This is a genomic window from Cohnella faecalis (assembly GCF_003570905.1).
Classification (GTDB): domain Bacteria; phylum Bacillota; class Bacilli; order Paenibacillales; family Paenibacillaceae; genus Cohnella; species Cohnella faecalis.
The window spans coordinates 1-57671 of sequence record NZ_QXJM01000056.1 but is presented as its reverse complement, the minus strand read 5'-3'; the positions used below and the strand labels follow the sequence as shown (position 1 = coordinate 57671).

At 55.8% G+C, this 57671-nt stretch carries 41 protein-coding genes, 1 tRNA gene and 6 pseudogenes (1 of these 48 running past the window's edge); 16 read left to right on the top strand and 32 right to left on the bottom strand.

Annotated features, from left to right (window positions below; genetic code table 11):
• The 8 genes from D3H35_RS28540 to D3H35_RS33840 form a co-directional block, all read right to left on the bottom strand.
• Nucleotides 1-512, bottom strand: partial view of a Gfo/Idh/MocA family protein gene (locus D3H35_RS28540; RefSeq protein WP_119152484.1) — the 5' portion only. It extends 493 nt beyond the left edge of the window; 512 of the gene's 1005 nt are visible here — the first part of the coding sequence; its start codon is at nucleotides 510-512; the stop codon falls past the left edge of the window.
• A gap of 25 nt (nucleotides 513-537) precedes the next feature.
• Nucleotides 538-1509, bottom strand: coding sequence for a Gfo/Idh/MocA family protein (locus D3H35_RS28535; protein WP_233568221.1), 972 nt, complete (start codon nucleotides 1507-1509; stop codon nucleotides 538-540).
• Nucleotides 1510-1567: 58 nt separating this feature from the next.
• Complete coding sequence (locus tag D3H35_RS28530; protein WP_147355976.1) at nucleotides 1568-2233, bottom strand: carbohydrate ABC transporter permease; 666 nt, start codon at nucleotides 2231-2233, stop codon at nucleotides 1568-1570.
• 234 nt (nucleotides 2234-2467) lie between these two features.
• A complete protein-coding gene (locus D3H35_RS28525) occupies nucleotides 2468-2722 on the bottom strand; it encodes a hypothetical protein (RefSeq protein ID WP_411675190.1) in 255 nt (84 codons plus the stop codon).
• The gene (locus D3H35_RS31045; RefSeq protein ID WP_158594333.1) at nucleotides 2707-2991 is read right to left on the bottom strand and encodes a hypothetical protein; all 285 of its coding nucleotides are present in this window, start codon (nucleotides 2989-2991) and stop codon (nucleotides 2707-2709) included. Before D3H35_RS31045 ends, D3H35_RS28525 begins: the two co-directional genes overlap by 16 nt.
• Nucleotides 2988-3272, bottom strand: coding sequence for a sugar ABC transporter permease (locus tag D3H35_RS28520; RefSeq protein WP_119152481.1), 285 nt, complete (start codon nucleotides 3270-3272; stop codon nucleotides 2988-2990). The genes D3H35_RS31045 and D3H35_RS28520 overlap by 4 nt, the downstream gene beginning before the upstream one ends.
• Before the next feature lie 82 nt (nucleotides 3273-3354).
• Nucleotides 3355-4185 (bottom strand): ABC transporter substrate-binding protein, encoded by an 831-nt coding sequence (locus tag D3H35_RS28515; protein ID WP_158594332.1) that lies wholly within the window; start codon nucleotides 4183-4185, stop codon nucleotides 3355-3357.
• A 2-nt stretch (nucleotides 4186-4187) separates the two neighbouring features.
• Nucleotides 4188-4670: an ABC transporter substrate-binding protein gene (locus tag D3H35_RS33840; protein WP_119152479.1), complete on the bottom strand. Its 483-nt coding sequence runs from the start codon at nucleotides 4668-4670 to the stop codon at nucleotides 4188-4190.
• Between the two features lie 382 nt (nucleotides 4671-5052).
• Here D3H35_RS33840 and D3H35_RS28505 point away from each other — a divergent pair, with 382 nt between their 5' ends.
• The gene (locus tag D3H35_RS28505) at nucleotides 5053-5835 is read left to right on the top strand and encodes an IclR family transcriptional regulator (protein ID WP_158594331.1); all 783 of its coding nucleotides are present in this window, start codon (nucleotides 5053-5055) and stop codon (nucleotides 5833-5835) included.
• A gap of 67 nt (nucleotides 5836-5902) precedes the next feature.
• On the opposite strand, the gene D3H35_RS28500 is transcribed toward D3H35_RS28505, so the two are convergent.
• The 4 genes from D3H35_RS28500 to D3H35_RS28485 all read right to left on the bottom strand — a co-directional run bounded on the left by D3H35_RS28500 (nucleotide 5903) and on the right by D3H35_RS28485 (nucleotide 9745).
• Complete coding sequence (locus tag D3H35_RS28500) at nucleotides 5903-6982, bottom strand: Gfo/Idh/MocA family protein (protein ID WP_119152477.1); 1080 nt, start codon at nucleotides 6980-6982, stop codon at nucleotides 5903-5905.
• Between the two features lie 102 nt (nucleotides 6983-7084).
• Nucleotides 7085-7990 (bottom strand): Gfo/Idh/MocA family protein, encoded by a 906-nt coding sequence (locus tag D3H35_RS28495; RefSeq protein ID WP_119152476.1) that lies wholly within the window; start codon nucleotides 7988-7990, stop codon nucleotides 7085-7087.
• Nucleotides 7987-8934 carry a fumarylacetoacetate hydrolase family protein gene (locus D3H35_RS28490; RefSeq protein ID WP_119152475.1) on the bottom strand — a complete coding sequence of 316 codons (948 nt, stop codon included), beginning with the start codon at nucleotides 8932-8934 and terminating at the stop codon, nucleotides 7987-7989. The genes D3H35_RS28495 and D3H35_RS28490 overlap by 4 nt, the downstream gene beginning before the upstream one ends.
• Nucleotides 8935-8971: 37 nt before the next feature.
• Nucleotides 8972-9745, bottom strand: coding sequence for an SDR family NAD(P)-dependent oxidoreductase (locus tag D3H35_RS28485; protein ID WP_119152474.1), 774 nt, complete (start codon nucleotides 9743-9745; stop codon nucleotides 8972-8974).
• A gap of 401 nt (nucleotides 9746-10146) precedes the next feature.
• Between D3H35_RS28485 and D3H35_RS28480 the strand changes: the two genes are divergently transcribed.
• The 3 genes from D3H35_RS28480 to D3H35_RS28470 all read left to right on the top strand — a co-directional run bounded on the left by D3H35_RS28480 (nucleotide 10147) and on the right by D3H35_RS28470 (nucleotide 12433).
• A complete protein-coding gene (locus D3H35_RS28480) occupies nucleotides 10147-10965 on the top strand; it encodes an oxidoreductase (protein WP_119152473.1) in 819 nt (272 codons plus the stop codon).
• An 86-nt stretch (nucleotides 10966-11051) separates the two neighbouring features.
• A complete protein-coding gene (locus D3H35_RS28475) occupies nucleotides 11052-11708 on the top strand; it encodes a TetR/AcrR family transcriptional regulator (protein WP_119152472.1) in 657 nt (218 codons plus the stop codon).
• Nucleotides 11709-11731: 23 nt separating this feature from the next.
• On the top strand, nucleotides 11732-12433 hold the full coding sequence (locus tag D3H35_RS28470; protein WP_119152471.1) for an oxidoreductase: 702 nt from the start codon (nucleotides 11732-11734) through the stop codon (nucleotides 12431-12433).
• A gap of 299 nt (nucleotides 12434-12732) precedes the next feature.
• Here the strand turns inward: D3H35_RS28470 and D3H35_RS28465 are convergent, their stop codons facing one another.
• The 10 genes from D3H35_RS28465 to D3H35_RS28420 all read right to left on the bottom strand — a co-directional run bounded on the left by D3H35_RS28465 (nucleotide 12733) and on the right by D3H35_RS28420 (nucleotide 21922).
• Complete coding sequence (locus tag D3H35_RS28465) at nucleotides 12733-13638, bottom strand: SMP-30/gluconolactonase/LRE family protein (protein WP_119152470.1); 906 nt, start codon at nucleotides 13636-13638, stop codon at nucleotides 12733-12735.
• A 16-nt stretch (nucleotides 13639-13654) separates the two neighbouring features.
• The gene (locus D3H35_RS28460; protein ID WP_233568231.1) at nucleotides 13655-14662 is read right to left on the bottom strand and encodes a mandelate racemase/muconate lactonizing enzyme family protein; all 1008 of its coding nucleotides are present in this window, start codon (nucleotides 14660-14662) and stop codon (nucleotides 13655-13657) included.
• 151 nt (nucleotides 14663-14813) lie between these two features.
• Nucleotides 14814-16199, bottom strand: coding sequence for a helix-turn-helix domain-containing protein (locus D3H35_RS28455; RefSeq protein ID WP_119152469.1), 1386 nt, complete (start codon nucleotides 16197-16199; stop codon nucleotides 14814-14816).
• A gap of 97 nt (nucleotides 16200-16296) precedes the next feature.
• Nucleotides 16297-17178, bottom strand: a complete 882-nt coding sequence (gene sdaAA, locus D3H35_RS28450; RefSeq protein WP_119152468.1) for an L-serine ammonia-lyase, iron-sulfur-dependent, subunit alpha — start codon at nucleotides 17176-17178, stop codon at nucleotides 16297-16299.
• Nucleotides 17175-17852: an L-serine ammonia-lyase, iron-sulfur-dependent subunit beta gene (gene sdaAB, locus D3H35_RS28445; protein ID WP_119152573.1), complete on the bottom strand. Its 678-nt coding sequence runs from the start codon at nucleotides 17850-17852 to the stop codon at nucleotides 17175-17177. Before sdaAB ends, sdaAA begins: the two co-directional genes overlap by 4 nt.
• The gene (locus D3H35_RS28440; protein WP_119152467.1) at nucleotides 17849-18907 is read right to left on the bottom strand and encodes a dihydrodipicolinate synthase family protein; all 1059 of its coding nucleotides are present in this window, start codon (nucleotides 18905-18907) and stop codon (nucleotides 17849-17851) included. The genes sdaAB and D3H35_RS28440 overlap by 4 nt, the downstream gene beginning before the upstream one ends.
• Nucleotides 18907-19923 (bottom strand): NAD-dependent epimerase/dehydratase family protein, encoded by a 1017-nt coding sequence (locus D3H35_RS28435; RefSeq protein WP_119152466.1) that lies wholly within the window; start codon nucleotides 19921-19923, stop codon nucleotides 18907-18909. Before D3H35_RS28435 ends, D3H35_RS28440 begins: the two co-directional genes overlap by 1 nt.
• Before the next feature lie 176 nt (nucleotides 19924-20099).
• A complete protein-coding gene (locus tag D3H35_RS28430; protein WP_119152465.1) occupies nucleotides 20100-20951 on the bottom strand; it encodes an SDR family oxidoreductase in 852 nt (283 codons plus the stop codon).
• Between the two features lie 154 nt (nucleotides 20952-21105).
• Nucleotides 21106-21561, bottom strand: a complete 456-nt coding sequence (locus D3H35_RS28425; RefSeq protein ID WP_119152464.1) for an Rrf2 family transcriptional regulator — start codon at nucleotides 21559-21561, stop codon at nucleotides 21106-21108.
• A gap of 274 nt (nucleotides 21562-21835) precedes the next feature.
• Nucleotides 21836-21922, bottom strand: a tRNA-Leu gene (locus D3H35_RS28420).
• Between the two features lie 2516 nt (nucleotides 21923-24438).
• On the opposite strand from D3H35_RS28420, the gene D3H35_RS28415 reads away from it, so the two are divergent.
• Nucleotides 24439-25458 (top strand): LacI family DNA-binding transcriptional regulator, encoded by a 1020-nt coding sequence (locus tag D3H35_RS28415; RefSeq protein WP_119152463.1) that lies wholly within the window; start codon nucleotides 24439-24441, stop codon nucleotides 25456-25458.
• 79 nt (nucleotides 25459-25537) lie between these two features.
• Here the strand turns inward: D3H35_RS28415 and D3H35_RS28410 are convergent, their stop codons facing one another.
• Together D3H35_RS28410 and D3H35_RS28405 are read right to left on the bottom strand one after the other, a co-directional pair.
• On the bottom strand, nucleotides 25538-29971 hold the full coding sequence (locus D3H35_RS28410) for a carbohydrate binding domain-containing protein (RefSeq protein ID WP_119152462.1): 4434 nt from the start codon (nucleotides 29969-29971) through the stop codon (nucleotides 25538-25540).
• Nucleotides 29972-30065: 94 nt separating this feature from the next.
• Nucleotides 30066-33443: a carbohydrate binding domain-containing protein gene (locus D3H35_RS28405; protein WP_119152461.1), complete on the bottom strand. Its 3378-nt coding sequence runs from the start codon at nucleotides 33441-33443 to the stop codon at nucleotides 30066-30068.
• Between the two features lie 308 nt (nucleotides 33444-33751).
• On the opposite strand from D3H35_RS28405, the gene D3H35_RS28400 reads away from it, so the two are divergent.
• Nucleotides 33752-34321: a xanthine phosphoribosyltransferase gene (locus D3H35_RS28400; RefSeq protein WP_119152460.1), complete on the top strand. Its 570-nt coding sequence runs from the start codon at nucleotides 33752-33754 to the stop codon at nucleotides 34319-34321.
• A 107-nt stretch (nucleotides 34322-34428) separates the two neighbouring features.
• Here the strand turns inward: D3H35_RS28400 and D3H35_RS28395 are convergent, their stop codons facing one another.
• Nucleotides 34429-36588, bottom strand: coding sequence for an ATP-binding cassette domain-containing protein (locus tag D3H35_RS28395; protein WP_119152459.1), 2160 nt, complete (start codon nucleotides 36586-36588; stop codon nucleotides 34429-34431).
• A gap of 95 nt (nucleotides 36589-36683) precedes the next feature.
• On the opposite strand from D3H35_RS28395, the gene D3H35_RS30475 reads away from it, so the two are divergent.
• Both D3H35_RS30475 and D3H35_RS28385 read left to right on the top strand, forming a co-directional pair.
• Nucleotides 36684-37748 carry a hypothetical protein gene (locus D3H35_RS30475; RefSeq protein ID WP_147355975.1) on the top strand — a complete coding sequence of 355 codons (1065 nt, stop codon included), beginning with the start codon at nucleotides 36684-36686 and terminating at the stop codon, nucleotides 37746-37748.
• A 138-nt stretch (nucleotides 37749-37886) separates the two neighbouring features.
• Nucleotides 37887-38638, top strand: a pseudogene (locus D3H35_RS28385) (SDR family NAD(P)-dependent oxidoreductase).
• 106 nt (nucleotides 38639-38744) lie between these two features.
• On the opposite strand, the gene D3H35_RS28380 reads toward D3H35_RS28385, so the two are convergent.
• The 7 genes and pseudogenes from D3H35_RS28380 to D3H35_RS28355 form a co-directional block, all read right to left on the bottom strand.
• A complete protein-coding gene (locus D3H35_RS28380) occupies nucleotides 38745-41723 on the bottom strand; it encodes a beta-galactosidase (protein WP_325050184.1) in 2979 nt (992 codons plus the stop codon).
• Complete coding sequence (locus D3H35_RS34385; protein WP_325050183.1) at nucleotides 41657-41995, bottom strand: hypothetical protein; 339 nt, start codon at nucleotides 41993-41995, stop codon at nucleotides 41657-41659. Before D3H35_RS34385 ends, D3H35_RS28380 begins: the two co-directional genes overlap by 67 nt.
• Nucleotides 41992-43311 (bottom strand): glycoside hydrolase family 125 protein, encoded by a 1320-nt coding sequence (locus D3H35_RS28375; protein WP_119152457.1) that lies wholly within the window; start codon nucleotides 43309-43311, stop codon nucleotides 41992-41994. Before D3H35_RS28375 ends, D3H35_RS34385 begins: the two co-directional genes overlap by 4 nt.
• Nucleotides 43312-43325: 14 nt before the next feature.
• A complete protein-coding gene (locus D3H35_RS28370) occupies nucleotides 43326-46505 on the bottom strand; it encodes an alpha-mannosidase (protein ID WP_233568219.1) in 3180 nt (1059 codons plus the stop codon).
• On the bottom strand, nucleotides 46502-48823 hold the full coding sequence (locus tag D3H35_RS28365; protein WP_119152456.1) for a glycoside hydrolase family 3 N-terminal domain-containing protein: 2322 nt from the start codon (nucleotides 48821-48823) through the stop codon (nucleotides 46502-46504). Before D3H35_RS28365 ends, D3H35_RS28370 begins: the two co-directional genes overlap by 4 nt.
• Nucleotides 48824-48841: 18 nt before the next feature.
• The gene (locus D3H35_RS28360; RefSeq protein ID WP_119152455.1) at nucleotides 48842-49759 is read right to left on the bottom strand and encodes a carbohydrate ABC transporter permease; all 918 of its coding nucleotides are present in this window, start codon (nucleotides 49757-49759) and stop codon (nucleotides 48842-48844) included.
• A gap of 18 nt (nucleotides 49760-49777) precedes the next feature.
• Nucleotides 49778-50225 (bottom strand): annotated as a pseudogene (locus D3H35_RS28355) (ABC transporter permease subunit); the annotation flags it as partial.
• 37 nt (nucleotides 50226-50262) lie between these two features.
• Between D3H35_RS28355 and D3H35_RS28350 the strand changes: the two are divergent.
• From D3H35_RS28350 to D3H35_RS28325, 8 genes and pseudogenes are all read left to right on the top strand, one after another.
• Nucleotides 50263-50726 (top strand): annotated as a pseudogene (locus D3H35_RS28350) (ABC transporter permease subunit); the annotation flags it as partial.
• A gap of 18 nt (nucleotides 50727-50744) precedes the next feature.
• Nucleotides 50745-51661, top strand: a pseudogene (locus D3H35_RS28345) (carbohydrate ABC transporter permease).
• Nucleotides 51662-51679: 18 nt separating this feature from the next.
• Nucleotides 51680-53999: pseudogene (locus D3H35_RS28340) on the top strand (glycoside hydrolase family 3 N-terminal domain-containing protein).
• The gene (locus D3H35_RS33200; protein ID WP_233568218.1) at nucleotides 53996-54676 is read left to right on the top strand and encodes a hypothetical protein; all 681 of its coding nucleotides are present in this window, start codon (nucleotides 53996-53998) and stop codon (nucleotides 54674-54676) included. The pseudogene D3H35_RS28340 and the gene D3H35_RS33200 overlap by 4 nt, the downstream one beginning before the upstream one ends.
• Nucleotides 54589-55356 carry a glycoside hydrolase family 38 N-terminal domain-containing protein gene (locus D3H35_RS33195; protein WP_233568217.1) on the top strand — a complete coding sequence of 256 codons (768 nt, stop codon included), beginning with the start codon at nucleotides 54589-54591 and terminating at the stop codon, nucleotides 55354-55356. The genes D3H35_RS33200 and D3H35_RS33195 overlap by 88 nt, the downstream gene beginning before the upstream one ends.
• Complete coding sequence (locus tag D3H35_RS35410) at nucleotides 55353-56342, top strand: alpha-mannosidase (RefSeq protein WP_233568216.1); 990 nt, start codon at nucleotides 55353-55355, stop codon at nucleotides 56340-56342. Before D3H35_RS33195 ends, D3H35_RS35410 begins: the two co-directional genes overlap by 4 nt.
• A gap of 51 nt (nucleotides 56343-56393) precedes the next feature.
• Nucleotides 56394-57166 (top strand): annotated as a pseudogene (locus tag D3H35_RS33180) (glycoside hydrolase family 38 C-terminal domain-containing protein).
• A 180-nt stretch (nucleotides 57167-57346) separates the two neighbouring features.
• On the top strand, nucleotides 57347-57671 hold a 325-nt coding region (locus D3H35_RS28325), incomplete at its 3' end, for a glycoside hydrolase family 125 protein (RefSeq protein WP_119152453.1).

Below are 57671 nucleotides of genomic sequence, written 5' to 3'. Positions count from 1 at the left end.
CCACCGGACAGTGCTCGGTCGGCAAACCAGGCCGGGTCGGGAAAAGAACCCCGGTTCGTAGCCTTGAACGCGATAATATCGCCTATATCCCCGCGCTTGAGCGCTTCGCGCGCCCTTACGACAGGGGTGAGGAAGCGGCAAGGGAACGCCGTCATGAGCTGAACGCCTTCTTCGGCGCAGACCGAAATCATACGCTCCATTTCCTCCAAGCTGACCCCGAGCGGCTTCTCGCACAATACATGCTTGCCCATTCTGGCCGAAGCGATAGTCAGCTCCGCATGGCGGACGTTCTCCGAGCAAATCACGACCGCATCGATCGTCCGGTCGGCGAGCAGCTCCCGGTAATCGGAGAAGTAAGGAATAGAGCGGCTGGCCGCAAGCAGCTCCGATCTCTGAGGAACGTCATCGGAGATAGCCGCCACCTCGACCTGAGGCATGTCCGATAGAATATCCAAGTAATCGTAGGCATGGCTGTGGGCGAAGCTGATCATTCCTATTCTAAGCTTGGTCATGGCCGAGTCTCCCTCCTTGCATGGTTCACCGGCAACCCGGTTCGAGCCGATTCCAAGGCGGCCTCCGCCCAGCGTATCGCCTCAAGAGCATCCAACGCGGATACGATCGGCTCCTTCCGCTAGCGAAGCATTCCAGAAAATGCGCGATCTCTTCATAATAAGGATCTTTCAGCAGCACGCTTTGAGGCGTCTCGACGAAGCCGTCCGCCGAATTCCCCGACTGCGACCTCAGAACCCGCAAGCTTTCCGCGTCCGAGCTGTCCCCCCGTACGATTCCGTCCGCGCCCGCGTACTCGAAAGAGGTATGGAACGGGCCCGGATATCCCCAGAACGCTTCTAGCTGCGCGATCGTGCCGTTCCGGAATCGGAAGGTGGCGGAAGCGTAGTCCAGCTCCTCGGACAGATGGTTGAACGCATAGACCTCGCTGACTTCGCCGAAGGCTCCCAATATATAGTCGATATCGTGGATCATCAAATCGAGAATGACGCCCCCGCTTTTGTTCGGATCCTTGAACCAGGGCTGAACCTGCCCCGGATGAGCGCCCGCGCGCTTCGCATGATAGACGCCTCCCCGAACGCCGCCAAAACGAGTCGCGGACTCGGTCAATTGCCGGTAAGAAGGGAAAAAACGGACGACATGTCCAACGAACAGCCTCACTCCGCGCTGCTCGCAATATTGAATGGCTTCCTCCGCTTCAACCGCCGATAAAGCCAGCGGCTTCTCGCAAATGACGTGCACTCCATTGTCCGCAGCCAGCTTCACAATCGGCAAATGGAGAAACGTCGGAACCGTAATGCTGACCACATCCGGCTTTTCCGAATCGAACATTTGTTGCACGTCCGTATAAAATCCGGCTCCGGTGAGCTTTCCAAGCACGGACGCCGACCGCTCGTTCACATCGCAAACGCCAACCAGCTCGACATCCGGCATGGACGCGTAGCGCTCGGCATGGATAGTTCCCATTCCCCCGCAGCCAATGACCGATGCTTTAACCAAGTTGTTTTTCCGCTCCTTCCGTCCATGGCGTCATGCGCCCAAACTAAAATTTTGAAATTTACCCTTTGACCGCGCCTGCCGACAGTCCTTTGACGAAAAACCTCTGGAAGCTGACAAACAGCACTATTATCGGAAGAAGCGTCAGCATAATGCCTCCGAACAGCAAGCTTAGATCGCTCATGCTGCGACCGGCAAAAAACTTGTACAAGCTGATGCTGACCGTCGGATGATCCGCGGAATTCAGCAGAACGAGCGGCAGTTGAAGATCGTTCCATACCGAGATGAACTGCACGATAATGAGCGACGCCGTCACCGGCAAAATAAGTGGCAAAATGATTTGGAAAAAGGTTCGTGCCGGAGAGCAGCCGTCGAGATAGGCGGATTCTTCGAGCTCATAGGGAATCGCCCGCATAAAGCCGCTGTACATGAAGATGCAGAACGGCGAAAGCATGGCGCCGTACATAAGGGACATGCCCAGAATCGAATTTTGCAAATGCAAATCTCTCATCAGAAGAACGACTGGAATAAGAGCGGATTGGATCGGAATCAGAATGCACGCCGTGTACACCCAGTACATCGTGCTGAAGAACGGGTGCTTGATGCGGGATACGGCGTAAGCGGCGAGCGCTCCCAAACCGACTGCGATGAACATGGCAAGAGCGCCTATGGAGAAGGTCGTTCCGTAAGATTTGATCAGGTCCATTTTCTCGAATGCGTTAATCATATTATCGAAGCCTACTTCGAAGGTCGGGAAAGCAAGCGGATGCTTTACGATCTCCGGGTGCGGCTTGAAGGCGTTAATAATGACCAAATAAAGCGGAATGGAGACGATCAGAGCGAGGAGAATGACACCAGCTCGAACAACAGATTTCGCGTCTTTTTCATTCGCCCATCGTCCCCCTTTCGAATTTTCTGGACAGCGCAATGAAGAAGAAGGTAACGACGAGCGCGATCAGCGTCAAAATGAACGAAGCCGACAGCCCTTGGGACAGCTCGGTCGAGGAGAAGGCGTAACGGTAGATTTTGACCGACAGCGTCTCGCTCGCCCCGGCCGGCCCTCCGCCGTAAGCGCGAATGGGAGATCGAAGATACGCAGCCCGTTGGCAAGACCGATCAAGACGTTCACCGTTATGCCCGGCGCGATCATCGGCAAGGTTAGATGAATAAAGGTTTTCCACTTGCCCGCGCCGTCGATCATCATCGCTTCCCGCATCTCATGAGGGACGCCTTGCAGGGCAGCCAAATAAATAATAAGAATAGGTCCCACATCTGCCACACGGTGATGAAGATAATCGTATAGACGACATAATCGGGAGAATCCAGCCATAGGATGGAGCTGCCGCTGCCGAACAGTTCAACCATGGCTTTGTTGAGAAGCCCTGTATTGCTATCCAGAATGTATCTCCACACGAAAGCGGCGACGACAGTCGGAATGACGTTCGGAATGTAGAAAAGCGCCCGGAGCAAGCTTTTGGTTTTCAACGATTGATCGAGCAGTATGGCAAAAAGAAGACGAAAAAGTTGGCGAGTACGGCCGTGAGAACCCCGATGAATAGGGTCCGCTTAAGGGCGTCGGTAAAGCCTTCGTCTGAGAATATGTCCTTATAGTTGGAAAAGCCGACGAAATGGTATCCGCCGATTCCGGTCCAGTCGGTCAAGCTGTAAAACACCGATTGCAAAATCGGATAAACCATAAATACAAAGATGATGATCGTAATCGGGGCCATGAAGAATATCCCCGTCGAATATGCCTTCCTTTGCATAGATACCCCCTCGGTGACTTCAATTCGTCGATACAGCCGGTTCCTTCGCAGGGAACCGACTGTACCGGGCTGGGAGTGCGGTTTAGCTCGACTTTGTCTTGTTGTAGGCGGTAATGAATTTATCGATGGATTTGTCCGCATCGCCCTTGAACGTATACTCTTGCGCGGCGTTGCCGAGTGCGATCCAGGTCGGACTTGGAACAGGCCCCGTATTGGCGAAGGAGATGACGCGGTCCGTATTCAGCCAGTTCGGAACGTCGGTGTAGGACTCGTCCAGTTCTCCGACTCCCGGCATAGCCGAGAAGGAGCCTTTCGCTTTCTGAATTTTGGCGTAGGTCTCTTTGCTGAACAGCCAGTTGAGGAACGTCTTGACCTCTTCGGGATGCTTGCTCTTGGCGTTGGCTGCCATGCCGTCCTCAGGTACGAAGATATAAGCATTCTGCTCTTCAGGCGCATAAGGCATATTCATGAAGCCGAGCTTCAGATCCGGATTCAGCTTGTGCAGCGTACCGGATTCCCACGTTCCGCTGAACAGAACGGCTACGTTCCCTTCGGCGAACGCTTGCTGTGCGAAGGAGCCGTCATTGGTGAAGCTGCCTGTGCGAACGTAAGCGTTTAATTGCTTGAACCGCTCCAGACCTTCCTTCAGCATGCTGCGATATTCCGGCTTGCTCCAATCTACCGTGTTGGACAGATAAGCTTCCTTGAACGCCGGATCTTTGACCGCATAGTCGCCGAACGTCCAATGAAGCACGTTGCCGATCGCCGTCTCGTCTTTGCCGCCGTATGCGAACAAGTCTTTGCCCTTGGCTTTCAGCTTCTCGCCAAGATCCATGAACTCCTCCCAGGTTTTCGGAGGCTCGTTGTACCCGACTTCAGCAAGCAGCTCCTTGTTGTAAGCGAGGCCGAGCACGCCTACCCCAAGGTGAACAGTCCCGTCTTGCCGCTCTTGGTCTTGGTCGCGGCTTGAATCGAACTGGAATAGTTGGCGATCGATTCGAACGAGCTCAGGTCGGTAATGTAACCTGCCTCGTCCGCCAATGTGGTCGTTACGTGTCCGATATTGATATGGAACATATCCGGAACGTCGCCAGAGGAGATCCGGGTTCTAAGAGCGTCGAAGATGCCGCTGTCCGGAAGGGATTCCGCTTTGATCTTAATATTGGGATGAGAGCTTTCGAACTCTTTGATCAAATCCTCATGAATGCCCCCGAAGAGCGAAGCGCCGAACAGCATGGACAGCTCTACCGTTTCGCCGGAACCCGAGGCCCCTGAGCTTGCCGGGCTCTCGCTTGCGTTCCCGGAGCTCTTAGGAGAATCGTTTCCTCCGCAAGCGGACAAAATTCCAATAATAAGCGTCAATACCAATCCCAAAGCAGCGAATTTCATGTTTCTCATAGCAAATTTCCTCCCGGATGTCGTTTTGCTTTCAAAAAACAAGATGCTTCTTCCAGCGCTTCTCTTTATCTGACACGATAACCGACCGCCACCCCTCCATTCTTAAACAACGTTTGTAATGTTAATCATGATTTTAGAGGCGTTTGTCCGAGATGTCAATCCCTTTTGTTTTGATATGTTAGATTTGGTGACATGATCTAATAAATCTTTACCATTTAGTGATTTGATTGCGTTTTCTTATGTATCGCAAGCTTGGAACAGGCTGGAAAACAGAATGTAACTTGCCAGTCATCCAAGAATCAAATACAATGTAAGTAGGCTGAAGCAACTATTTTGGCCTCGTCTCTATCATTAAACATCGTTTTAAATGGAGGTTCCTAGTGTGATCGATACGTCCAAAAAATATACCGTCCCTTCACTGGAGAAGGCGCTCGCTATCATCGAGACTTTAGCCGAGCTCGACCATCCTCTTGGCGTGTCCGAGCTGTGCAAGCTGGTAGGCGTTCCGAAGACCAGTGCATTCTTTATTCTCAATACGCTGGATCAGCACCGCTACATCCATAAGACCGAGGACGGAAAGTACACGCTCGGCAATCGCTTCATTAATTTGGGACAGAGCATTCTGAGCAAGATGGATATTCGCCAACAGGCCAAGCCTTTCATGGAGGAGCTGTCGCGCGAGACGCGATTCACCGTCCATCTTGCTATTCTGGACCAAGGGGAAGCGTTATATTTGGAAAAGGTGGAAAGTTCTACGTTCGTGAAATTTTCCACCTACATCGGCCAACGTTGGCCGCTTCACATATCGGGGGTAGGGAAGGCGTTGGCCAGCCATTTAAGCGAAGAGGAGCTGGATCGGATCATCGAGGAGAAGGGCCTTCCGGCGAAGACGGACAATACGGTATCTTCGGCAAGAGAATTCAAGGCGATCCTCGCTACCGCTCGCGAGCAAGGCTTTGCCGTGGAGGACGAGGAAGGCGAGGTCGGCATTCGCTGCATCGGCTCCTCTATCTTCGGACACAACGGCCAGCAGTTGGGCGCTATCAGCATTACGGCGCTGCGAAGCGAGCTGCCTATCCAGGACATCCAGAACGTCGGAGAGAAGGTTAAGGAGGCGGCGCTCAAAATATCCAAGCATTTGGGCTACCAGCCTTCGGGAAAATGAATGTACCGCCAAGCAAAGAGCAAGCGATCCGCGGGTCTCCCTCCGCCAATCGCTTGCTCTTTTGACTTCAACCTTGCTTGTAGATGTGCGGATTTTGCTTGCGGCAAGCTTCCATGACTTCCAGCTGGCGGCGCACCTGCAGCGGCGTAATTTCCAGCGGCGCCCCCTCCACAAGAGTCCGGTACAGCATCAGATACACCTGTTCGGTCGTTCCTTCGAATACGGTTCGTCCCTCCGTCGATTCAAGCTCCCAGCTTTCCTCATGCCATACAAGCGTCTCGCTGCAATAAGCGGGCAGCCCGTTCGCATTGAGCAGAGGGCCGCGAGTCAATTGCTGCTCCGGTGCTTCCTCGGGCTTGAAGTATTTCCACTCCAGCCGCTCTCCGTCGCCGCACAAGCCGCCATTCGTTCCTTGTACGACAAACGGAGCGGCGCTATAGACGCTGCAGGACGAGATCTCGATGTCGATCGTTGGCCGTCCTTCCCCTTTGAGCAGCAGCTTGACGTAATCTTCCGCGTCTCCGAACGTATTCGCCCGGTCCATCACGCAGACAACCTCCGGAGAGATGTCTGTCCCGAACAGCTGAAGCGCCTGATCGACCGGATGCGGCCCCGTGTTCAGCAGGTTGCCTCCGTTGTTCTCCTGAAGCGTCTGCCAGTCCCATCTGCGCGCGAAACCGTTGATGCAAAGATCGATCTGCACGATTCGACCGAGCACGCCGGAATCGATTACTTTGCGCAACTGAACGAAAGCCGGCGCGTAACGGGAATTCTGAAAGACGGCAAGCAGCTTGCCCGTTCGCTCCGAAGCTTCGATCAGGCGGTCGACCTCCTCTACCGTCTTCGCAAGAGGCTTCTCACACAGCACGTTGAAGCCCCTGTTAAGCAGCTCAAGCGAAATGCCGAAATGCCTGTCGCTCGGCGATGCGTTAACGACCAGATCCAGCTCCTCCCGCTCGGTCATCTCTTCCCAAGTCCCATAAGCGGAGCAGCCGTATTCGCTCTTCGCCAGCTCCTGCCGCTCCGGTATGGAGTCCGCCACTGCGGCAATCCGGTACTTCTCTCCCAACTTATTCAGCAAGCTCCCGTGAATATCGCGGCCGCTGCGGCCTTGTCCGATGATGCCGACCTTGAGTTGCTTTGTCATAAGTGAGTACGCTCCATTCGTTTGCGTTGTAGTGTAGAGGGATTGCACAGGTTATGGCGGCAAAACCGAAGATGGCATAGAAAGCTCATTGTTGAGCGATCGTCAGAGCCGAACGACCTCGCCGCTCTCGCGGCTCTCGTTGGCCGCTTCGATAAAGCGTACGATTTCCAGCGACAAGGAAGGCCGGACAGGGGCCGGAGCTCCGCCGGCCATGGTCAGCAAGTGCTTCAATAACCGCTCGTTGCCCGCATTGTAAGAGTCTCCGAGCGCATTGACGCCGACGCTCCCCCTCTCGCGGTGCAGAACGGCATAAAAGTCGGGATTGCCCTCCCGAATGCCGCGAATCGTGCCGATTCTCCCGTCCTCCCACACGCCGACGACGGATTCATGCCCCTCCGTCCGAGTAGCCCGGACCGTCCTGCAGCCTTCTCCAAGAGCGGCATACAGCATCTCTGCGGCATGGATTCCGTACCAGAAGAAGCCCGGCTGCGTAGGCTCCAGCTCAAGCGGTCCGCTGCAGTCCGCTCCGACGACCGAGCCGTGCCGATCATCCCCTAACGCTTCCAGCAACGGACCTCCGAATCGAAGCATCGAACAGGTGAAAAAGCGGCTCCCGCTCCGTTCAGCCAGCTCCACGATTTCCTTCGCATCGGCTGACGAGGTCGCGAAGGGCTTGTCGATAAATATCGGCTTTCCGTAAGGGGCCAGCTTGGCGAACTGTTCCTTGTGTACCCGGCCGTCAACGGAAGTGAGCAGAATCGCATCCGAACGCCGCGCCACCTCTTCGATGGAATCAAGCATCTCGACACCCCGCTCCTCCCGAAGCGACTTCGTGATCCCCTCCATTCGGGAACGGCTAAGCTCAAAGTCGGGGGAACCTCCGGGGAAGCCGTATAACAGCCTCCCTCCCGGAACATGGTTCGGATGCGAAGGATCGTTAAGCAGTGCGGCGAAGGTGGAGCAATGCGAGGTATCGAGCCCCACCATTCCGATTTTCAATTCGGTCATTCGGGATTCCTCCCGCCGACCGTAGACGGAATTGACTCTTCTGCGGAAAACTCCGCGGTCATCCGGTTCTCAAGCGAACCGAGTCCTTCAATCTCAATCTTGACCAGATCCCCCGGCTTCAAGTAAACCTGCTTCTCCGGAGGATAGCCCATCACGACGCCTTCCGGCGTTCCCGTAAGCAGAATGTCTCCCGGCTCCAGCGTCATATAGCGAGAGACATAGCTGACCAGCTCGTCCACATGAAAGATCATGTCGGCCGTATTGGACTGCTGCCGGATTTCCCCGTTCACATATGCGCGAATTTCCAGGTCGTTCGGATTGCCGACCTCGTCCGCCGTAACGAGATAAGGACCGAGCGGCGAGAAGTCGTCGCACGACTTGCCGGTCAGCCATTGGGACGTTCTCATCTGCAAATCTCTTGCGGACAAGTCATTGACGCAGCTATAACCGAATACGTAATCGAGCGCACTCTCCTTCGTTACGTACTTGGCTCTGCTTCCGATGACGACCGCGAGCTCCGCCTCGTAGTCCACCTTGTCCGTTACGCCGGGAATCGCGACGTCCCGCTTGTTCGCAGTCAGCGTGTTGTTGAATTTATTGAACAGAATCGGGTGATCCGGAATAGGCGAGCCCGTCTCCTCCGCATGCTTGCGATAGTTGAGTCCGATACAAATGATCTTGTTAGGATGAGTGACGGAAGGCCCCCATTCCAAATCTTCCTCGCGAAGCCATACCGCACCATCCGCCGCTTGCTCGGCTTTCACCCGCAAGCGTTCCAGCAGCTCGATCGCCCGCTTGCCGCCCCGGATCGCTTCCATTACCGTCGATGGCGTGCCGGGCTCCGCCGGCCAAAGAGCGGACGCCGCTTCGACGTCCAGCACCCCCCGTTCCGTCTTCAGCCCCAAGCTCTGCCGATCTTCCTTCATGTAAGTGACTAGCTTCATGCCTTCCGTTCCTCCTCTTCGAGCGAATATCGTTGGATTAAGCGTTTTTGCCGAAGGTCGCTCCGCCGTCCACGTAGAACGGCGAGCCCATGACGAACGTCGACTCGTCCGAAGCGAGGAATACGGCCGCCTGAGCGACATCGGAAGGCCTCCCAAGATCGCCGCTTAGCTGGCGCGCCTTCAAGGAGCGATATCCGGCTTCCGGGTCTTCGTAAGATTCCTTGAGATAACGTTCAACGAACGGAGTTAGAATCGTTCCGGGAAGCAGGGCGTTCACCCTAATATGATAAGGCGCGTAATCCACCTGCATCGATTTGGTCAGAGACAGCACAGCCCCTTTGGAGGCGGCATACGGAGCTCGCTGCGCGAGGCCGATCTCGGCGATGCAGGACGACATATTGATAATCGAACCGTTCCTGCGCTCCATCATATGCGGCAGCACCGCCTTGCTCACGATATAAACGCCGATCACGTTAACCTGCAAAACCCGCTCCCATTGCGCAAGCTCCGTCTCGTGAAGCTTGCCGACCCCGCTGATTCCGGCATTGTTGAAAAGAACATCAATGCGGCCGTGAACGGCGATAATATCGGCAACCATCGCTTCGACCTTGTCAGGTTCCGTGACATTAGCTCCGTAATAGAATGCTTCCCCTCCGTTAGAACGGATCTCCGCAACCGTCTCATTCCCGTCCCGATCATTCAGATCGTTGACGATCACAACGGCGCCCTCCTCGGCAAAACGAACAGCCGTACTTCTCCCGATGCCGGAACCCGAGCCGGTTATGAGACATATTTTCCCCTGAAGCCTCAATGCCTTTCTCCTCCTTCATTCTGTTTCATTATGTTTCATATACAAAACAATGTTTATGTTTTTATATTAGTGGAATCCATCTCTATTAGTCAATCGCCATTTCGGAAAATAAGGTGCGTGATAAGACTTAACCGACAATCGTCAGCTCCCGTCCCCTCCTTGAACCCTATCGCTTTTCCGACTTACTCAACAAACAGCGTTTATCAATAGTCATCCCCGGTACATAAGCGATGCGGCAACTGTTGTTGTTCGAAGAATAATGGACATCCTAAGAAAACAAAGCTTCTGGAAATTCGTTTTGCCTTAAACTTTTTGCATATATACGCTGATCATTGACAATTGACTTTAAGTCACTTATTATTGACTCGTGATCAATTATTGAATATATGGAGGCTACATTTATGAGTCAAAAAGTCGCATTGATTACAGGGGCATCTTCCGGAATAGGCAAAGAAGCTGCAATCGAGCTAAAGAACAAGGGCTTTACGGTTTATGCAGCTGCCCGGCGCGTAGATAAAATGCAGGATCTTGCTGAAAGAGGGATTCATCCTATTGCATTGGATGTAACCGATGACGAATCCATGGTTCATTGCGTCAATAAGATTCTTAAGAAAGAACACAGAATTGACGTTCTGGTTAATAACGCAGGATATGGTTCATACGGGGCGGTTGAGGATATACCACTGGATGAAGCCCGGCGTCAAATGGAAGTTAATGTGTTCGGGCTTGCGAGAATGATCCAGCTTGTGGTGCCGAGTATGAGAAAAAATCAATTCGGGAAAATTGTTAACGTTTCTTCAATGGGAGGAAAAATTTGGACCAAATTTGGCGGCTGGTATCATGCGACAAAATTTGCGGTCGAAGGTCTTTCGGATTGCCTTCGCCTGGAATTGGAACCGTTCGGAATTGATGTCATTGTCGTGGAGCCTGGCGGAATCAAGACGGACTGGGGTATTATTGCCGCAGAGAATCTTAAAAAGGTATCTGCCAAGGGGCCGTATGCACAGGCAGCCGGCAAGGCAGCCGATGGTATGATCAAAAATTATACAGGCAATCAATTATCGAAGCCGGAGCTAATCGCGCGGACTATTGCTAAAGCAGCAACCGTTAAAAGACCCAAAACACGTTATCTTGTAGGTTTTATGGCAAAACCAATGGTATTCATGAAAAATGTTTTTGGAGATCGTGCCTACGATAAAATTATTAAAATGTTCAGCTAGGATAAGCATAGATAGTTAATCGTGGTTTTGTTTTGACTCCAAATCGATAAGGGATTACTATTAATCGAAATGGAGTGATGCGGTGTATGGCAAAACGTGCGATGACGCCTGAAGCGAAGGCTTTGAAGGCTCGGACCATTCTAGATAAAGCGGCAGAAATGTTTCTTTTATCCGAGTATGAAAAAATTAAAATGTCCGATATAGCCAAGCAGATGAGTATGTCAAACGGCATTCTATTCGTGTACTTTAAAACGAAAGAAGCCTTGTTTTTTAGTCTGTTGTGTCGGGAATATGAGAAAAGGGTTGCGCGTCTGATAGAAATAGCGAAAGATGCGCCAATCAAGAATTTTGATGACTTTAAGAATCTTGTCATGAATGAGCTTATAGAACTGGTTGATCATAATCCCCTGTATGTAAGACTGGAAGCCATGCGTACGGCGGTATTCGAAAAAAATGTAGACGCGGAAACCATGTTAAATCAGAAAATGAATCTATACAAGTTGATGACGGATTTGGTGACTATTATTTGTGAACATCATGCATTAACGCAAGAGGATGTAGTAGATATCCTGCAAGCTGAAGCATCGATTATAACGGGTTGCAAGTTATCTGCCACCTTGCCTGCGGAAGTTATAGACATTATCGAAGAGCACGGGCTGGATGGACTCAAACGCGATTTTAAGAAGGATGTCCTTGCTACAATGAACTATTATTTAGATGGATATATTAAAAATAGAAGATGAAATAATGAAAAGAGGCCGGAAGCATGGTACAAATCCAGGGAGGGACAGCCGTTGTTGCGGGAGCGACTGGGCTGGTCGGACAGGAGCTGGTCCGTATGCTTCTGGAGCATCCGTCGTACAGTCGCGTGATCGCACTTGTACGCCGAGAACTCGGCTTCTCTCATCCGAAGCTGGAGGAACGGCGCATCTCCTTCGACCGTTTGGAGGAGGAGATCGACGAACAGCTATTGCGGGACGCTGATGTTTTCTGCGCGCTTGGAACGACGATCAAGCAGGCGGGCAGCAAAGAAGATTTCCGCCGGGTTGACTATGCGTACCCGCTGGCGCTGGGGCGTGCAGCCCGTCGATATGGTGCAGCATGTTTCGTCATCGTTTCGGCGATGAGCTCGTCGGAGCGGTCAATGATGTTTTATAGTCGCGTAAAGGGAGAGGTGGAGCGAGACTTGGCAGCCCTCGGTCTGCAACGCCTTGTCGTGTTGAGGCCTTCTTTGCTGCTCGGAGACCGCACAGAAAGCCGGCCCGGAGAGAGATTGGCTATTGTGTTGTCCCGGCCTCTCGGCGCACTAATGATCGGGCCGCTTGTCAAATATAGAGCTATCGACAGTCGGGATGTCGCCTGTGCGATGATCGCGGCAGCCCGCAATGAAGGCCCCGCTCACGAAGTTCTGGAGTCGAACGAGATATCTTCTCTTGCTGCTGCCGTCCGGCGAAAGCGTCCCGTTTAGGCAGGGAACCTCCGGCGCCCAGTGATCTTGCTCTCTTATAATGCCCATTTGACTCAGTAAAAAACGGAGAAAAAAGTGAACGACACAGAACTGCATTCAGCAGTTTTGTGTCGTGTTTTTATTTAAGCATGGTTGTGTCGTTGTACAACGCTTTCGGTGTCACCTGTCTTATACGAAGCTTTGAAGCGTCGGTACGTTTCCGTTTCTCACAGCTAATCCCTTGCGACGATTTTGTGGGCTGCAACGAAACTATCCGAGAGATTATGCAGCTTCGCCGCCTCCCAAACGTTCCCTGCGAGCTATTGCAGATCGAATCGGAACGGCTGCCGGCCACGGATACCCAGATGATCGGTATCCAGCCTGAACAGCGATCCCGACAGTGGATAGGCGGAGCGTTGCGCGCCGTTCATTCCTTCGCAGGCGCTAGTCATATATAAGGCATCGCAGCTCCGGCCTCCGAAGGCGCAGCTCGACGACAAAGGCGCAGGCAGTCGGACAGCGGACAGCAGGCTGCCGTCTGCCGGATTCCAACGGGCTACGCGAGAGCCGCCCCACTGCGCCACCCATAGCATGCCTTCCAGATCGATGCACATCCCGTCCGGCACGCCTTCGAATTCGGTTGCAAGCTCGACGGCCGTTCGCCGCTCGCCGAGCGTCCCCGACAACGGATCGAACGCATAGGCGTTTACTTGCCTATATGCCGAATCGATGCCATACATTTCGCTTCCGTCCAGGCTCCAATCCAGCCCGTTCGAGCAAACGAGGCCGGATAGTTTCTCTTCCCATCCAAGCGACGGATCTATGCGATACAACCCGCCATCCGCCCGCGCGCCGTTCATGTCCATCGTTCCGGCCCATATTCCGCCATCCGGGCCGGCCTTGCCATCGTTAAACCGGACATGCTCCGGAAAATGCTCCATCCGCAAAATTTCTTCGAAATTCCCGTTAGCAGGCTCCCACAAAAACAGACTATGGTAGGCAGCAGCGATCCATCTTCCTTGCGAGGAAGGAATGAGCGTACTGATCCACTCCGGAGCGGCGACCGTCTCTACTTCTCCCGATTCCGGATGCAAGCAATGAATTCGGGCATGAATGATGTCAACCCATAATAGCCGTGCCGAACGCTCGTCCCATACCGGACCTTCCCCCAGCTCCGACTGCGGAGCCCGCACGGCCATCGGCTTCCGCTCGATAATCCCGTCCATCCTGGCTCCCCCTTTTTTACAGCGGATTCAAATAGAGCTGCAGCTTGTCCAGATCGGGAACGCAGCCGTGGCCGTTTCCTTCCGGAAGACGGACGGTCCCGTTGGCGAGACACGGCTTATCTTCGATTGGATCGTCCTCAAGGAACATAGGACCGTTCAGATCGACGGGGTCCTTGATTTGCAAATAACGGAACAAATGAGCGCTGGCGGCTAGCCCGATACTCGATTCCGTCAAGCCACCGCCAAGCAGCCCGAGCCCCGCTTCACGCGCGATTTCTCCGCAACCCTTTGCCCCTCGGAAGCCCCCCATTTTGGTTAGCTTTATGACTGCGTAGTCGCAGGCTTCCAGGCGGATCGCCTGAAGCAGATCCGAAGGTGTCCAGATGCTCTCATCCAGGGCGATCGGCACGCTCGTCTTCCGTCTCAGTTCGGCATGCCCCATGAGCTGGTTCGCTTTGAGCGGCTGCTCGAACACGTCCACCCCGATCCGCTCCATCTGTTTGGCCAGGCGAATCGCTTCCGGCAGGCTATAAGCCTGATTGGCGTCGACACGGAAAAATAAGTCCGGCGCCTCCTCCTTCACCGCTCGCAAAATATCGCCGTCCTGCAACGGATCGAGACCGATTTTTACATCCAAGCCTTTAAAGCCGTTATCCCGGGCATATGCCGCTTTCTTCTTGGCTTCGTCCGGATCGCGGGTGCTTATTAAATAGGATAGATCGATAGACGATGCGGGCGAAGCATGCCACAGCTCGGCTACTCGTTTGCCTTCGGAAGCCGCGAGCAAGTCGTGCAGGGCGATATCGATCGCCGCCTTGGCAATCGGCTGTCCGGCATTGTATCCGTTCGCAATCTCGCGGCTCATCAAACGGTCGATTTGCTGCAAATCGTTTGGATTCAGGCCTAGCAAGACCGGTTTGATGTAACGCTCCAGAGTGGTAACGACGGTCTCTATCGTTTCATAGCTCCACCTGTGGCTAGGGCGCGCTTCCCCCCAGCCGACCGAACCGTCATCGGAAGCTATCCTGACGTATACATGCGGAGCGCCCTCCGTCTTCGAACCGACCGAACCCCGGAGATCGCAAAGCTCGTCTTCATCGGCAGCTTTAAAGGAAAAATATCGATGCTCTCAATTCTCAACCTCGTTCCGCCTCCCACCGCTTAATCGGATTCCATTACGAACGCAGACTGATTCCATGCTCCGACAGATGCTCGCGCATAAAGGTGAAGACGTACACCTGGGTTGGACGGCCCCTTCCCGCCTTGCGCATCTCTCGGGGCTCCGCAAGACCGGCGTCCGCCCATTGAACCAGAAGACGGTTCGCGCTGCGAGTCGTTAAGTCCAGCAGCGCCGCCAGCTCGACTGCCGTATAGTCCAGCTTGCCGTGGCGAGATGCCGAAGCAAACAGCCGGCTTAAGTACGCAGTCGTCAATCCCGCCTCCTCCACCTTTTTCAGCAGCTCTGCATCGCGGAAGCTTAAATCGTATTGAAGCGGCTCGGACATCTCAAGCGGTCCGATGAATGTTTGATCCTCCCGCACGATAAAACAAGTGCCGCCGCCCGCATCCTTCGTGCTTCGCAGAGCGGCTCGGGCGTTCGTGCCGGCCACGTTGGCGGATAGGCCGAAGCCGATTCCGATGCTGAGCGACAGGCCGAACCGCTTCTGGGCTTGCGAAGCGAGCGAGATATATTTATATCCGCCCGTCTCTCTCTCGAACAAGCCGCGGGTCGTAAAGAACAAAAACTCATTCGGGCCGAGCGGCGTCAAATATCCGTCCAGCCGCTCGATGAAATCAAGCATCGTCCGCTGAACGTCGAGCCGCAGCTTCTGAACCTCATGCTCGGAAGCGCGGCTTCTGATGACGGAATCGAAGTTGTCGACGACAACCATCCCAACGACGATCTGCGATTCCTTGCTCCGCCTTGTTTCCGTAGAGAGCAAGGCACGCTCCAGCGCGATAACGATATCATTATCGGCCGGCTCGATATACACGCAGGGGACGCCGCTCTGCTCCAGTCGTTCGGCGACACGCCGATTGGCCGACAAGGATGCGGAGCTGCTCCCGTTGCGGTAATGACGCGCGTGAAACTCATAAATCTCCTCGATGGAAGATCGGTCCGCATCGCAAATATGGATCATGCCCGACAAGCTCGGATCGGTTCCCTTGATCATATGCCGTACCGTTTCCTCAGGGAAGGTATCCACCGTTACGCCGGCAAGGGGAAGCGAGCTCTGGACGGTCTGCATCAGCACGCGGCATATCGCCTTAAAGAAGCCCGCTCCCGATAACGGCAAGTAATGCATCGGAACGGGAGAGGGCAGCTTCTCCTTCACTAGCCGGAAAGCGTCCGGATCGGTCATGAAGAGCACTTCTACTTCGCTCAGCAGCTCCTCAGCGCAGCGGACGGTGTCCTCGTCGCATTCCGCCGGGCGGACGATTGGCCGGAACGATGGAAACGACCGCAGGACAAGGACAATGGGTTCTATAAGCTCGGGAGCTCCAACGAGACCGATCGGTATATCTTTGTTTTCGTCTGGTCGAGACGGCAAATTCAGCATGGTCACGGTTCCTCCGATAAGTAGCGGTGCACGCATTTTGTCTTCATCATAAGTCGCGCAACCGCTGCAAAGCAAACAAGGCAAAGGAAGCTATTTCTTAAAACGGCTGCCTGTTGAGCTTCTGCATAATCGCCTTGCCCGTCGGCGTCTGCGCCAACCCTCCCTTGGCCGTCTCCCGATGCTTCTCCGGCATAGCTCGCCCCACTTCAAGCATCACATCGATGACTTCATCGGACGGGATGACGCTGCGTACCCCGGCCATCGCCATATCGGCGGCAGCGAGAGCGGTCACCGCGCCGAAGCCGTTCCGAACGATGCACGGCACCTCTACCAAACCTCCGACCGGATCGCAGATAAGGCCTAACGAATTTTTCAAAGCAAGACCAGCCGCATGCATAGACTGCTCAGGGGTTCCTCCCCTCAGCTCGACCAACGCGCCCGCCGCCATCGCGACGGCGGAGCCGATCTCGGCCTGACAGCCGCCTTCCGCCCCAGAGATGAACGAACGATTCGCTATGACGTGGCCGATTGCCCCCGCGCAGAACAATCCATTGACAAGATCATCGTCCTTCCACCCGAACCGCTCCTGAGCGCTGACGAATACGCCCGGAATGACCCCGCACGAGCCGGCCGTCGGCGTCGCCACGATTCTGCCCATCGAGGCGTTGACTTCGGATACGGATAAGGCATAAGCCATGGCCTTTGCCGCATCCTGACCAACGGAAGGCTGCTCTTCCCCGGCAAAACGATTCACCCTTTTGCCGTCATTGCCGGTCAAACCGCTACGGGACGTCGTATCCTCCGATAACCCCTTGGCGACAGCTTCCTTCATAATGCCGTAATAGGACGCCATGCGGGCGATAATGACGTCTTCGCTCTCGCCGGATTCCCGCGCTTGTTCCTCGATCATGAGCCGCGAAATCGGCTTGTTCTCTGCTTGGGCCAGGGAGGCCAACTCGGACAGCGTTTTGAATCTCATTTTCGCTTCATCTCCAAGCTTATCGTTCTGACGCTTCGCATATCCGGGACGGCCGTTAATTCCGCCAGCAGCCCGTCGTTCCAATTATCGTCCAGCTCCAGAACGGTAAGCGTCTCTCCGAATCGGCCGCTTCGCTTCACTTGCATGTTAGCGATGTTCAGAGAATGGCGCGTCAGCACTGCGGAAATCGACGCCACGATGCCTTGTCGGTCAAGATGAACGAGAACTATCGTCGGATAAGCGCAGCTCATCTTCACCTCGAAGCCGTCGATTTCCTGAATCTCGATATTCCCGCCCCCTATCGAAGCGGCTGTCGCGACGACTTCCGAACGAGCCGTTCGCGCCGAGATTCGAGCCGTATTCGGATGCATCGGAACGCCTTTGCTAGGAAGCAAGTCGATAGCCATACCGAGCCGAGCCGCTTCAGCCATCGACTCGGGCAGCCCCGGATCGTCCGGGGCCAGACCGAGCAGTCCGCCGACCAACGCGAAGTCGGTGCCATGGCCGGCATACGTATCGGCGAATGAACCGAACAGCTCGATGCGGGCCGTCAGCGGCTGCTCGCCTAGCAATTGCCGGACGGCAAAGCCGATGCGCGCGGCACCGGCCGTATGCGAGCTGGACGGGCCGATCATGGCCGGACCGATAATCGAGAATACGTCCTTGAATCTCACGCCAACCACTGCGCCAGATGCTCGCTAACGAAAGCATCGTCATGCAGATGAGGATACTCTCGATATACTCGTTCGATCTCCTCCGCCTGCAGCGGCGACAGTGTCTCCTCGGGGTTCAGGCACCATATTCCGTCCAGCAGCCCCTGTCTTCGCAGCACCTCGTGGATACCTGGAATACAGCCGGCAAAGCCGTTGGCCGTATCGAAAAACACCGCATTGGTGTCCGTTACTTCGATGTTGCGCGTCAGCAGCTCCGGAGGGATCGTTCCAGTTGCGCGAACAGCTTTGATTTCCTCCAGCAGCTTAACCGCCTGCCTCGTCCAAACAGCCCAATGACCGAGCAAACCGCCGACTATTCGCAGCTCCATCGGCTCTCCATCCACCTGGAATCGATAAGGAGTAAGAAGATCCGCCACGATGTTGTCGTCATTTCCCGTGTAGAGCGCAATCTCGCCGCGCCTGCTCGAATTTGCGACGGCACGCATAACATCGATCGTCTGATACCGGTTAAAAGGCGCCATCTTGATGCCGACTACGCCGGGAATATCCGCGAGCTGTCTCCAGAAGTCGAAGCTCAGCGGGCGTCCCCCGACCGACGGCTGCAAATAGAAGCCGAATACGGGAATGACGGCGGCGACAGCCCTCGCCCTCTCTATCAAGCTCTCTTCGCTCCAATCGCGCAAGCCGCCGGTGCTGAGCAAGCCGATGTCGTATCCGAGGCTGACAGCCAGCTCCGCTTCCGCAACCGCCTGCTCGGTTGGCCCGCATATACCGGCTACCTTCAAAATCTCGTCCGATCTGCCGCTAAGCTCGACCTCTTCCGCAGCTAGACGCAGAACCGTCTCCAGCAGACCGTGCTCGCGAATTTCAAACTGGGTCGTATGGACGCCGACCGCGATGCCCCCGGCACCCGATGCGAGGTAGTACCGCGATAGCGCTCGCTGCCGCCGCTCGTCTAACGTTCGGTCTGCCTTCAGCGCAAGCGGATGGGCGGGTATGACCGTACCCTGGAATAGAATTTCCTTCTTGACCGTCGATAAAGCTGCAGCCGCCATCAGAATTTGCCTCCTCTCTCCTGAAAGTGCGTTTCCTTATTCCAAGTCGGAGCGTCTGCCGTCACCCATTCGGCGATCCAATCGATCATCTGCCGAAGCGAAACGCGCGGATAACCGAAAATTTGGTGCGAATAGGAAGCGTTGTTCAGCAGCGCATTCGACGATTCTTCTCCTTCGAACACAGGCTTGATGCCAAGACGATCGCCGAGCAAGCTTGCCGCCCAGCGAACGGATACCGTCTCGGGCCCCGTCACATTCAACAGTTCTCCGCCTACCTTGCCGATTTGCAGCGAACGAAGCGCCATTTCATTGGCATCTCCTTGCCAGATGCAATTGAAGTGACCCATCGCAAGAGGAATCGGCTTGCCCGCCTGGATCGATTTGGCCAGTTCGAGCAACACCCCGTAACGCAGGTCGATCGCGTAATTAAGCCGAATCACGGAAAGCGGAAACTGGTGCAGATGGGAAAAATGTTGAAATACCCGCTCCCTGCCGAGCGACGACTGACCGTATTCGCCTATCGGGTCGGGCGACACACTCTCGTCCGCACCGCCGGAAAGCACCGGAACAAAAGGATAGATGTTGCCCGTCGAAAAGGCCACGATGCGCGATTCCCGGTACTTCTCCGCCACGCGTCCGGGCAAATACGAATTCATGGCCCATGTGAAATGCTCCTTGCCGGTCGTACCGAACTTGTTGCCTGCCATATAAATGACGTTCTTGACATCCGGCAGCTTCTGCAGCTCCTCGTCATTCAGAAGATCGATCGCGATCGTCTCCACGCCGAGCGCTTCAAGCTCCTCGCGAAGCGTTCCGGAGGAGAAGCGCGACGCTCCGATGACCCGCTTGCTCACGCCTGCCTGCTTGATGGCGTTAATCGCGAGATTCGCCATGCTCGGCCCCATTTTTCCTCCGATTCCCAGCAGCAAAAGATCGCCGTCCAGCTCCTTCATCATGCTCACTAACGCTTCCGACGGCTCCGCCAGTTTACTTTCCAGCTCTTGCAACGTTTTCATTTGGTTATCCTCGCCTTTCTTCTTGGTGATAGCTTCATCATACTTAACGCCTTTATATAAAGACAAATCTTTAATTTGTCTTTAATTCGACCGCAAAAAAGGCCCATCCCGCCAGTATCTCTACAGCGGGAGGGCCATTAAATCCATTAGATGCGTCTATTCCTGATCCATATTGCTTACTTTCCGACGATTGCGCGAATCGCTTCGTCCAGCGGCTGAGCAGGCCGGTCGAGAAGCTTTTCCAGGTCCTTGCTCTCAATGGCCAATGCGCCTTGACGAATGGCTTTTTGCATATCGGTAAAAATCGCCACAAGGAAGTCCGGCAGCCCCGCGCCCCGCATGATGTCGGAATAGGCCGCATCGCTCACATTTTGCACCTGAACGTCCCGGCCCAGCACTTCGCTAACAATTTCAATTAATTCGTCCATTGTGCGGAGTTGACCGGAAAGCTCGTATACCGTATTCTCATGTCCTTCTTGCGTTAGTACTGCAGCGGCAGCGTGAGCGTAATCAAGACGGGTTGCCCAGCCTACTTTAGCCGACTCAATGGCATGAACCCAAGGAACTCCTTGCGCCGCCGCTTGAATGCTGCCTGCTTCGTTCTCAATGTACCAGTTGTTGCGCAGAAAAGAATAAGGGATACCCGTTTGGCGAATGAGATTTTCCGTCTCGCGGTGATCAGAAGCCAGAGCGGCAGTGCTATCTTGCGCATTGACCACGCTGGTGTAGGCGATAAAGCTAACCCCTGATTTTTGGGCCGCGTTTACCGCTGCCTTGTGCTGTTCGATCCGATTCTCGCCCGCTGTGGAGATGATCAGCAGACGATCCACGCCTGCAAATGCTTTCTCCAGCGTCTCCGGTTGTTCGAAATCCGCTTGGCGAACGTCAACGCCCCGTTCCTGAAGATGAGCTGCCTTTTCCGGATTGCGTACGCTTATGGCCAAGTCCGAAGCAGGAACAGTCTGCAACAGCTTATCTACCACAAGGGCTCCCAACTGTCCCGTTGCTCCAGTTACTAATATTTTCATTTTCATGTTCCTCCCAGCGAGATTTTTTAGATGGAGCTCTCCACTCTTACCAAGTCGGTTAGCCTACGATTCCGTCAATGATTATAACCAAATCTATTACAACTCAGGCCGTAAAAAAAGCTCATCATGAGCTTTTTTATCGTTCCGGTTGCCTTTACAAACTGCTGTCCATGTGACCGGAGAGTCCGCTTGCAGCAAGAACCTGCTCGTTCACCTGACGGATGCTCGTCTGACTCAAACGTTGCTCCATCGCGCTCTGCGCTTCCGTTAATTCTCGACGCAGTACTTGTTCAATTGTTTTCCCAACGGGACACGCCTGACTAGGGTCCTTATGAAAATTAAACATATGACCGTCCTCAACCACATCCACCGCGCGATAAACATCGAGAAGAGAGATGTCCTCAGGCTCCTTTAACAGGTTCGAACCGCCAACTCCCGGGCGAATCTTGATCAGCCCGGCTTTTTTCAGCATGGACATAATGCGCCTTACGATGACCGGATTCGTGTTGACACTGCTCGCGATAAAATCGCCCGTGCACTTCGCAGGCATGACAGCGACCATGGAAAGAATATGGACAGCTATGGAAAACCGGTTGCTGATTTGTTTCAATGAAATCACCACCCGTTGTAACTATAGTAGTTATAACATGCCCGATTGTCAAGCGAAGTTCCTTTGTCATGTTTCAGTTCTATGTGGGACTGGACAGCGTACGCGGATATAACGCTAGGCGGAAAGTCCGGATTTATCGCCTCGCGGGAGCAATACGCGGACTTGACGCCATTCACAGCAGAGAAGTAATGGTACTGCAAACGAAGAGATGAAATTTCTAATCAAGCAAAAAGAAAAGAAGCCTTAGTTCTCTAGGCTTCTCGGGTTTGTATGGTGGTGCGGTCGAGAGGACTCGAACCTCCACGGCTGTTACACCACTAGAACCTGAATCTAGCGCGTCTGCCAATTCCGCCACGACCGCAAGTGGATGAATGCTATTCGCAACACCACAGAATCATAATTTATCACGGATACCGATGCTTGTCAACAGTGAAATTATTGCTCGGCTTCCTCGGATGAAAAGGCTCCGTATCGTCCTCCTGCCGGGGTCGTTTGTTCAGGCAAGCGCGCGCATTAGTGGGACGAGGTACCATACTTTCGGCGATTGGTGAGCTGGGACGCTCATCAGTGGGACGAGATACCATACTTTCGGCGATTGGTGTGTTCGGACGCTCATCAGTGGGACGCGGTACAATACTTTCGGCGATTGGCGTGTTCGGACGCTCATCAGTGGGACGACGTACCATACTTTCGGCGATTGAAGTGTTCGGACACTCATCAGTGGGACGCGGTACCATACTTTCGGCGATTGAAGTGTTCGGACGCTCATCAGTGGGACGCGGTACCATACTTTCGGCGATTGGTGTGTTCGGACGCTCATCAGTGGGACGCGGTACCATACTTTCGGCGATTGGTGAGCTGGGACGCTCATCAGTGGGACGACGTACCATACTTTCGGCGATTGAAGTGTTCGGACGCTCATCAGTGGGACGAGGTACCATACTTTCGGCGATTGGTGTGTTCGGACGCTCATCAGTGGGACGACGTACCATACTTTCGGCGATTGAAGTGTTCGGACACTCATCAGTGGGACGCGGTACCATACTTTCGGCGATTGGTGTGTTCGGACGCTCATCAGTGGGACGACGTACCATACTTTCGGCGATTGAAGTGTTCGGACGCTCTTCAGTGGGACGACGTACCATACTTTCGGCGATTGGTGAGCTGGGACGCTCATCAGTGGGACGCGGTACCATACTTTCGGCGATTGAAGTGTTCGGACACTCATCAGTGGGACGAGGTACCATACTTTCGGCGATTGAAGTGTTCGGACGCTCATCAGTGGGACGACGTACCATACTTTCGGCGATTGGTGTGTTCGGACGCTCATCAGTGGGACGCGGTACCATACTTTCGGCGATTGGTGTGTTCGAACGCTCTTCAGTGGGACGACGTACCACACTTTCGGCGATTGGTGAGCTGGGACGCTCATCAGTGGGACGACGTACCATACTTTCGGCGATTGAAGTGTTCGGACGCTCATCAGTGGGACGACGTACCACACTTTCGGCGGTTGGTGTGTTCGGACGCTCATCAGTGGGACGACGTACCATACTTTCGGCGATTGGTGAGCTGGGGCGCTCATCAGTGGGACGACGTACCATACTTTCGGCGATTGAAGTGTTCGGACGCTCATCAGTGGGACGACGCACCATACTTTCGGCGATTGAAGTGTTCGGACGCTCATCAGTGGGACGCGGTACCATACTTTCGGCGATTGGTGTGTTCGGACGCTCATCAGTGGGACGAGGTACCATACTTTCGGCGATTGAAGTGTTCGGACGCTCATCAGTGGGACGCGGTACCATACTTTCGGCGATTGGTGAGCTGGGACGCTCATCAGTGGGACGACGTACCATACTTTCGGTGATTGAAGTGTTCGGACACTCATCAGTGGGACGCGGTACCATACTTTCGGCGATTGGTGAGCTGGGACGCTCATCAGTGGGACGACGTACCATACTTTCTGCGATTGGTGAGCTGGGACTCTCATCAGTGGGACGACGTACCATACTTTCGGCGATTGAAGTGTTCGGACGCTCATCAGTGGGACGAGGTACCATACTTTCGGCGATTGGTGAGCTGGGACGCTCATCAGTGGGACGACGTACCATACTTTCGGCGATTGAAGTGTTCGGACGCTCATCAGTGGGACGAGGTACCATACTTTCGGCGATTGGTGTGTTCGGACGCTCATCAGTGGGACGAGGTACCATACTTTCGGCGATTGGTGTGTTCGGACGCTCATCAGTGGGACGAGGTACCATACTTTCGGCGGTTGGTGTGTTCGGACGCTCATCAGTGGGACGACGTACCATACTTTCGGCGATTGAAGTGTTCGGACACTCATCAGTGGGACGCGGTATCATACTTTCGGCGATTGGTGTGTTCGGACGCTCATCAGTAGGACGACGTACCATACTTTCGGCGATTGGTGAGCTGGGGCGCTCATCAGTGGGACGACGTACCACACTTTCGGCGGTTGGTGTGTTCGGACGCTCATCAGTGGGACGACGTACCATACTTTCAGCGATTGAAGTGTTCGGACGCTCATCAGTGGGACGACGTACCATACTTTCGGCGATTGAAGTGTTCGGACACTCATCAGTGGGACGCGGTACCATACTTTCATAAAGAGCCTTTCGACGCGCAGCAGTAGGACATTGTACCTTATTTTCGCGAATTCCGTTGTTGCGTTCCAGCCTCCCGACGGTCCGACTATTCGCAAATTATACCCATTTTCTTACTTAGATCCCACGATATTGTTAAATAAATGGTCGAATTTCCGTTTTATCTGTTTACCCATCGTATCGCTTGATATATAGTTAATACAGGGAAACCGGTTTTCCAACCTTTATCGACGAAAGGGTACAACCTATGAAGATCACCATCCAGGACATTGCGAATGCGGCCAACGTAGCCAAATCCACCGTGTCGAAAGTTATTAACGACTCCCCGAAAATTTCGGGAGAAACGAAGCGAAAGATTCGCGAAATCATGAAGGAAATGAACTTCACCCCCAGCAGCATCGCGACGAGGCTGGCGAAGCAAAGCAGCTTCAATATCGGACTACTGTTCGATATGTCGCAAGACAAAGATTACTTGGACCCCTTCTTCTATAACATTATGGTCGGAATCGAAAGCGTCATCGGTCCGCTCAAATATGAAATGACGATGGCCAACGTCCATCACAACGATCCCGATCGGCATTTTCTAAAACGGCTCGTTCTAAGCCGACGTATCGACGGCCTTATCGGGAACAACGCCAACTTGACGAATGAGGCCGCGGCCAAGCTGGAGGAGCTCCGCTTTCCGTTCGTATTGATGGGCGAATACGATGCATTTCCCGTCTCATGGGTCGACTTCGACAACGCAGAGGGCGGGCGTATGCTGACCGGTCATTTGCTCGAGCAAGGGTATCGGGACATCGCTTTCATAGGTGGGGAACGAGAGGAGCGTTTGTTCGAGAATCGGCATCGCGGCTACTCGGATTCACTTCGCGCAGCCGGACTGCCGATTAGCGCCGAACGAACGTTCCACGGGATTGCCGACGACAGCCATGGCTACGAATCGGTTCTCTCCATGCTCCGATCAGCCCCCGGCGAACGGCCGGACGCGATCGTATGTATGAGCAACCAAGTTGCGTTCGGAGCTTTGCGAGCCGCCAAGGAAGCCGGTGTCCAAATTCCGAACGAGCTTGGCATCGCCACTTTCGACGATTTCCCGTTCTCCCCGCATACGAGTCCGCCTCTTACGAGCCTGTTGATCGATACGTTCAAGCTCGGTTCAGCCGCTGCCGACATGCTGATCGAGCGGATCTCCTATCCCGAGCTTCCGCGCCGCAACCTGCTGCTGCAGCCGGAGCTTATTGTCCGAGAGTCGACTGCACGCGCCTGACGGAACGTCAATCGCTATAAATAAAGAGGGAGTCCCCCCGGTCTTCGCGACCCGGGAGGACTCCCTCTTCCGTTCTATTCTATTGGTCTTTCCAACGAACCACCGTCAAGCTCACCGTTTGCGCTCCTCCAGAAGGCGTTAATGTGCGGTTGGCGATGTCGCTGCCGTTCGATTGCGCCTCCACGGTCGCCCAGCTGCCTCGGGTAAGCTTATATTGAATAGCCGTACCCGCCGGCAAGCTTAAAGTGATCGAATAAACGCCATCCGTACCCTTCGTCAGCTGGTACGCCGGATCGGCTGCATTCCAGCTGTTGAACGAGCCTGTCAAGTAGACAGGACCGGCGGCCGGTGTCGATGCGGGAACCGTCACCCGGAAGGTGACGCTGTCCGGCTGGGGAACGCCGGAAGTTATCGTCCCGTTGACGAGCGTCCATTCGCCCGCCGCAAAATGATAATTATTGCCACCGTTGCTGTCCCAAGTGCCGCTGCCGTTATTGAACGCCGCGGTCAAACCGGCCGCGCTGCCAAGCTGAATCGTAACCGTCTTGTAGCCCGAATAAGTCGAAGGCTGCATGGCGACTCCGGGCAGCGCTGTCCAAGTCGTCGAACCGTCCAGTTTGTAATGGATATTGGTGCTCGTAAACGACGCGTTCTTGTAATAGATGGTGACGGCATTGCCAGCTTGCGTCGTCGCCGTTGCCGGAGGCGAGCTTGCGGCCGAACGATTGCCTGCCGCGTCGTACGCTTTTACCGTATAGCTGTACGCGGTTGCCGGCGACAAGCCGCTGTCGGTGAACGTCGTTCCCGTCGCCGTTCCCGCAAGCGTAGCTCCCCGGTACACCTCGTACCCAGCTACCCCGACATTATCCGTCGACGCGGTCCACGTCAAGCTGATCGATCCGGCGGACACCGCTTGCGCCGAGACGTTCTGCGGTACGGTTGGCGGATCCGATTCCGGAATCGGAGGAGGACCCGATACGATATTGCCGGTCGGCGTATACGTCCACACCCCAACTCCGAACAAATAATTCGCTCCGTTGTTGCTGTCCCACGTGCCGCTTCCGTTGTTGAAGCAAGCTTCGAGCTGACTGGCCGAGCCTAAGTTAATCGTAATCTTGTTGTAGCCCGGAATCTCGGATACCGGTATGGCCGTTCCAGGAGAGGTCGTCCACGTTCCTCCCGCCGGTCTGTAGTGAATGTAAGGCGTGGTGTATCCTTGCTTGTAGTAAATCGTGACGTTGTTGCCCGCCGAAGTCGTAGCAATAGCCGGAGGAGTGCTCAAATCAGATTTGTTACCCGCCGCATCGTAGGCTTTCACCGTATACGAATACGCCGTCCCTCCCGCCAATCCGGTGTCCAAATACGATGTCGAGGCCGTCGAGCCGACTTTTGTTCCGTTCCGGTAGACGTCGTAGCCTGTCACCGCCACGTTGTCCGTCGAAGCGCTCCAGCTCACGTTTGCGGTCGAAGCAGTCGACGCCTGCGCGGTTACGTTCGTTGGTACGCTTGGAGCTTCGGTGTCGACGATCGGAGCTCCGGCGACGATGTTCCCCGTCGGCGTGTAGGTCCAGGTCCCGACTCCGAACAAGTAGTTCGACCCGTTGTTGCTGTCCCAAGTACCGCTGCCGTTGTTGAAGCATGCCTCCAATTGAGTCGCGGAGCCGATGCTAACCGTAATTTTGTTGTAGCCCGCAACCTCCGATTCCGGAATGGCCGTTCCCGGCGAAGTCGTCCATGTGCCGCCTGCCGGGCGGTAATGAATATAAGGAGTTGCAAAGCCCCGCTTGTAATAAATCGTCACATTATTGCCCGCCGGCGTCGTCGCCGTTGCGGGAGGAGCACTTAACGAGGAGAAATTGTTCTTCGCGTCATAAGCTTTGACGGTATACGAATATGTTGTGCTGGAAGCTAGTCCGTTGTCCGTGTAGGTGGTCGACGCGGTCGTGCCGACTTTCGTTCCGTTCCGGTACACTTCGTAGCCTTTGACGCCTACGTTATCCGTCGAAGCTGTCCACGTTACTTTGATGGACGAGGCATTCAGTGTCTGGGCGGCGACATCCGTCGGTACAGACGGAGACTCGTCGTCCGGAATGTCCGGCTGATCTGTGATGAACGGATGAGTACCCGTGACCGTGCCGTTAATATCCTCGACGTATTTGCCGTTGACGAGATTGTATTTGCCCGCTCCTACGTACACTTGCTGAATGTCGCTTCGGGTGACGTTGCCTTTGGAGTCGGTCGCTTCGATATAGTAGTCCAAAAGCTGGTCGCGGTAATTGTTGATGTAAGAGTAATAAAGGTTGCCGATTTCTTGAGCCGGTACTTTCGCCATCGTCGCTTTGCCGCTCGGCTGCCAGTCCACTCCGTTGATGTCCGGCGTCAGATCGCGAACGTTCATCGGATATTCCGTCCATGCCCCGACTTTTGTAGGATCGATGCCTTGCACGCCCGCCGCTTGCATCGCCGCCGGATCGTACACCTTGAACGTATTGTCGGAAGCGTCGGCCTGCTTGCTGGTGTGCGCTCTCACTTTTACCTTGATGTTCTGGATGCCGCTCGTATCGTAGGCGTACGAGTAGATGGCGAACGAATTGTCGAAGTGATGGAGCGTCCAGCCTTCCGCTTTGCTCACGTTGGCGCTACCCGGGTTATAAGGGTAACGCTGCGGCCACCAGACGGAAGGACCCGTTTTGTCCTTCGCCAGCTTCTGCTGTACGTAAGGCTTGGAGAAATACAACGATTGGTTGAAGGACAGCGTCGGCTTCACGTTGTCGTCCACATTCTCGTCGTAATAGCCGAAGCCCGAATCCAGCGCAGGCAGCAGGAAGTACCATGCCAGCTCCGCCGGGTTGGCGCCTCCGGCGTAATCGTTGTTCGGATCGCCCTTGACCGGGTACGACAGCATCCACGGATTGAGCTGATTGCCCGGATACGTAATTTCGTTCTCCTGAGGGGTAGAAGGATGCCAATAGTTCAGATGGTCGTCCAGCCAAATTTGCTCGGCCGTCTTGGCGTAGTTCAAGGCGGCTTGAAGCAAGGCGAAATTGCGCTCCAAATAATGATAGCCCTTCTCGAACGAGACGGTCATCCCGTCGTCGATGCCGGACAAGTTCTTCTTCGGCGCAAGCGACGTTTGATTGACCTGATTGAAGCTTGAAAATTGCGACTTCCATATGCCGAACGGCAAATGCCAATGGTACCACGTCGGATCGGACGACGAATCCCTCGTATCGATCCATGAGCCGTCCTGCACGTGAACGACATCGCTCGCCGCAGGCGTATTTCCGATCAAATATTCGTCGATTCCCATCCCTTTGACGCCCGAATCGGTATAGGTTACGTTAGCCGCGTTGCGCCAGGTTTCTTCCGAGCCGGCGCGGCCCATGTTGTTGTCCCCGTCGTGGGCGATAACGAAGAACTGCTTCTGCGCCGTCAGCCCCTCGAAAGGCTTGAGCGCCGTCGCCTTCGTCGACCCCATGAAGCCTTCCTCCCACGATTCCGCTTGAGCAACAGGAACGCCGACAAGCTTCGATTCCGCACCCGTGGCCGGATCGACGTACCGCACCCAATGCGGCGTAGACGCGAACGGATATTTGTTGTAGACGACCTGCTGCTCGTTGGTCATATTCTGGTTGACCCACGAGCCGACTGTGCTCGTATTTTGCAGATCGGCCCGGTTCGGAGGCGACACCATCGTATCCGTTCCCGGACTATTCAACAGAGGATAATCTTTAAGCGTTCGTGAAAAGTGATTGTTTCCGATAACCGACCATTTAATGCCCAACTTGTCAAGCACCGGGATAATGCGCTCCGAGAAGCCAAGCTCCGTCGGGAAAAATCCTTTCGACGACTTGAAAGCGGTACCAAGAAAATACGGCTGAGCAAGCGTAACGTTTTGATAAATCAAATCCTTCAGCAAATAATCGTTGCCCGTAAGAGGCCCCATCGAGTGATGGCCGGAAAAATGGATGAGATCGAGAGTCTTCTTCCCGTTCGTCGTGATCAGATTCGAGTAAGCGGTGCGCCAAGGCTGCCACCAGTTCGGATTGTTGTAGTCCGACACGTTCCCTCTCTGAATGATATTGTTCACATTGTTGATGACCGCGCCCGACATCGTAACGTGCATCTGGGCTGTCGGCTGGCTGCTCCTTAAATCGTTGGCCACGGACCACGGCCAGGTTAAATAAGCTCCTTTCTTTGCGTGATGCGAGTAATAGGACACAAGATCGTCATGAGGCATCGGAGAGCCGTTCGGCAAAAAGTAAGTGTAGCCTGCGGGAGGGTTGTTCTTAAGCGCGATAACGTCACCGTCATACGTATAGCGGATCGGGCTGCCGACGGACGTCGAAGAGTACTGGTTAACATCGTAGAAAGCCCAGAAATTCGGCATATGGTTATGATAAACGTGAGCCGCGGCAATTTCGGCGGACGCCGGGGTGACCGAGGCTTGCAGCACCAGCAAAGCCCCCGCAAGCGCTGCGGTCGTTTTGGCCAGCCATTTGGATTTGAACATTTCCTTTATTTTTCCCCTTTCCGAATGGAACTGCTAAATCGAGAAAAAAAAGCGGGCTGTCGATACGATCATCAACAGCCCGCCCTGATGTGTATTATTGGTCTTTCCACCGCTGCACGGTCGCATTGACCGTCTGAGCGCCTCCGGACGGAGTCAGCGACCGGTTCGAAATGTCGCTGCCGTTCGAATTCGCTTCGACAGTAGCCCAGCTTCCGCGAGTAAATTTGTACTGAATGGCCGTTCCGGAAAGGCTAAGCGTAATCGAGTACACCCCGTCCGAGCCTTTCGTCAATTGGAAGGCCGGGTCGGCCGCATTCCAGCTGTTGAACGAACCGGAGATGTAAACCGGGCCGTTCGCCGGCGTCGAAGACGGAACCGTTACGCGGAAGGTGACGCTGTCCGCTTGAGGCTGTCCTTGTGTCTTGTTGCCGTTCACCAAGCTCCACGTACCGGAAGCAAACGTGTAGTTGTTGCCTCCGTTGTTGTCCCAGCTTCCGCTGCCGTTATTGAAGGCGGCGGTCAATCCCGACGCGCTTCCGAGATTGATTGTAATCGCATTGTAGCCGGGGAAGTTGGAAGCTTGCAGCTGCGTGCCCGGAACCGTCGTCCAGGTCGACGATCCGTCTATCTTGTAATGAATGTAGGAATTCGTAAAGTTCGTGTTTTTGTAATAAATCGTTGTGGTGTTGCCAGCCGCAGTCGTCGCCGTAGCCGGAGGAGAACTTAGCGCCGACTTATTGCCGACCGCGTCGTAAGCTTTCACCGTGTAACTGTAAAGGGTAGAAGCCGCAAGACCGGTGTCCGTGTAGGAGGTGCTCGTCGATGTGCCAACGAGCGTTCCGTTGCGGTAAATCTCGTATCCTGTAACGGCCACGTTATCCGTGGAAGCGTTCCAAGTCACGCTGATCGAGGTTGCGGACAACTCAATTGCCCCGACGTTCAGCGGTACGGTAGGAGCCTGGGAATCCGGGCCGCCCGATACGATATTGCCTGTCGGCGTGTAGGTCCACGTTCCGACACCGAACAAGTAATTTTGCTGGTTGTTGCTGTCCCATGTGCCGCTTCCGTTATTGAAGCACGCTTCAAGCTGGGTCGCGGTTCCGATATTAATCGTAATTTTGTTGTAGCCGGTCACTTCGGCCGCCGGGATCGGAACGCCGGGAGTTGTCGTCCAGGTTCCTCCAGCCGGTCGATAATGAATGTAAGGAGTCGTAAAGCCTTGCTTGTAGTAGATGGTCACGTTATTTCCGGCGCTTGTAGTAGCCACCGCCGGCGGAGCGCTTAGATCGGATCGGTTGCCCGCCGCATCGAACGCTTTCACCGTATAGGAGTATGCCGTACTCGCCGCAAGACCGGTGTCGGCATAGGTGAGCGAGGCCGTCTGCCCGATCAACGTGCCGTTGCGGAACACTTCGTAACCGGTGACGCTGATATTATCCGTAGAGGCCGTCCATGCTACGTTGATCGCCGACGACGATACCGCTGTCGCCGTTACTCCTTGCGGGACGGACGGCGGCTGCGTATCGACCTGCAGTGTCGTCGCCGTCGCCGGCGGCGAGCTTAGCGCCGATTTGTTGCTCGCCGCATCGTAAGCTTTGACGGTGTACGAATAAGTCGTCTGCGCCGTGAGGCCCGTATCCGTGAACGACGTGCCAGCCGGCGTGCCGACCAGCGTACCGTTGCGGTACACCTCGTAGCCGGTGACGGCGTTGTTATCCGTCGATGCCGTCCACCCGACTTGAATGCTGGTCGAACTGACAGCTGTCGCCGTCACATTCGTCGGTACCGTCGGCGCTATCGTATCGGTGAGCTGCTTGGCGTAAATTTTGCCCGAGTTCGAGCCTACGCTTACCGTAATTTGTTTGCCAGTCGCACCCCCGGATTGAACGGTAACGCTGTCCGAAGTATTGAGTTGGTTCACGAGCACCGTTCCGACCGTTAGCGTACTCTCCGCACGAAGCGGGATCGTGACGGTCTGCGTGCCGCTAGAAGCGTTGCTGAATACGGAGATGACTTCCTGACCGACGTTCGTTCCGCTTTCGACGCGGCGGGAGAACGCATACAGGTTTTGCGCTGACCACATTTCGCGTTGTTTGCCTTTGCGGAGCGCTTCGTATGTTTTGCGAATTTGGTTCAGCTTGGCTACGAACTGGTAAGTGTTCGTGTTCTCGTCAAAATAGTTCTGAATGACGCTGCCGTTAGTATCGCGCTTCACCATCGACCAGCGGTTCCAAGTATCGGAGATGCCTCCGGTAATGATTTGGCCGTTGCCGTTTCCTTTGTTTTGTTCCGTACCCTGGAAGACGACCGGCACGCCGCGCACCGTGAATATGAATGCAAGCGCGTTCTGAAGCTTCTCTACGCTGCCGCCCGCCTCGGTCAAAAACCGGTTGCGGTCGTGATTGTCGATGAACGTAACCATGTGGTTCTCATTGCCGTTGTAGCGGAAATCCTGGGCAAACGCGTTTTTGACGTTCGCATCGAACGACTGACCGTATGCGAAGCTGTTGAGCACTTGGAAGAATAGCGGGAAGTCCAGCATTCCCCATTCCTTGTTCGTGCCGACCCAGCGAGAGACGAATTCGGCGTTGCCGTCGAAATTTTCGCCGAACGTGTTGACGCCGAGATAATTTTGCAGCGCGCCGATATCGGTCGGCCACATCAGTTTGGCGGCGTCGACGCGAGCGCCGTCCGCGCCCGTATAGTCGAACCAGCCCTTGATCGAGTCGAAGATGGCCTGCTTGGCTGCCGGAACATCGAAATCGATGTCGTCGAGCCCGCCCAAATCGTGATTTTCCAAATAAGCCTGTATTGACGGATCATAGTTGCCGTCCGCCAGCGACCAGTTAATATCCCCGTTGTGGTGGTACCACGCCGGGTTATTGAACGGAGCTGCCGGCTGCAAGCTCGGAATATCGTAGAACGCTTGCGTCCCGAGCATATAATCGCCTATATGATTCGGTACGACGTCGATGACAACTTTGATGCCGAGAGCGTGCGCGGAATCGACAAGCTCCTTCAGCTTTTCCTTCGTTCCGAAATAAGGGTTCGCCTTATTCGGATCCTTCACGTTGTAGCCGTGATACGCGGTGTTCTTGCCCGAGCCGTTGTTGTCCCGGTTCGTCATTTGCGGCTCGGCGACCGGGGAAATCCAGATGGCCGTATAGCCCATGTTTTTGATATAGCCTAGTTTGTCGATGACTCCCTGCCAATCCCCGCCCTTCATGTACCGGAAATCTTCTTCCGAGTTTTCGGCGTAGCGGATAGCTGTGCCCGTCGCGTTGTTGCTGGAATCGCCGTCGTTGAATCGATCGACCATGATCTGATAAATCGTGTCGTTCTCGTCCACGGTACCGATGCTGGCCGCATGGACAGGCTTCGGCGGAACGAGCAGGACGTTGATGAAGACCGATAAGAACAATGCCAATACAAGCAATGGCGAGAAGCTTTTTCTGACTGTCCGGATAACCATGAACTCCCTCCTCCATTTAATGTGGTAAAGCGCTTACAAGATGCTACTAAAAAATAGGGAAAAGCGTCTGATCAGGACGCGCAACGACAGGAAACCGGTTTCCTCTTAGAAAGTAGCACGCTCCCAAAATAGTTGTCAATATGGGCAACAACAATAGCGACTTAAGTAATAAATAAACGAATGGAGAAGTTGAAATAACTCGATTTATGTCGAATTTTCATGTCGGACGACGCACTATCACGCTTTATTCGGGACTTGTGATAGAATAGGACGAAAAAGCGAAACGAACCCGTCAAGGAGGCCTTATCATGGAGCTTCTGAAAAAGAAAATCCGCGAGGAAGGTATCGTCCTGAGTGAGCAAGTGCTCAAGGTCGACTCCTTCCTCAATCATCAGATCGACCCCGTGCTCATGCTCGAAATCGGCCGAACGTTCGCCGGCTTGTTCGCGGACAGCGACGTTACCAAGGTGCTGACGTTGGAGTCTTCAGGCATCGCACCGGCCGTCATGACCGCGCTGGAACTGAAAGTCAACGTCATTTTTGCCCGCAAAAGAAAGTCGTTGACGCTTCGGGACGGCCTTTTCACCGAGAAAGTGTACTCTTTCACAAAACAAGAGGAAAGCGAAGTGTCCGTCTCCGGCAAATTTCTCTCTCCGGGAGACCGCGTGCTGATCGTCGATGACTTCCTGGCCAACGGCGAAGCGGCTCTTGCCATGGCACGCATCGCGATGCAAGCTCAAGCCGAGGTTGCGGGCATCGGCATCGTTATTGAGAAGGCGTTCCAGCCGGGCGGGGCCAAGCTGAGGGAGCAAGGCTATCGCGTCGAATCGCTCGCGCGGGTCGCTTCGCTGGGGAACGGCCAAGTCCTTTTCGCATAATTTGTTTGCATACGCAAAGACGACCGCCGCCCTTGTCGAGACAACGGTCGTCTTTTTAGTTCCGGCCTTGCTACGAATGGACTACGACTCTAGCCTCTCAGACTTCCCTACTTCGTTCGTTCCTTCAGCGTGCGTCTGACGCGGGCATCGATTTCCGGATAGTTGGATAAAACGTAATAGAGACCTTTGCGCTGCATAACGAGCAGAACGCAAGAGGTAAGCGCGGTGACGCCGGCGGTTCGGGGAACGTTGTCCAGCAGCGCGATTTCGCCGAAGTGATCTCCGTCCTCCAATACGGCCAATCGCACCCTTCCTTCCGGCGAAGCGGAATCGCGCCTAGTCACCTCTACTTGTCCGCGCGCAATGAGATAAAATTTCTCCCCGTGCTCTCCCGCGTGAATGACAGGCTGTCCCGCCGAGAACGTCTCGGTATGGAACAGCGTTTTGATTTCCCGCAGGACGGCCTCGTCCACGCCTTCGAAGAACGGAAGCCTGGACAGCCTTTCCTCATCGATCTCCGCATCTTGTCCGTTCGAGGAAACCGTCAGACCGCTCTGCTTCTCCCATAGCCGCTTGTAATAGCCTCCGGCTTCGAGCATGTCCCGATGCGTCCCGCTGTCGACCAACCGGCCCTGATCGAACACGAATATGCGGTCGACCCCCTGGATCGAGGACAGCCGGTGCGTTACTGTGACGACGGTCCGGTCTTTCGCCAGCTTGTCGAACGTCCGATTGATGGAAGCTTCGGAAATCGGGTCGAGCGCGGACGTCGCCTCGTCCAGAAGCAGAAGCGGAGGATTGCGCAAAATAGCGCGGGCGATCGCGATGCGTTGGCGCTGACCGCCCGAGAAATTGCTCCCCTCGTCCAGAACGGGAGAGTCGTAGCCGTCCGGCAAACCGGCGATATAATCGTGAATCTCCGCTTCCTTGGCGGCTGCGACGACTTCCTCGGCGCTCGCCTCCGGCTTGCTCATGCGAATATTGTCCATAATCGTTCCGTTGAACAGAAAGTTGTCCTGGAATACGACGCCGATCCGATCCCGGAACGAGCCGCGGTCCATATCCTGCAGCCGCTTCCCGTTAATATCGATTCTGCCTTCGTTCGGCTCGTAAAAACCGAGCAAAAGCTGAACCAGGGTGCTTTTCCCCGAGCCGCTGGAACCGACGAAAGCGGCGGTCGCGCCGGAAGGGATGTCGAGCTTGATCTGCTGCAAAATATCGCGCTCTTCCGAATAGCGGAACGATACGCCTTCGAAACGGATTTCCGGCGGCTTGTCCGTCCAGAGCTCCGCCCGCAAGCTTCCGTTCGCTTCCTTCGGCTCATCGAGGAGCTGCTTCATCCTGTCGATGCTGACCGAGGCATCTGCGAATACGGGAATCGTAAAGGTAAGATTAAAGACGGAATTGCCCATAGATGTGTACATCGTAAAAAAGGCAACCAAGGAACCGATCGTAATATGGCCTTGCAGCGCCAAATACGAGCCTAATCCGATGATCGTCAGGTTGATCAGCAGCAAGCTGATCATCGGAATACGCTCCAATTGGGCAGTAATCGCGTTTTTCCGGTAATGGATCGCGAACAGCGCTTGAAGACGACCGGCGAACTTGTCCGTCATCGACCGTTGGAGGTTAAAACCTCTAATCACCTTCTGGCCCTTGATGTTCTCTTGCAGGTCGCCCGTCAGCAGCCCGATCTGATCCATGAAGCTCGAATGAACGGACCGCGCTTTTCCGCCTAGCAAATACGGCCCGATGAAGATCGCCGACGCACCTACCAAAATCGCGAGAGCCATCGTCCATTGCAAATAGAACAGAGCGATCGTACTGACCGCAACAACAAAGAGCGATTGCAGGCCGGTCGTCAAAATAATGCTCATTGCCCTCTCAATGGACGGCGCGTCAACGGAAAAATAAGATAAGAGCTCACCGGCTCTGGTTCTCTGGAAAAAACCGATATTCGTCTGCTGCATGTGCACGAACAGCTTCGTTCGCAAATCCTTTTGCGCGAGAGCGTTCAGCTTCGCGAATACAAAATCGCTGACGACTCCAGCGCTAAGGCAAATAAGGCCGCTTATGCCGAGAACCGACAGGATGAGGACGAAAGCGTCCATATCCTTCGGCTCTATCGCCCGATCTATAATGACCTTAAAGCTCAACGGAGCCAAGGATACAAAAGCGAAATCGAGCAGCTGCATCGAGAAAAAAAACATGGCCAGCTTCTTATAAGGCTTCATGCAAGCAAAAATAAAACGGATAACGGGAATCATCGTGTTGTCGTTCTCCTGTCTCGGCCGATCTAGTCGCAGCCGCCTTTCAGAAAATTCGACACGTTTCTTCCGTTTCCTTTTATTCCTGCGGAGGATTGGAAACCCCGTTTGCCAGCAGCGCGCGCACCTGTTCGGTTCCTTTCGACAATAATATAATTATACTTGGAAGCCGAAACGCCCCGATTCGCATGCTCGCCAAACGAGTAGCCCAACTCCAGACGGTTATTTCATCCAATCGCATGTTCGACAACCCAGTAGCCCAACTCCAGACGGTTATTTCATCCATTCGCATGCTCGCCAAACGAGTAGCCCTACCGCAGCTGGTTATTGCATCCAATCGCATGTTCGCCAAATCAGTAGCCCTACCGCAGACGGTTATTTCATCCATTCGCACGTCTGCCAAACGAGTAGCCCAACTCCAGACGGTTATTTCATCCATTCGCATGTTCGCTAACCGAGTAGCCCAACCACAGCCGGCTATTTCCTCCATTCGCACGTCTGCCAACCCAGTAGCCCAACTCCAGCTGGTTACTTCATCCATTCGCACGCCTGCCAACCGAGTAGCCCTACCGCAGCCGGCTATTTCCTTCATTCGCATGTTCGACAACCCAGTAGCCCAACTCCAGCCGGTTATTTCATCCATTCGCACGTCTGCCAACCCAGTAGCCCTACCGCAAGTGGTTATTTCCTTCATTCGCATGTTCGACAACCCAGTAGCCCAACTCCAGCCGGTTATTTCATCCATTCGCACGTCTGCCAACCCAGTAGTCCTACCGCAACTGGTTATTTCATCCATTCGCATGTTCGCTAACCGAGTAGCCCAACCACAGCCGGCTATTTCCTCCATTCGCACGTCTGCCAACCCAGTAGTCCTACCGCAACTGGTTATTTCATCCATTCGCATGTTCGACAACCCAGTAGCACAACTCCAGCCGGTTATTTCATCCATTCGCACGTCTGCCAACCCAGTAGCCCTACCGCAAGTGGTTATTTCATCCAATCGCATGTTCGCCAACCGAGTAGCCCTACCGCAGCCGGCTATTTCCTTCATTCGCATGTTCGACAACCCAGTAGCCCAAACGCAGCCGGTTATTTCCTCTATTCGCACGCTCCAACCTTTATTTGCACAAATTAGCGTATCTTATGTCCGGAATTGCTGAGGAGTTACCGCCCGCGAATTGAATAAGCGCATCAGTCCGTGTTGGCGAAAAATGCAAAAAGACTGTCGCCGCGAATCAAACGAACGCAGTTGTCGCAACCTATAACGCCGATAATATAGCAGGCGGGAGGGTTTCATCATGGGCAGGCTCGACAATAAAGCGGCCATTATTACGGGGCGGCTGGCGGAATGGGCAGAGCGGATGCGCTGTTGTTCGCCAAGGAAGGCGCCAAAGTTGCGATTACCGATTTGCAGGAAGACAAGATCAAAGACGTCGCGAAGGAGATCGAAGCGGCCGGCGGCGAAGCGATTGGCTTCAAGCATAATGTCACGTCGGAAGAAGATTGGATTCGCGTCGTGAAGGAAACGGTCGAGAAATTCGGCAAAATCGATATACTCGTCAATAACGCGGGCATCTCCAACGCGACGCCGTTCATGGACTTAACGGTCGAGAACTGGGAAAAAACGATGTCGATCAATGTAACAAGCATTTTCCTCGGTCAAAAATACGTCATTCCGCATATGATCGAGGCGGGCGGCGGTTCTATTGTCAACATTTCGTCGATTGCCGGGCTTACCGGAGGAAGCGGAACCGGGCCGTATACGGCTAGCAAAGGCGCGGTACGCATGCTCACCAAGGCGACGGCGGTCGATTTCGCCCGGCACAACATTCGAGCAAACTCCGTTCACCCGGGCTTTATCGAAACGCCAATGACGGTGGACATGTTCAAGGACGAAAAAATGCACCAATGGTTCCAATCCCAAACCCCGCTTCCGCGTCTGGGCAAAGCCGAAGACATCGCCAAAGGTGTCTTGTTCCTCGCTTCGGACGAGTCGTCTTACATCACGGGAGTCGAGCTGCCGATAGACGGCGGCTACTATGCCAAATAGCCCTATAAACGCAAAAAAACGGCATCGCTGCCGTTTTTTTGCTCTTCGGCGGACTGTTGAAACGTTGTCCGTGATCTTGAATCGTGTTAACGAAAATTAGTGTCGATTACGAAGGCCGAGTCCATTCGACCGCCACCTCTTCCGGACGGAAGACGCTTAGCAGCTTGCCGCTGCGGTCAACGGCGAACAGAACGGCCCTTTCGCTCTCCGCGCGGAAAGCGTACCCGCACCCCGTAACGATGTCCTTAATCTCGATGTCGGCATCGTCGCCGGATTCGGAGATGAACACATACAGCGCCCCGTCGCGGAAGCTCAGCTTGCGGCCGTAGATGCCCGGAAGATCGCCCCCGCGAATCCACTCCAATTCGACGACGCAGCCGGCCAGATCTGCCGCATGACGATAAAGCGCCGCAACGGTCGATTGCCGGTCGTTCAGCTCCACGGGCAGAGGGCTCCACAAAAGCTTGCCTCTTCCAATCGGTACGCTGACTAAAGACGAGCTTCCGGACAATCCGATTTCCTTGCTCGCTTCTGCGATTCGACGAGCGCCGAACGAGACGGGATAGAAGCCCCCATCCAGCTCAAGCCGCTCCTCCCTCCTGACATTCGCCAGTTCACGGGAGCCGAGAAGCTCCGTCAGACGACCGCTCTTCCTCCAATAAGCATCCAACCCGGCCGGTCCGGTTAACAACAACACTGCCCCTGTCTCGCTGACGACATCGAGCAAACAGTTCAGCGCGTCGTCGTCGATATTGTGAGGGCTCGGGAAAATAACGAGCTTGGCCGGTTCCTTCGCAAGCGGGGTTACATCGTACTCGGAAACGGCGCGAAACGGCAGCTTCAGATCATAGGCAAGAACGCGCGATGCCGTCGTCGTAGCGTCGAACGCAAGCCTGCGATTGGACAAATCGTTGGAATACGGAAATACGACCGCCGTCTGCTCCCGAACCCGCTCCTTCAACAATCCTCGAATATCGTTCATGAATCGTCCGAAGTCATAGGATACGGATGCTTCCGGCTTTTCCGTGCCATCTGCCCGCAAAGCGCCGATATGGGATTCGTTTGCATTGTTCATATAGAAATTCGTGTTCCAAATCCATTGAATGGCGCCCGCGCCTCCGGTTGCGAACGAATAGGCGTATTTGCGCTCCAGCATATGATGAAGCTCCGCTTCCGACCGCTTCGCCCTGCCGTCCGGAGTCTCGACGTACATAATGCCGGTTTCCTGCACGAGACTGGGCTTGTCCGCCGTTTTCGCGAATGCGCCCGACCAGACCAGATGATCGTTCAGCCACCACGTATGAACCGTCGTATAATCGACCGCTTCCCCATAAAAGAAAGGCGAAGGCCGCTGAGCTCCAAGCGCTTCATCCTGGCCTATGGTCACCGCATGCGTCGGACACGCTTCCTTGATCGTTGCGTACAGCTCCTTCGCCCAGCGGTTCAGCATTTCCATCGAGAACAGTGAATAGTCGAGCCATCGCGTCCCTTTTTTCGCCTGATGCATGTCCTGCACGTCGAAATTGATGTCTTCCGGCTCGGGAAGCTCCGTTGCCGCGAAATCCGGCAGCTCGTCCGGAGTCATATTCCAACGCTCCTGCAGAAGCTCAACGCGGCCATGCCGTTTGCGAAGCCACTCGACGAACGCCGCCCGCTCGACGGCGTCGCGGCCGGAGCGCGGACCCGACGCGAAAATGCGGGCCGGATCGAACATCGAAGGCTCGTTGATGAGATCCCAATCGACGCCCGACGTGTTGCTATGTCTCGTCACAATCGAGCGAATGAATCGCTTCTGAGCGTTCACGCTCCGGGGATCGAGGTAAGGATTGCCACCCTCCCACGTCTCCGGCGTAAAAGAAAAGAACGTGAACGTCACATGCAGATCATGCTTGCGGGCTGTCTGCAAAAACGCATCAATGGCGCGAAGCACTTCCTCCGAAGCATGACCGTCGACCTGCATGACGTTACGGTAAGCGGTCCATATGCCGGTTCGAATCCAGTTGATTCCAGCTTTTCGCATATGGGCCATATCCCGATTCCAAGCGTCGACATTGGGCAAAAACAAAAATTTGCGAGCAACGTCCGAGGTCATGTAAGTCATGCCGACGACCGGCAACGGCTCCCCGTCCTTCCAGAAGTAATCCTTGCCGCAAACGATCGGGCTTCCTTCCTTCAATAAAGATTCGTCCATTCCCCAGAAGCCCTGACGAAGGAACCGGACTTCTCCCGTACTCGATTCGGCTTTGCAAATGACTTTGTAAAAGCCGGGCCGAAGCTCAAGGGTAATGGGAATTCTTGAAATGTCCAGCTCCCCGGTCACCTCAGCCATGTATTTGAATTGCCACGATTGCCCCGAACGATCCTCCCGGTCGATAACGATCTGGAAGGTCCAGTCGACGGGAGCCGGGCCAACCGAAGAGGCTTCGGCCGAGCAGATTCGCTGCGATTGAAACGTGAGCATCGGCTGTTCCCCCGACGCATAGCTCGCGTAATTCGGCTTGATCCATAGCTCCGTAACGCCCCCGGCGCAGAAAGCCGCCCATTCGTGCAGAAAGCCCGCTCCGCCGCCGGCCGCAAACCGTTCGGACAACGGTTCGTTGACGAACATCCAACGGCCCCCGGCATAAGGGCCTCCGACATGCTCCCAGAGCACGACGGGCGCTGCCCTCTCTCTCCCATCGGCCGACACGGCCTTCAGCAACGGATAAATCCGCGCATCCATCGGACCGGCCGAGCCCATTTGGTGAGGGAGATCGGCGCTTTTCGTTACATGGGGCACCAAATTCCAGCTATCTCCCGAATCGAACAAATCTTTCGCATTGTCCAGCAGCGGGATTTCGTCCGATGCCCTCAGCAGCCATGCTGAAGAACCGTTCACCTTAAGCGTTTCATGAATATGAAGTTGCTGGTGGTAGGCTGTCTGCTCAGGCTCAATAACCCAACCGCCGTCTTCCGCGCCTTGTCTGACGGGCTGCTTGAACGGAGCCCCGCCGAAGCTGATCAATCCCCCGCCCCGTTTCAGATAGGCGACGATGGACGTCCATGCGCTTTTGGGAAAATAGGGGCGTGCAGGTTGACGAAGCATCCGTCCCTTCCCGCAGCTTCATCGAGCGCCCGCTCCAATTGCCCCGCATTCGCAACAATAACCGTCGAGCCGCTCCCTTCGCCGGATGCATGGCTGGACAGCCTGCTCGCTAAATCGCCGGAAGCGCTGGCGTATACCTCCGACTTCCGTCCGCCCGCGTCTCCCTTGCGGACAGCCTCTGCCCGCAGCAGCGATTCGACAACTAGACGAATCGCTTCGGAGTCGCCCGCCAGCGGAAATCCGGCATCGTAAAAGACGATCGTCCGACTCACAGCAGTCCCTCCTTCATTGCCCGATGAACAAGCTGGCTGAACAGGCTGTTCGACCAGACGAACCAGCTTCTCGTGAATTGCGCCGGATCGTCCGCATGAAATCCTTCATGCATGTAGCCCGTGCCGGCGTCCGTCGCTTCGAGCATCGCGATCATCTCCAACTTTTCCGCCGGGTCGGAGGCGGTCAAGCCCTGCATCGACAGCGCCATGTGCCAAATATAATTCGGCGGCGTATGCGGACTGCCGATGCCGCGAGCCGCCTTCCCCTCATAGTAAAACGGGTTGCTTCGGCTAAGCGCGAAGCGGCGAGTGTTGGCGTAGACCGGATCGTCTGCCAACGAGGGATCGAGATAAGGAATGGACAGCAAGCCCGGCGTGCCGGCATCGTCCATCAAGCAATAATTGCCGAATCCGTCGGTCTCGTACGCATAGATCGGCCCGAACTCGGGATGACGGTAAATGCCGTACAGCTCGACGCCGCGCCGCACCTCTGCCTCCATCCGCGCAATTTCGCGAACGAACGGCTCGTCGCGGAATACCCATTTGGCAATTTCGCCGAGCTGCCGCAAGGAGACGGCGGCGAACAGATTGGCGGGAACGTTGTAATGAAAATCGCACGGATCGTCGCTAGGCCGGAAGCCCGACCAGATCATGCCCGTGTAGTTGACAGGCATGCCGAGGCCCCCGTTCGGGAGCGAATCCTCTGCTTCCCCGTCGTCTCGCGTGAAGCGATACTCCGACAGCTCGCCATGCCGCTGCTCGGTCCGCCATACGTCGACGATTGTGCGCATCGCCTTTTTGAAATCGGCATTGAAAATATCGGCGAGACCGGTTTCCTTCCAATACAAATAAGCAAGCCGGATGGAGAAGCACATGGAATCGAGCTCGAACTTCCTTTCCCACACCCAAGGCCCCATGTCGGTGCCGTCCGCTGCGTTCCAATGCCAATCGTTGGCCGTTTCGTTAAACGCGTTGGCGTAAGGATCGATCAGAATGCAGGCCATGTGCCGCTTGATCAATCCGCCGATGATCCGCTGCAAGCCCGGATCGCCGGCCGCAAGCGGAACGTAGTGAATGACCTGCTCGACCGAGTCCCGAAGCCACATGGCGGGAATATCCCCGGTCAATACGAAGGTCGTGCCGTCATCCATCAGCTTGGCGGCAGTCTCCAGCGTATTCGGAAAACAGTTGCGAAAAAGGTTCAGCAGCTTCGGACGTCCGGCCAGGCGCTCTTCCGCTTCCGCCAATACGGCGCGGACGGAGTCCGGCAGCTCCGGAGGACGCAATGAAATTCGGGGCAAGCGGAATTTTTCCATCGCTCATACACTTCCTATCGAATCAATTTGATCGTCTTGATTTCATAAGGACGGAACGACAGCTCGAAGCCGCCGTCCCGAAGCGTCAGCTCCTCTGCGTCCTCTTCTTCCAGTTCCAATGCGCCCACCGCGACAACGCGGGACAACGGCTCCGGCCAGCCGACGAAAATCCGCTCGCGTCCGCCCGACGATTCGTAAAATCTTAGAATCGTATCGTCTCCGTCCTCCGTCGCTTTGATCGTGTCGAGCACGACGTGCTCGCTTTCCAACCGCAGGAAGGAATGACGATCCGGCAACGAGCCTCCGAATGCTGCCCCGCCGCCGTTCGCGCCCTTGCCCGATACGCCGAGCCGGACTGCCGCCGGACTGTTCAACTCGGCGGCCTTGCGCGCCACATGCGCCTCCCGCCAGCCTCCGCCATGCGGATAGACCGAGTACACGAACTCGTGCCAGCCTTGATCCGCCGTAACGTCCGGCCATTTCGGCGCTCGCAGCAGCGACAGACGCATCGTGCCTTCCCGGATGTCGTACCCGTACTTGCAATCGTTCAGGAGCGCGACGCCGCAGCCGCTCTCCGACACGTCCGCCCACCGATGCCCGCACACCTCGTACTGCGCCTGCTCCCAGGACGTATTCCGGTGCGTCGGCCGCTCGATCGCTCCGAACGGAATTTCGTAAGCGGCTTTGTCTGTCGTCAAATCGAAGCCGAAAGCGGCTTTAAGCAGCTTGTGGGATTCCTCCCAACGGACGCGCGTCCGGAAGTCGACCCGTTTCTCATGCCGATACAGCACGACATCCTGATAAACGGACGAACGTCCGAGCTTCCATTCGAAGCGAAGCAAATCAAGCGCATTTCCCCGGGCTATTGCCTTCGCCGACACAAGCTCGGCCGCTTCCGCCGGATTTTTCTCGTAATCCGGGTCGATATCCCACGCGTCCCACAGCGTCGGCTTGTCGTGGAATAGCTGGAGCTCGTTGCCCCGGCTTCCCGGCGCCAGCCATTCCCGGTCTTCGGCCTTGTCGTACCAGCGAACAATAGTGCCCGTCCGGTCGAATTCGAGCACGTAAAATTCCGTCTCCCAGCGGTTAAGTTTGTCTTCGCCAGCCCATTCCAGCCCGACCGGCGCAACCGCTTCCGCAGCCCCGACAGGCTTCAGCCAGAAGGTCGCGTAGCCGAATGCAGGGATGGAAGACACTCTGACCGCCAACGCGTAAGCGCCGTCTTTCTCATCGATAGCCGGGAGTAAATCGCACGGCAGTGCGTTCCCGTCGCGATCGAAGGCGGCCATGCCGAGCAGCTCCGCGCCGCCCGAGATCGTAACGACTTCGTCCCGCATCCAGCCGAGGCTGTTGAACGCGTGATAGGGAATGCCTTCGCCCTCTGCCGAGATGACTTCGGCAAGCGCATCGATCCCTTGCTTCAACGCTCCGTCGCCAAGCTCGAACACTCGCTCGTATTCGTTGGCGGACGTCTCGTACACTTCCGTGATTGAGCTTCCAGGAATGATGTCGTGGAATTGATTAAGCAGCAGCAGCTTCCAGCCTTCCTCCAGCGACGACTTGAACGATGCGTGCTGCGAAGCTGCGGCGTACGGACGACCAAGCTCGTTCCACACTTCCGCGTCCCGGTACAGCAGCTCCGCTTTCCGGTTCCAGCTCTTGTTGCGGGCATGAGTCGTAAAGGTGCCGCGATGCAGCTCCAAATACAAATCGCCCCGCCATTCCGGCAAATCCGCGCGATCTTCTCCGACGCCTTCGAAAAACCCGATTGCCGTGCCGAACTCCGCTTGCGGAAGCCCCGGCATCAGATCGGGCCTTTGCGCATACTCGATCATCTCGCGGGTAACCCCACCGCCTCCGTCTCCATGTCCGTACAGCAGCATTTGATCGGGATGACGGTCTTTTTGCCGATAAGAGTCCCAATGCTCCTGAATATCCGCAGGCGTCGTATGCTCGTTAAGCCCGTGGTTGAGGAAGGTTAGCACCTTCGTGCCGTCGATTCCTTTCCAATGGAACAAATCGTGCGGAAATGTATTGGTGTCGTTCCAGCCCAGCTTCGACGTCATGAAGTAGCGGATGCCCGCATGCTGCAAGATTTGCGGCAGAGACGCGCAATAGCCGAACGTATCGGGCAGCCACTCGACGGTCGTCCGCTTGCCGAACTCTTGCATATAAAATCGTTGGCCGTGCAGAAGCTGGCGCATAAGCGATTCGCCGGAAGGCAAATTCAAATCCGGCTCCACCCACATGCCGCCTACAAGCTCCCAGCGGCCTTCGGCTATGCGCTCCTTGATTCGTTCATAGAGCTCCGGGTAATGCTCCTTGGCGTAAGCGTAAAGCTGGGGCTGGCTTTGCGAATACAAAAACTCCGGATATTCGTCCATCAGCGTACAGACGGTCGAGAAGGTGCGCGACGTCTTGCGTACCGTCTCCCGAATCGGCCACAGCCAAGCTACGTCGATATGGGATTGGCCGACCATGCGCATCCTGCCGTACGGCTTGCGGTCCGGCGCTATATTCCGCACTTTCTCGCGCAACTCGCGTTCGGCTTCCTGCCAAAATGCGTCATCCGGCTCCGGTTCCCAGCCGCGACGTTCCACCCGGTTCATCGCCTCTTGAATAGCTCGGCGAAGACTCCCCGCCAGCGGATCGCGCTCCGGCAGCCGCAGCAGCGCGTCCTTCGCCACCGTCAAGCTCCGTAGAAAGCTCTGCAGCGGCCGGTTCACGGCGACCAGAAGAGCGCGGATCGAATGAATAGGCTTGCGGATGACCGCTTGCTTGTTCAGCGGATCCTCCGGCTCGGGAATCGGATCGAACAGCTCGATTTCAAAGAAAGGACTGTCGCCGACCGTCCCCGGCAGAAGCGGAACGAACGTATGGTTGGAATCGAGTCCATGATAAGGCTTCCCGTTCACCCTCAGCAGCCCTTCGCCGCCGAATTCCACGATCAGTCCGACGGGATCGTCGCCGCATTCCGCCGGAATGTCGACTTTCAAGCTTAAGAAGTAGGTCGTTCCGGGCGAACCGGTCAAAAAGCGGGATGGGGCTCCTTTTTCGCTGTCTCCCTGAAACGTATAAACGCCCGGCTTAACGTATTCCGCCAGCCGAACCTCCCATTCCTTCAGCTCCCATACATGCCGCCATTGCCGGTCCGCCAAAGCGCCGAGCATGCGGTCAAGCGCCTGCTTGTTCATCGTCCGCCCCCCTCATCTTCCACAACGATTGTCGCGCTAAGGCCATCCGAATCGTCCGAATGCCGCGCCACCGTCAGTGTGAACGTCCCCGGCTCCAGAACGAGCCGGTAATGTTGTCCCGTGAACATTAGATGCTCGCGCTCTATAATAAATTCCACCTCGCGGGCTTCCCCCGGCTCGAGCCAGATCTTATGAAATCCTTTCAATTCCTTCACCGGACGGGCGACCGAGGAGACGTCGTCCTTCACATACAATTGAACCGTCTCCGCCCCGGCCGTCCCGCCGGCATTCGTCACCCGAACGCTAAGCCTCGCGCGGAACGCGCCGTCGTCCTCTTCCTTCCAGCTTCCGGCTTGCAAGTCGGAATAGACGAACTCCGTATAGCTGAGCCCGAAGCCGAACGGATAACGCGGCTTCAAATCCGTCTCGAGATAACGTTTGCCTCGCGAGCGCTTCCCGTTGTAATGGACCGGAAGCTGTCCCGTCTCCTTCGGAACGGACACGGTCAGCTTGCCGGAAGGATTCGCTTCGCCGAACAAAATGTCCGCGATGGCGCGTCCGCCCTCCTGCCCCGGATACCAAGCTTCCAGAATGGCGTCGGCATGCTCGTCCACCCACGGCTCCGCGATCGGCCGTCCGTTCACGTAGACGACGACAATCGGCTTGCCAAGCGCACGAATCGCCTGCATCAGCTCAAGCTGCACGCCGCTGAGCGATAGCCGGGTCCGGTCGACGCCTTCGCCGCAGTCCATGTCGCTCTCGGCATCTGCTCTGACGACGGATGCTCCGGTGCGCAAGTCGATCGTGCCTTCGCCAAAATCCCGGGCGCTGGAGCTGCCGAGCGCCAGCACGACAACGTCGGCTGCGTCGGCGCATTCAAGCGCCGATTCGAACCCATCGCGGTTGCCGCCCGTCACGCGGCAGCCGGGTGCGTAGCGAACCCGCTCCGGCCCAAGCTTCTCGCGAATTCCTTCCAGCAGCGTCGCAACTTTGCCGCGAGGCTGAGGAGACGTGTAGTCGCCCAACTGATTATAGACGTTGTCCGCATTCGGACCGATCATCGCGACCGTGCCGACCGTCCGGGAGTCGAACGGCAGCGTGCCAGCTTCGTTCTTAAGCAGCACCGTTCCTTCCCGGGCGATTTGGCGGGCAAGCTCCGCATGCTCGCGGCTGCCTACAACGAGCGCCGCCCGCTCTGGATCGACATATGGACGCTCGAACAAGCCAAGCCGGAACTTGACGCTCAGAATCCGTCCGACGGCTTCATTCAGCTCCGCCTCGGATAGTCGTCCGCCCTCCAGCTCGCCCGCCAAGTAATCGCCGAAAAACCGGCCGGACATCTCCATGTCGACGCCGGCTTTCAGTGCAAGCGCCGCCGCATGCCCTCCATCTTCCGCCACATCGTGGCCGGATGCGAGCATGTCGATAGCGCCGCAATCGGTAATGACGAAGCCGTCGAACCCCCATTGCTCCCGCAGCACCTCGCGCAGCAAATACGAGCTCGACGTGCAAGGCACGCCGTCGATTTCGTTGTACGCAGTCATGACGGACAATGCTCCGGCTTCGACCGCCTTCTTGAACGGATACAAGTCAACGTCATGAAGCTCGCGCATTCCCATGTGCGCCGGTCCCGCGTTGCGTCCGCCCTCTGAGAAGCCGTAACCGGCAAAATGCTTGAGCGTCGCCATAACGCTGTCCGTCCCGTCCGGGCTGTCGCCTTGCAAGCCTTCGACGGCGGCAACCGCGAACTCCCCGATCAAATACGGATCCTCCCCGAAGCATTCCTCCGTCCGCCCCCATCTCGGATCGCGAACGACGTCCAGCACCGGCGAATAAGTCGCGGCTCCGCCTTGCGCCCGCGTTTCCAAGGCGACTGCCCGGCACATGCGCCGGTACAGCTCCACGTTCCACGTGCTGCCGATAGCAAGCGGCACGGGAAACACGGTCGCCCCGATCGCCATATGGCCGTGAGAGCATTCCTCGCCGAACAGAATCGGAATGCCCAGCCGGGAATTCTCGATTGCATATTTCTGAATAACGTTAACAGCCTCCGCGCCCTGTCCGGGCGACAACCCCGTCTCGAGCGTTACTTCCGTCCAAGGATCGGCGCGCAACGTGCCGTATAGGGAGCCGATTCCGCGTCCGGCGATTTCCCGTCGGAACGATTCGGTAACTTCGACGCCGCCTTCTCCGTTCTTACGATAGGAATGCCAGCCGAATGGCTGGCATAGTTGTCCGATTTTCTCTTCCCGGGTCATCCGCCCGAGCAAATCCTCGACTCTCTCCTTAAGAGGAGCACTCGCGTTCCGATATTTCATTTTGCGCTGCCCCTTTCTTTATTCCTTGACTGCGCCGATCGTCAGCCCCTGGACGAAATACCGTTGGAAGAACGGATACGCGAGGACGATCGGTCCGGTTGCGAGGACGACCATCGCCATACGGGACGTGTCCTGCGGCATTTTTTGCAAGATGCCTGTATTGAGAGATGTGTTGGCGGAATTTTGCATAATGAATTGCATGCTCGTTTCGATCCGCATGAGCATCGATTGAAGCGGCACCAGACCCGGCTTGTCGATGTACAGCAGAGCGTTGAACCAGTCGTTCCAGTAGCCCAGCGTACTGAACAGAGCGATAGTGGCAAGACCCGGAAGCGCCAGCGGCAAAACGAGCTTGTAGAACGTCTGGAATTCGCCCGCGCCGTCGATTTTGCCGGATTCGAGAATGGCCGTCGGTATCATCGTGCTGAAGAAAGTACGCATGATCATGATATAGAAAGCGTTAACCGCCAGCGGCAAAATAAGCGCCCAGACGGTATCCTTCAGATGAAGCAGTTGGGTAACGATGATGAACGTCGGCACCATCCCGCCGTTGAACAGCATCGTGAAAATGGCCAAAAAGCTGAAAAAGCGGCGGTACTTGAAGCTCTTCTGAAAAATCGCGTACGCATAAAGCGTGATGATGGCAAGGCTGATCACCGTTCCTACTACGGTAACGAATATCGTGACTCCGTAAGAGCGAAGGAGGGAGCCTCCCGTCTCGAACAAATAGCGGTAAGCCTCCACGCTCCATTGCTTCGGAATAATGCGGTATCCGTTGGTGGCGAGCGAGTTTTCGTCCGTAAAGGAAATAATGAGGACGAACAGGAACGGAAACACGCACACGAATGCGAACAAGGCGGCGACAACGTTCAGCGCGGCGTTCCACGCGGGAGTCACCTGTTGAAAATTACGCGTTTTGACTCTTGTATGGGACATAGCCGGCTCTCCTTTCCTTTAGAACAACGCATTATCCTTGTTGATGCGTCTGACTATATAATTGACACGATCACTAGCGTAAAGCCGACGAAGGATTGATATAATCCGGCCGCCGTGCTCATCCCGATCTCGCCCGTCGTTTTCAATCCCCGGTAAACGTAAGATCGATAACGTTGTCATCGAGTACAGCATGCCGGAATTGCGGCACTTGATAGAACAGGCCGAAATCGGCGTAAAAGATTTTGCCTACCGCCAGCAGCGTCATGATCCTCATGACGGGAGCGAGCATCGGCAGCGTAATGTTGCGAACCTGGCTCACTTGCCCGCGCCGTCGATCATCGCGGCTTCGTAGAGCGAGCGGTCGATGCCCATGATAGCGGCCAAGTAGACGACGCTGTTGTAGCCAACCATTTTCCACAAGAAGATGACTACGAGAATGACGAACCATATCCCGCTCGGAATACCAAAGGTCTTATCAATCGCACGTTGGAAGGCTTGCGCATGAAAGAATCAATTGGTATTCCGAGCCGGGATATTGGTTCGTCATTCTCGTAGTCATCTTCTTGTGGAAAATGGTTGCTACAACAGCGTCGTCTACTTGGCCGCTATCATGGGCATCGACCGCTCGCTCTACGAAGCCGCGATGATCGACGGCGCGGGCAAGTGGAGCCAGGTTCGCAACATTACGCTGCCGATTGCTCGCTCCCGTCATGACGATCATGACGCTGCTGGCGGTAGGCAAAATCTTTTACGCCGATTTCGGCCTGTTCTATCAAGTGCCGCGCAATTCCGGCATGCTGTACTCGATGACCAACGTTATCGATACTTACGTTTACCGGGATTGAAAACGACGGGCGAGATCGGGATGAGCACGGCGGCGATTATATCATCCTTCGTCGGCTTTACGCTAGTGATCGTGTCCAATTATATAGTCAGACGCATCAACAAGGATAATGCGTTGTTCTAAAGGAAAGGAGAGCCGGCTATGTCCCATACAAGAGTCAAAACGCGTAATTTTCAACAGGTGACTCCCGCGTGGAACGCCGCGCTGAACGTTGTCGCCGCCTTGTTCGCATTCGTGTGCGTGTTTCCGTTCCTGTTCGTCCTCATTATTTCCTTTACGGACGAAAACTCGCTCGCCACCAACGGATACCGCATTATTCCGAAGCAATGGAGCGTGGAGGCTTACCGCTATTTGTTCGAGACGGGAGGCTCCCTCCTTCGCTCTTACGGAGTCACGATATTCGTTACCGTAGTAGGAACGGTGATCAGCCTTGCCATCATCACGCTTTATGCGTACGCGATTTTTCAGAAGAGCTTCAAGTACCGCCGCTTTTTCAGCTTTTTGGCCATTTTCACGATGCTGTTCAACGGCGGGATGGTGCCGACGTTCATCATCGTTACCCAACTGCTTCATCTGAAGGATACCGTCTGGGCGCTTATTTTGCCGCTGGCGGTTAACGCTTTCTATATCATGATCATGCGTACTTTCTTCAGCACGATGATACCGACGGCCATTCTCGAATCCGGCAAAATCGACGGCGCGGGCGAATTCCAGACGTTCTACAAGCTCGTTTTGCCGCTGGCGCTTCCGGGTCTTGCCACTATCGCTCTGTTCAGTACGCTGGCTACTGGAACGACTGGTTCAACGCTCTGCTGTACATCGACAAGCCGGGTCTGGTGCCGCTTCAATCGATGCTCATGCGGATCGAAACGAGCATGCAATTCATTATGCAAAATTCCGCCAACACATCTCTCAATACAGGCATCTTGCAAAAAATGCCGCAGGACACGTCCCGTATGGCGATGGTCGTCCTCGCAACCGGACCGATCGTCCTCGCGTATCCGTTCTTCCAACGGTATTTCGTCCAGGGGCTGACGATCGGCGCAGTCAAGGAATAAAGAAAGGGGCAGCGCAAAATGAAATATCGGAACGCGAGTGCTCCTCTTAAGGAGAGAGTCGAGGATTTGCTCGGGCGGATGACCCGGGAAGAGAAAATCGGACAACTATGCCAGCCATTCGGCTGGCATTCCTATCGTAAGAACGGAGAAGGCGGCGTCGAAGTTACCGAATCGTTCCGACGGGAAATCGCCGGACGCGGAATCGGCTCCCTATACGGCACGTTGCGCGCCGATCCTTGGACGGAAGTAACGCTCGAGACGGGGTTGTCGCCCGGACAGGGCGCGGAGGCTGTTAACGTTATTCAGAAATATGCAATCGAGAATTCCCGGCTGGGCATTCCGATTCTGTTCGGCGAGGAATGCTCTCACGGCCATATGGCGATCGGGGCGACCGTGTTTCCCGTGCCGCTTGCTATCGGCAGCACGTGGAACGTGGAGCTGTACCGGCGCATGTGCCGGGCAGTCGCCTTGGAAACGCGGGCGCAAGGCGGAGCCGCGACTTATTCGCCGGTGCTGGACGTCGTTCGCGATCCGAGATGGGGGCGGACGGAGGAATGCTTCGGGGAGGATCCGTATTTGATCGGGGAGTTCGCGGTTGCCGCCGTCGAAGGCTTGCAAGGCGACAGCCCGGACGGGACGGACAGCGTTATGGCGACGCTCAAGCATTTTGCCGGTTACGGCTTCTCAGAGGGCGGACGCAACGCGGGACCGGCGCACATGGGAATGCGCGAGCTTCATGACGTTGACTTGTATCCGTTCAAGAAGGCGGTCGAAGCCGGAGCATTGTCCGTCATGACTGCGTACAACGAAATCGACGGCGTGCCTTGCACGTCGAGCTCGTATTTGCTGCGCGAGGTGCTGCGGGAGCAATGGGGGTTCGACGGCTTCGTCATTACCGATTGCGGCGCTATCGACATGCTCGCATCCGGCCACGATGTGGCGGAAGATGGAGGGCATGCGGCGGCGCTTGCACTGAAAGCCGGCGTCGACATGGAGATGTCCGGCCGGTTTTTCGGCGATTACTTGGCGGGCGAGCTGGAGGGCGGACGACTATCCGAGGCGGAGCTGAATGAAGCCGTCGGACGGATTCTGAGCGTCAAGTTCCGGCTTGGCTTGTTCGAGCGTCCATATGTCGATCCAGAGCGGGCGGCGCTCGTTGTAGGCAGCCGCGAGCATGCGGAGCTTGCCCGCCAAATCGCCCGGGAAGGAACGGTGCTGCTTAAGAACGAAGCTGGCACGCTGCCGTTCGACTCCCGGACGGTCGGCACGGTCGCGATGATCGGTCCGAATGCGGACAACGTCTATAATCAGTTGGGCGACTACACGTCTCCTCAGCCTCGCGGCAAAGTTGCGACGCTGCTGGAAGGAATTCGCGAGAAGCTTGGGCCGGAGCGGGTTCGCTACGCACCCGGCTGCCGCGTGACGGGCGGCAACCGCGATGGGTTCGAATCGGCGCTTGAATGCGCCGACGCAGCCGACGTTGTCGTGCTGGCGCTCGGCAGCTCCAGCGCCCGGGATTTTGGCGAAGGCACGATCGACTTGCGCACCGGAGCATCCGTCGTCAGAGCAGATGCCGAGAGCGACATGGACTGCGGCGAAGGCGTCGACCGGACCCGGCTATCGCTCAGCGGCGTGCAGCTTGAGCTGATGCAGGCGATTCGTGCGCTTGGCAAGCCGATTGTCGTCGTCTACGTGAACGGACGGCCGATCGCGGAGCCGTGGGTGGACGAGCATGCCGACGCCATTCTGGAAGCTTGGTATCCGGGGCAGGAGGGCGGACGCGCCATCGCGGACATTTTGTTCGGCGAAGCGAATCCTTCCGGCAAGCTGACCGTGTCCGTTCCGAAGGAGACGGGACAGCTTCCGGTCCATTACAACGGGAAGCGCTCGCGAGGCAAACGTTATCTCGAGACGGATTTGAAGCCGCGTTATCCGTTCGGCTTCGGGCTCAGCTATACGGAGTTCGTCTATTCCGACTTGCAAGCCGGAAGCTGGAAGGAAGAGGACGACGGCGCGTTCCGCGCGAGGCTTAGCGTTCGGGTGACGAATGCCGGCGGGACGGCCGGGCGGAGACGGTTCAATTGTATGTGAAGGACGACGTCTCCTCGGTCGCCCGTCCGGTGAAGGAATTGAAAGGATTTCATAAGATCTGGCTCGAGCCGGGGGAAGCCCGCGAGGTGGAATTTATTATAGAGCGCGAGCATCTAATGTTCACGGGACAACATTACCGGCTCGTTCTGGAGCCGGGACGTTCACACTGACGGTGGCGCGGCATTCGGACGATTCGGATGGCCTTAGCGCGACAATCGTTGTGGAAGATGAGGGGGGCGGACGATGAACAAGCAGGCGCTTGACCGCATGCTCGGCGCTTTGGCGGACCGGCAATGGCGGCATGTATGGGAGCTGAAGGAATGGGAGGTTCGGCTGGCGGAATACGTTAAGCCGGGCGTTTATACGTTTCAGGGAGACAGCGAAAAAGGAGCCCCATCCCGCTTTTTGACCGGTTCGCCCGGAACGACCTACTTCTTAAGCTTGAAAGTCGACATTCCGGCGGAATGCGGCGACGATCCCGTCGGACTGATCGTGGAATTCGGCGGCGAAGGGCTGCTGAGGGTGAACGGGAAGCCTTATCATGGACTCGATTCCAACCATACGTTCGTTCCGCTTCTGCCGGGGACGGTCGGCGACAGTCCTTTCTTTGAAATCGAGCTGTTCGATCCGATTCCCGAGCCGGAGGATCCGCTGAACAAGCAAGCGGTCATCCGCAAGCCTATTCATTCGATCCGCGCTCTTCTGGTCGCCGTGAACCGGCCGCTGCAGAGCTTTCTACGGAGCTTGACGGTGGCGAAGGACGCGCTGCTGCGGCTGCCGGAGCGCGATCCGCTGGCGGGGAGTCTTCGCCGAGCTATTCAAGAGGCGATGAACCGGTGGAACGTCGCGGCTGGGAACCGGAGCCGGATGACGCATTTTGGCAGGAAGCCGAACGCGAGTTGCGCGAGAAAGTGCGGAATATAGCGCCGGACCGCAAGCCGTACGGCAGGATGCGCATGGTCGGCCAATCCCATATCGACGTAGCTTGGCTGTGGCCGATTCGGGAGACGGTACGCAAGACGTCGCGCACCTTCTCGACCGTCTGTACGCTGATGGACGAATATCCGGAGTTTTTGTATTCGCAAAGCCAGCCCCAGCTTTACGCTTACGCCAAGGAGCATTACCCGGAGCTCTATGAACGAATCAAGGAGCGCATAGCCGAAGGCCGCTGGGAGCTTGTAGGCGGCATGTGGGTGGAGCCGGATTTGAATTTGCCTTCCGGCGAATCGCTTATGCGCCAGCTTCTGCACGGCCAACGATTTTATATGCAAGAGTTCGGCAAGCGGACGACCGTCGAGTGGCTGCCCGATACGTTCGGCTATTGCGCGTCTCTGCCGCAAATCTTGCAGCATGCGGGCATCCGCTACTTCATGACGTCGAAGCTGGGCTGGAACGACACCAATACATTTCCGCACGATTTGTTCCATTGGAAAGGAATCGACGGCACGAAGGTGCTAACCTTCCTCAACCACGGGCTTAACGAGCATACGACGCCTGCGGATATTCAGGAGCATTGGGACTCTTATCGGCAAAAAGACCGTCATCCCGATCAAATGCTGCTGTACGGACATGGAGACGGAGGCGGTGGGTTACCCGCGAGATGATCGAGTATGCGCAAAGGCCCGATCTGATGCCGGGGCTTCCGCAAGCGGAGTTCGGCACGGCAATCGGGTTTTTCGAAGGCGTCGGAGAAGATCGCGCGGATTTGCCGGAATGGCGGGGCGATTTGTATTTGGAGCTGCATCGCGGCACCTTTACGACTCATGCCCGCAACAAGAGCTGGAACCGGAAAGCGGAGCTGCTGTACCGGGACGCGGAAGTGTGGAACGAGCTTGGTCGTCCGTACGCCGCAGCTTCGCAGCACGCATCGTTCAAGTCGTCGCTGGAGGAAGGCTGGAAGCTGCTGCTGCTTAATCAATTCCACGACATCATTCCTGGAAGCTCAATCACGGAAGTGTACGAGACGTCCGCCAACGAATACGAGCGAGTGTTCGAGCTTGGCGACGGAGCGTTGAAGCAAGGGATCGATGCGCTTGCCGAAGTCATCTCGGCAGAGGGCGAAGGCATTCCCTATCACGCGTTCAACAGCCTCGGCTGGATGCGGGACGAAGTCGTTACGATCTCGGGCGGCGCGGAGCTGCTCGGCATGGCCGCCTTCGATCGCGACGGGAACGCACTGCCGTGCGATTTACTCCCGGCTATCGATGAGAAAGACGGCGCTTACGCGTTGGCGGTCAGAGTGTCTTCCATCCCTGCATTCGGCTACGCGACCTTCTGGCTGAAGCCTGTCGGGGCTGCGGAAGCGGTTGCGCCGGTCGGGCTGGAATGGGCTGGCGAAGACAAACTTAACCGCTGGGAGACGGAATTTTACGTGCTCGAATTCGACCGGACGGGCACTATTGTTCGCTGGTACGACAAGGCCGAAGACCGGAATGGCTGGCGCCGGGAAGCCGGGGCAACGAGCTCCAGCTATTCCACGACAAGCCGACGCTGTGGGACGCGTGGGATATCGACCCGGATTACGAGAAAAATCCGGCGAAGCGGCCGAGCTTGTGTCGGCGAAGGCAATAGCCCGGGGAAATGCGCTTGATTGCTTCGCTTCGAATGGAAGCTCGGACGTTCGTCCGTTTATCAGGATGTCGTGCTGTATCGGCATGAGAAACGGGTCGACTTCCGGACGCGCGTCCGTTGGAGAGGTCCCACAAGCTGCTTAAAGCCGCTTTCGGCTTCGATTTGACGACAGACAAAGCCGCTTACGAAATTCCGTTCGGAGCGATCGAGCGGCCGACGCACCGGAATACGTCCTGGGAGCAGGCGCAGTACGAGGTGTGCGGGCATCGGTGGGCGGACGTGTCGGAGAGCGGCTGCGGCGTCGCGCTCCTGAACGATTGCAAGTACGGGTACGACATCCGGGAAGGCACGATGCGTCTGTCGCTGCTGCGAGCGCCGAAATGGCCGGACGTTACGGCGGATCAAGGCTGGCACGAGTTCGTGTACTCGGTCTATCCGCATGGCGGAGGCTGGCGGAGGCGCATGTGGCGCGCAAGCCGCGAGTTGAACAGTCGGCGGCAGTCCGGCTCGGCGTATCGGGCAAGGGCGCGAACGGCGGCGGGGCAGCATTCGGAGGCTCGTTGCCGGATCGTCATTCCTTCCTGCGGTTGGAAAGCGAGCACGTCGTGCTCGACACGATCAAAGCGACGGAGGACGGAGACGATACGATTCTTAAGATTTTTACGAATCGTCGGGCGGACGCGAGCGGATTTTCGTCGGCTGCCGGAGCCGTTGTCCCGCGTTGTCGCGGTGGGCGCATTGGAACTGGAAGAAGAGGACGCAGAGGAGCTGACGCTTCGGGACGGCGGCTTCGAGCTGTCGTTCCGTCCTTATGAAATCAAGACGATCAAATTGATTCGATAGGAAGTGTATGAGCGATGGAAAAATTCCGCTTGCCCCGAATTTCATTGCGTCCTCCGGAGCTGCCGGACTCCGTCCGCGCCGTATTGGCGGAAGCGGAAGAGCGCCTGGCCGGACGTCCGAGCTGCTGAACTTTTTCGCAACTGTTTCCGAATACGCTGGAGACTGCCGCCAAGCTGATGGATGACGGCCACGACCTTCGTATTGACCGGGGATATTCCCGCCATGTGGCTTCGGACTCGGTCGAGCAGGTCATTCACTACGTTCCGCTTGCGGCCGGCGATCCGGGGCTTGCAGCGGATCATCGGCGGATTGATCAAGCGGCACATGGCCTGCATTCTGATCGATCCTTACGCCAACGCGTTTAACGAAACGGCCAACGATTTGGCATTGGAACGCAGCGGACGCACCGACATGGGGCCTTGGGTGTGGGAAAGGAAGTTCGAGCTCGATTCCATGTGCTTCTCATCCGGCTTGCTTATTTGTATTGGAAGGAAACCGGTCTCGC

Bases quoted from the DNA above. Each gene is read 5' to 3' on its own strand.
- D3H35_RS28530 (WP_147355976.1), bottom strand. From the start codon at position 2,233: ATGATTAACGCATTCGAGAAAATGGACCTGATCAAATCTTACGGAACG.
- D3H35_RS28525 (WP_411675190.1), bottom strand. From the start codon at position 2,722: ATGCGGGAAGCGATGATGATCGACGGCGCGGGCAAGTGGAAAACCTTT.
- D3H35_RS28520 (WP_119152481.1), bottom strand. From the start codon at position 3,272: ATGCAAAGGAAGGCATATTCGACGGGGATATTCTTCATGGCCCCGATT.
- D3H35_RS33840 (WP_119152479.1), bottom strand. From the start codon at position 4,670: ATGAGAAACATGAAATTCGCTGCTTTGGGATTGGTATTGACGCTTATT.
- D3H35_RS28500 (WP_119152477.1), bottom strand. From the start codon at position 6,982: ATGACAAAGCAACTCAAGGTCGGCATCATCGGACAAGGCCGCAGCGGC.
- D3H35_RS28495 (WP_119152476.1), bottom strand. From the start codon at position 7,990: ATGACCGAATTGAAAATCGGAATGGTGGGGCTCGATACCTCGCATTGC.
- D3H35_RS28490 (WP_119152475.1), bottom strand. From the start codon at position 8,934: ATGAAGCTAGTCACTTACATGAAGGAAGATCGGCAGAGCTTGGGGCTG.
- D3H35_RS28480 (WP_119152473.1), top strand. From the start codon at position 10,147: ATGAGTCAAAAAGTCGCATTGATTACAGGGGCATCTTCCGGAATAGGC.
- D3H35_RS28475 (WP_119152472.1), top strand. From the start codon at position 11,052: ATGGCAAAACGTGCGATGACGCCTGAAGCGAAGGCTTTGAAGGCTCGG.
- D3H35_RS28470 (WP_119152471.1), top strand. From the start codon at position 11,732: ATGGTACAAATCCAGGGAGGGACAGCCGTTGTTGCGGGAGCGACTGGG.
- D3H35_RS28465 (WP_119152470.1), bottom strand. From the start codon at position 13,638: ATGGACGGGATTATCGAGCGGAAGCCGATGGCCGTGCGGGCTCCGCAG.
- D3H35_RS28455 (WP_119152469.1), bottom strand. From the start codon at position 16,199: ATGCTGAATTTGCCGTCTCGACCAGACGAAAACAAAGATATACCGATC.
- sdaAA (WP_119152468.1), bottom strand. From the start codon at position 17,178: ATGAGATTCAAAACGCTGTCCGAGTTGGCCTCCCTGGCCCAAGCAGAG.
- D3H35_RS28440 (WP_119152467.1), bottom strand. From the start codon at position 18,907: ATGGCGGCTGCAGCTTTATCGACGGTCAAGAAGGAAATTCTATTCCAG.
- D3H35_RS28435 (WP_119152466.1), bottom strand. From the start codon at position 19,923: ATGAAAACGTTGCAAGAGCTGGAAAGTAAACTGGCGGAGCCGTCGGAA.
- D3H35_RS28430 (WP_119152465.1), bottom strand. From the start codon at position 20,951: ATGAAAATATTAGTAACTGGAGCAACGGGACAGTTGGGAGCCCTTGTG.
- D3H35_RS28415 (WP_119152463.1), top strand. From the start codon at position 24,439: ATGAAGATCACCATCCAGGACATTGCGAATGCGGCCAACGTAGCCAAA.
- D3H35_RS28410 (WP_119152462.1), bottom strand. From the start codon at position 29,971: ATGTTCAAATCCAAATGGCTGGCCAAAACGACCGCAGCGCTTGCGGGG.
- D3H35_RS28405 (WP_119152461.1), bottom strand. From the start codon at position 33,443: ATGGTTATCCGGACAGTCAGAAAAAGCTTCTCGCCATTGCTTGTATTG.
- D3H35_RS28400 (WP_119152460.1), top strand. From the start codon at position 33,752: ATGGAGCTTCTGAAAAAGAAAATCCGCGAGGAAGGTATCGTCCTGAGT.
- D3H35_RS28395 (WP_119152459.1), bottom strand. From the start codon at position 36,588: ATGATTCCCGTTATCCGTTTTATTTTTGCTTGCATGAAGCCTTATAAG.
- D3H35_RS28380 (WP_325050184.1), bottom strand. From the start codon at position 41,723: ATGCTTCGTCAACCTGCACGCCCCTATTTTCCCAAAAGCGCATGGACG.
- D3H35_RS28375 (WP_119152457.1), bottom strand. From the start codon at position 43,311: ATGGAAAAATTCCGCTTGCCCCGAATTTCATTGCGTCCTCCGGAGCTG.
- D3H35_RS28370 (WP_233568219.1), bottom strand. From the start codon at position 46,505: ATGAACAAGCAGGCGCTTGACCGCATGCTCGGCGCTTTGGCGGACCGG.
- D3H35_RS28365 (WP_119152456.1), bottom strand. From the start codon at position 48,823: ATGAAATATCGGAACGCGAGTGCTCCTCTTAAGGAGAGAGTCGAGGAT.
- D3H35_RS28360 (WP_119152455.1), bottom strand. From the start codon at position 49,759: ATGTCCCATACAAGAGTCAAAACGCGTAATTTTCAACAGGTGACTCCC.
- D3H35_RS33200 (WP_233568218.1), top strand. From the start codon at position 53,996: ATGAACAAGCAGGCGCTTGACCGCATGCTCGGCGCTTTGGCGGACCGG.
- D3H35_RS35410 (WP_233568216.1), top strand. From the start codon at position 55,353: ATGATCGAGTATGCGCAAAGGCCCGATCTGATGCCGGGGCTTCCGCAA.